Below are 57,671 nucleotides of genomic sequence, written 5' to 3'. Positions count from 1 at the left end.
CTCCTGCGAGCACAAGTGACCATTGGCCGCCGCTGGCACGGTAGTTCAGCCAGGCATTCAGCAATCCGGTCACGTTTTTCTCAGGCGCCAATCGACCGACGTACAGAAAATATTTCTTCGGGAGGTTATGGCCGGCTCCGCTGGAAGAGCGTCGAAGCCCCATGCTGCGGTTGCGCAGCTCGTCGTTGTCGACGACATCATAAAAATTGAGAATACGATTCGCCTGGATGCCGAGCTCTCGGAGATAGCGCACATGGGCGGCGCCACCGGCCACCATCCAATCGAATAACGTGCGGATCAGGATTGATTTCGCTTTTTCCTTCCACGCTGTTCGAACGTGGTCCGCTGCACCGCTCTCTGTCATCAGGACACTGGTGCGCCGGTGCGCCTTTGCCCAGACGGCTGCCGCGATCGCCGGCAGCGTGTAGTAGCCAGGTACGAGAACCATCTCCGGGCCGAGTTCCTGCAGCTTGCGCCATACAGCAAAGGCTAGGGCCAGCTTGCTTGCCTCCTGCCAGCTTCTCTCGGGAAGCAACGTATCGACTGGAAGGCCGGGCGGCAGCTCTTCGCGAAACTTCAGCCCCGCATGGACACCGATGCCTCCGACTAACTCGATCCCGCGCACTTTGCCATTCACGCCGAAGGCTGCCTGAAGCCCCTTGAATCGCGCTACATGGTACGGGTACCAATCGATCCAGAGAACCACAGCTCGGCACCGCGAGTGAGTTTGGTCATCAAATCCAATAAGTCGAGAGTTAAACACGATCGGTACTCCTCAAAACCAAGGGTTGTGTTCTGAATGCTGGTGCAAAATGGCGAACAGCAGGCCGCCGTCGCGTCGCTGGCTGGGCAAGAGCCCATCGCCAGGTCAGCCAACAAGGAATAGAAAGCAGTAGCGTACGGAAGATCACTGCTTCCATGGTCTGCATCACCATGTAAATGGATAAGGCGGAGAGTAAAACAAATTGACTGGACCAGGGGCCTCCGCGTGTGACTGATTTCTTCCACACGTAGCCATATATCCAGCCCAGAAGGCCCATGAACGGAATGGCGAGCCACCATACTTCGACCCATAGATCGGCGACGATCCCGGGGGCCGAACCTACAGCGCCATCCCAGCTGAGAGCGTCGGTAAAGCCTTCACCGGTGCCGGCATTATGAAGAAGCTCCGGTACTCCGAAGTCTTCATACTTGGTCGGCCAGATGGCGCTTGGAATGGGCCGGACCAGAACTTGCGCGAGGTAGCGTCGCATCCAGAAATAGTGGCCGCGCTGCTGTGAACTCAGGACCGTGCCTGCTCCATAGATCCATTCGTTGCCGGTGTCGGGTTTTTCAATGATGTCACCGACATCCGTCTTCATGTCGAAGTTCGAGCCCAGATAGATGCTTTGGCGATTGGTTACGAGAAAGAGCACCAGCCAGCCGAGGCAGGCTCCGGCTAAGCCCACGGCGACGAGGGGCGGGCGCTTGGTACGGTTGATATACCAGCCCATGAGCAGAATTGCGGCCAGCGCGAAGGTCGGCCCGCGGCGCGCCATCAGCAAAGCGGATGAAAGCCAGGGAAGACCGAAGACCGCCATCATCGTATAGCTGGGCCAGCGCGGTCCACCGGCAGAACGCGTGGTGACCGCCATGAGCACACCGAGGAGAAGCAGAAGGCTTCCGTCGCGGATGTAGCCGCTGTCGTCCCATCCACCTGAATAGGACGCGCTGTAGGCGTTGACGAAGCCACCGACATTGACGATCGTGATGGCCCAGCAGAGCAGGCCAATGCCGCCCGCGATGCTTCCGCCGATCAAGAGGCGCTGCACCGTTTTTTGGGAGAGCCGCGCTGCGCGTCTCTTCTGCCGGCGAGGAATGCGCACGCCGGCGCCAAGGCAGCAGGCTACGAACGCCAGGATGCCAAGCACGTTCAATGTCTGCACAAAGACAAGCTGGTCGTTGTCAAAGTAGAGATCGAGGCCGCCGAGAGTGATGAGCTTCCACGGCATCCAGGCGTAGAGAAAGCCGAGCATGGGGCCGACGAAGACCAGAGGGTGGAAGACATCCTGGCTGACATCGAGCGCGCAGAGGATCGCGAGTATGCTGAGTGCGGCTGCGGCGGCAAGCAGAATCTCAAACATCCTTCAGCCCCCGGTCCTTGCCATGCAGGGCCTCTCCCAACATGAAGCTTCGCACTTCTTCGGCCGCAGCGCGGCGAAAGCGCTGCCAGGTGAAATGCTGTGCGCGATCTCGCGAGAGAGTCCCCATCTCCTCCAGCTGGCCACGGTGCCGGATTGCCCATTCAATGCGGGCAGCAAGCAAGTCGGGACGCCGCGGCTGCACGATGAAGCCCTGCACTCCGTCATCGATCAGATCCGGGGCGGCGGTATGAGTGGTGGAAAGAAATGGGAGCCCGCACGCCATCGCCTCCAGGAGCACATGACCGAACCCTTCGCCTAAAGATGGAAACACGAAGAGGTCGGCGGATTGGTAGGCGGCCACAAGATCGGCATCGCTCACCGAGGGCCGAATCTCGACGCGCGAGGCGAATGGGCGGAAGAGGTCGAGCCCATCAACGACGCGGCCGCACACGGTGAGTTCCACCGAATCCGTATCGAGAAGGCGGAGCGCGTCGAGCAGATACTTCACGCCTTTGCGCTGGTTGATGCGTCCCACAAAAAGCAGGCGCAGCTTGGAGCTACGACTGCGGGACTTCGCCGGATCTGGATGAAATCGATCGAGATCGATGCCGTAGGGGATGACGTTGATGGATTTCTTCGAAGCGCCATGTTCGACGAGACTGTCCCGCGAGAACGAAGAGGCAACGAGATAGCGCGAGGCCATCTCGGTCTCCTGCACGAGGTGCTGAAAGTCCTGTTCGGGAAGCGCGAGTTCCCACTCCAGCTTGAGCGAGTCAGCACATTCAGGATGGAGCTTCAGCTCTTCAAGGAGAATGCGGCGCATGGTCGCGGGATGTGGATGAACCTGGAAGAGCATTCCGCCTGCGCCATAGGCCTTGAACGCGTCATAGCCGTAGTAGCTGTAGCTAACCAGCGCGGCGCCTTTCTTCCTTGCCCTGCGGCCTGCAGTGCGACCCAGCACACCATCCGCGTAGCGCATGAAGCTGCGGCGCACGCCAACCGGGATATGCGGCAGCTTTTCGAGCAACAGCCCGCACAGACCGGTCTTAGAACATGGCAAGAGTCTGCGCCCGGGCAGCCCCGGAACACTACGGCGCAGCAGCGCAGCCAACGCTTTTTTCGGAAGATCCCGGCTGAAAGTTTTTGCTATGCGGCTGTCCTGGGACCAAAACAAATCTGTGACTAGACATTCCAGCAGCCCGGCCTCTTCCAGAGCGAGCGCCAGCTGGTAGCCGTCGCGCGCGCCGCTGTGCACGACCACCGCACGGGAAGGCCGGACATTTGCAAGAGGTCCGCTGGCGAAGCTCTCGACTGAGGCGGCCTGTTTCCGGGTTGTGGGTGCCTGCTCAAGAAGAGGCATGATGCGCTTTCTCCGCGACGGGGTCTAAAGCAATCCGTCGAAATGCTGCTTCAAATCTGCTGCTGACTTGTCCCACGTGAATTGCTTCGAACGATCCTTACCCAACTCGGCATAGTGCTGCCGCCACTGATCGTTGGTGAGTAGGGTTGAGACTGCTTCTACGTGCGCATCCATTTGCGATGGATCGACAAGCAAAGCGGCGGCGCCTGCGATCTCGGGGATCGACGATGAATCGCTTGCGACAACCGCCGTGCCGCAGGCCATGGCTTCTACTACTGGAAGCCCAAAGCCTTCGTACCGAGAAGGAAACCAGACGAGCTGGGCCGCCGAGTAGCAGGCATGCAGCGCCTCATCAGAGACAAAGCCCAGAAGCCTGAAACGCTCACCTAGAGATTCGGCCTGCGCGATGTAGCAGGGGTGCGAGTGATTCACTACCGCGATCACGAGATCGGGAAAGCGCTCGAGCAACACGCGGGACGCTTCCAGAATGAGTTCGGCATTTTTGCGAAAGTGCAGGCCTCCTGGCACCAGAACAAATTGCCTCGTGCCAAGACCAGATTCCGACAGGAAGATGCGGCCGGCATCGGTGACAGGAGCGAAGAAATGCGGGGTAACCCCGTTGTGCACGCAGCGGATGCGCGACGCAATCTCTGGAAAAAAGTGGGCGAGGCGACTGGCCGAGAATTCGGACACGGTGTGAAAGAGATCGACACGTTTGCTGAGTTTCTGGAAGAGAAGACGCCATTTCAGCCGCTGCTTCCAATAGCCCGCATCGCGATGATGCGCGCCGTTTTCAAAATAGCCTGCGTCATGCGCGGTAACGGCAAGACGAGCTTTCGCAACCGGAACGTAGGACTCCGCGGTGCAGTAAACGAGGCGGGCGTCCTCCCAAAATGTTTCGGCTTTGGGATGGTCAAGCCAAAACCACCTCGCCTGCTGGCGCGATGTGTCAGCGGAGAAAGTGTGATAACGATAGCCAGTCCATGGCGCCTGTACCAGCGGCAGGATGCGCCGCTGATCTCCTGCATCGGCAAGGATTCGCATGTGTATATCGCTGCGTTTGCCCAGATGCTCTACGATCTGCCTCGCGGTGCGACCGGCTCCGGTAGAGCCGTGGATGTTTCTCAGATGCACATAAGCGAGCAGATTTAAGGGATTCGAGGTTTGCGCAGTGGCGGCAGGAGATTGCATTTGCGCGGTCTTGCCGGGGCGATCGAGGATGCAGGAATCAATCGCCATGGCCGATCCTTCCATTGCGAATGCCCGCGAAGCCGAGCATCGAAGGTCCAGTGCGCAAGAAGAATTGACGAACCGCCGATGGAGTGGGCAGCCAGTGATGGCGTCTCCCGAGGAGAAAGAGCAGGGCGAGCGAGAGACAAAACGTAAGCAGCATCATCGACGAGAGGAGTGCGGTGTGTGCCTGATAGACTTGGCGAGCGACGGCCATTCCCGCGAGTGCGACGACGGTCGACGTGCTGAGAAGGAACAGTTGCAGCATGCCCGCAGGCACATGATCTTTGTGGATAAGCACGCCAAGTACGAGCCCGGCTGAGAGCACATGAGCGGCAAGATAAATGGTCATGGCTTCGGCGGCGCTGCCGCCATGAAGCAGCAGAAGCGATCCGGCGATCGCGACGAAGATAGCCCAGAGAGTATTGATCGCTCCGGTCATGCGAATAGATACGATCGTCAGCCGTGCCGCGACGGGGGCATTCCCCATGTGTACGACTGCGATTGAGAGGGCGACTACAGCGGTGATGGCGGCGCCGCTGTAACTGCTTCCGTACAGAAGATGCAAACCCCAGGGAACAAGAATGATGCCCAGCGATGCGAGCACGAGCGCGACGGCCGTCGACGCATAGGTGCAGAGCGCCATTACGCTGTGCGGTGTCCGGGTGCGCTCTCCTTCGGGGTCGGCCATCGTTGCATAGCTTCCCTCGGTGATGAGAGATGGGCCGAGGCCGGCAAGATTGCGCAACTGGCTGGCGATGGCGAAGAAGCTCATCTGCGCTAGCGTGGCATCTGCTCTTGCCACCAGTGCGGTAAGCCACCATCCGGCGAGATTCGAAGCAACAACGCCGGCAAGCTGGATAAAGCCGAAGGACCAGACTTCCTTCAGCATGGGGATCAACGGAAGAGGCCTGTCGGCTTCCGGGCGGCGCATCAATCCGAGTGGCCGTGCCAGCGCTATGCAGATGAGAACGGCAGTAAGAGTCACCGCACCCTGGGCTACGATCATGCGCGAGGGCCGGTGCATGGATGCCATGAGTGGGAGAAGCGAAACCATACCGGCGCCGACAATTAGCGATAGCAGGACCAAGGCGGCCAGGCGACGCTGGCCTACGAAGAAACCGCGTGCGCACTCGAGCAGAATGATTCCGGCAGCGGAGATAGCTGCCCAGCGCAGCAGACCGGTGAGGCTGGCTTTATGCAGCAGGGCCGCGATCGGTGCCGCGCCAAGCCACAATCCAGACGCGGCTATCCCGGCTGACACCAACGAAACGATAACAAGAGCGCGCGCCAGCGTTGAGTATCCACGAGTACCGCGGGGATATTTTCCAGAGAATCGCGCGGCCGTTGCGCCTATGCCGCCTGCAGCGTAGGTCGAGATATTGTTCGCGGTGCTGACGGCGAGCGAATAGGCTCCAAAGACAGCTGTTCCTCCAAAACGCGCCGCGAGGATGTTAGCCACGAATCCGCAGCCTCGCTCAAGGAAGACACCGAGCGCCAGAGCGGATGTCCCGCTCGCAACTTGCTGAACGACGTGGCGAGGAATGCGTTGGGGCGCGACCGCAATCGGCACAGCTACGTCGAGCGGAAGATCTCCGTTCACGGCCGGATCGGGCAGGATTGCGGGAACGATCAAGAATTCACCACCAGATCGCTCTCCGACTCCGAGTGCTGCTGATATGCGTAATAGGAGTTGTAGTAGCTGGAGTTGCCGCCCTTTGCGGGGTTGAAATCGTTCAGGATCGTTCCCATCACCGGCACACGGTCGCGCTCCAATATGTCGCGTGCATTCATAGCTTGCTCGCGCGTCGTGACACCGGAGCGGACGATGAGAATCGCTCCGTGAGCCTGCCGGGCGAAGACGCGCGCGTCTGAGATGTGCAACACCGGCGGAGTGTCAACCAGGACTACGTCGAACTCATGCGAAAGCCGCGTGAGGAGGTCTCCGAACTTGGAAGAGTGGAGAAGCTCGACCGCCTGCTCCTTCCCTACGCCGGAAGGAATGACCGACAGCTGCGGAAATGCGGTCGTCTTACACAGCCCAGCCGGCAAGGAGGACGATAGATCCACCTCACCACGCAGAACATTGCGAAGCCCGAAGGTATTGGGAACCGAGAGAGCGCGATGCAGGCTGGGCTTGCGCATGTCTCCGTCGATAAGCACAACGCGAAGCCCCGATTTACTGAGCGCAACTCCGAGGTTGGACGTGACCGTAGTCTTGCCCTCTCCGACGCCGGGTGATGAGATGACATAGATTCGCGCCTGGTCGGGGCGATTCGCGAGCAGGATGGACAACGTCGCGTTTCGATAAGCTTCGGCGACCAACGAACAGTGGTCACTCCAGCGCGCCGTCTGCAGTTCGGCGGAACATGGCCTGTTCTCGATGTCGAGAATCTGGCTCTTCGGCCGGCCTGACGGAAGAAACTTGCCCTTAGCAGGAGACGGGATCACCCCTAGCTCCTCCACGTGGAGAAACTTCTTGCTTTCGCCTGGCTCGCGCAGCACCGTCGTATTCCGATCCTTGAAGAAGGCGATTGCAGCTCCGAGAAGAGCCCCGACAATAAAACTGGTGATTCCGGTGGCGATACGATTTGGGTAGATTGAGATGCGCGGCGGCCGCGCTTCGTCAATCACGCGAATCGTTGAGGCCTGCATCGCGGAGGCGAAGCCGGCTTCTTTGGCTCTTTGCAGAAGTGTCTGATAGAGCTGCTGCTCGGACTCGACTTCGCGCCGAAGAAGATTAACCTGCGAACCCTTTTGAAGATCGGAAGAGACGCTGGACTCCTGCCTGTTGTACGCCATTTCCAGGAGCTCCTCGCGATGCTTCGCGGCGGAGTATTCACTCTGCAGCCGTTGGATACCAGCGGTCCGCTCTTTCTCAAGACCATCCTGCGCTTCTTTTATCTCTGCCCGAAGGTGGATCACCTTGGGATTAGCCTCTGTGAGCGGCGGAACAATGGCTGCGACCCGCGCTTCCAGATCGGCCAGCTTGGCCTGCGCAGCGGCATAGGCCGCGCTCTCCAGGCCACCGGGCACGCCCGCGGGCGAGGAGCGAACGACGCTTACCTGCGCCTCCTTCTCCATGCGGTCGGCCTGCGCTTTCACCAGCTCGGATTGCATTTTGCGGAGACGGTCTTCGCCAACTGTGTCGGTTCCTTGGCTCAGAACCAGACCGTCGCCGCCCGTCGCCGCCACCAGCCGCCGCTGGCCGTCTTCAGCCTTCTGACGGATATCGGAGGCCTGCCGCATCAGCCAGTCGCTGGTGCGCTTTGCCTCGGAGCCGCGGCTTTCCAGATCTTCCGACTGATATTCGGTGACGAGCGTGTTGCAAAAGCGCGCCGCGAACGACGCATCCCACGAATCGCAGGTGATTTCAATTAACCGGGTCACGCCCAGTTGTTTTACCTTCATGCTCTTGGAAGTCTCGTTCAGCAAATCATTGAACGGGATTGTGCTTCCCCCAGGAATACCAACCAGACGCCTGAGTCTGGATAGAGTGTCGTTCTGCTGGACGAACTCCGGATGATTTTCGGCAGTAAGCCGCTCGCCGGTGCGTTCCATGAGCGAATCGCTTTCCAGAAGCTTGATCTGGGTTTGAATGTTGGTCTCGCCCGTGGATGGAGCTTCAGTAGGATCGATCGACCGCATGTTCATGAAGTCGCCATTGAGGCTGTGAATTTCGAGCGAGGTGCGCGTGCGATAAACAGGCAGCGTTGTGAGATGGAGAATCACGCTGGCCAGCACGCCGCATAGGGCGAGCGAGATTATCAGGAAGCGATGCCTGGCGACGGTGCGATAGTACTCGAGCAGAAAGCTCCTTTGCTCTTCAGCTTCAGGAGGAAGCGGCGCCAAGTCGGCGGGGTCATACGCCGTTTGCGGCTGTAAGACGGGCGGATAGAGAGGTCTATCGCCTGCATCCTCAGGAAATCGCTTCATCGCTTCGTCCTTTCGCGCCTTCGATTCGGAGGTCGCTTCCGTTAGCGGGAGTAGATTGCTACGCCCGTGATGACTTGCAAGACGGTCTCCGCCGCCTTACGGCTGCCAGACTTAGCCGCACTATTCGGTATAAACAAGACGTCGTTTGCATAGAGCGGGACGTCCGGCGCCCTGCCCGCAAATATCTCTTTGACATTGACCGGAATTTCGCGCGGCTTGTCTTCACTTCCTGGGATGGGCCTCAGAATCTTGGCGTCCTTCGTGGCCGCATTCGGAGCCAGACCCTCTGCCAGCGAGACTGCCTGCAGAAGGGTGATTGACTCATGGGAGGTGAGAGGGAAACCTCCCGGCCGATGGACATTGCCTACGACATAAACGATTTCGCCTTTAGGGATGGAGACGATGTCGCCGGGCTCGATCAAAATATTTTCCGCCGGATGCTTCGCAGACAAGATGTTGTCGAGAGAAAGCGATGCAGTCGTGTACCTTCCGCTGGCATCGACATGAGTCTCGGGCAGCGGCAGTGACCCGCGGCGAAGTTCGCGCGTTAAAACCACCTTGGAACCGGCGTCCGGCTTTACGCCGCCAGCCAGCGAGATGACTTCGATCAGAGTGCGCGGCCGTGGCAGGGGATGAATTCCCGGCGAGTTCACCTCTCCGATGACCGAGACTGTGCGGCTTTGATTTTCCGTTAGATTGACAGCAACCTGCGGCGAATTGATGTACTTGCTCAGCTTTGCGGTCAGCACAGCCTTAAATTGCTGCAGGGTAAGACCAGTTGCCTGAACCCTTCCGATGAGCGGCAGATCGAGGCCCCCATCGGGGTCGATCCTCAAGGAGGACGCAGGGATTTCGTCCATATCCTGTACGTGGATAACTACCTGGTCGCCTCCGCCAAGAACATAGTCGGAGGGCGCAGTAGCTTCCGAGGCAGAAGATGCTCCGCCGCTCTGCAGCCGCGAAGTCTCGTCTGCCTGGGCTGCACAGATACTGTCTGCACTTTCCAAGATAATAAGCAGCAAACATGCCGCAACAAGTAGTTGGGAGGATGGCAGTTTCATAAGTACAGTACATTCAAAAAACGATAATAACCGGTGCCTTGGATTCCGCTTGTCGCCTTGAGACAACAAGCTCCTGGCTATTTCTAATAAGTCAAAGATTGGAGAATTCGATCCTTGGGGAGAGGACCGCAAAACATGCTCAACTACGATACAGGCGGCGCCTTGATTGCTCCTGTCTTTAAATATCAATACTTACTTTTAATTTTGACTAAATGCCGATAAGTTGGACTAATTAGTATCTAGCTTTTCTGATTTCATATTTCTGTGCCTTAACTCTGCTGGCGAGGCCTCGCGCTCATCTCGTAAATTGTTTATGGCATGATCCTGGTTCGAGCCATTGACGAGACATCTCCTAAATCGAGTTAAAGAGGTCGGAGAGGCTCATCTTCAACCCAAGTGCAAGGATTTCAAGCATTGGAAGAGAGACGGACTTCCGGCCTCGCTCCAGTTCACTGATGTAGCTTCGATCGATTCCGAATCGTCTCGCCATTTCAGTTTGGGTGAGGCAGCGATCCTGGCGTAGTTGACGGAGTCTGCGCCCGAATCGGCTACTTATGTCATTTTCGCCATTGTCTTCTATAGGAGCTTCGTCGCGTACGAGACGTTTTCTGTCTGCCTGCAACCGAAGATCGTGAAGGGCGTATTGATAGCCGCGGAAGGAGTGGGCGCGATTCCACTGCTGAGTACGGCTCCGGGGTACGGAGTTCGATGAAGTATTTACTATAAGAACCATGAGCGACCCTATCCTCGGGTATGAGCCCTTGTACACAAAGAGAGTGATCCTATCTACGGCAGGAGGATGATCACACAAATGAAAGAAGTGTCCGATGAATTAACGGAACTCAATTGTGTAGGACGGGTGCATAGTCTGTTTTAACCTTGGGGGACAACAGACTTGTCTTCTATGCAGTGCCGAACCGATCCAATGGTGGCGTCAGAATAAAATATCAAGAGCAAGCCACGAGACTTACCAATCGTTATGCCCTGTTATATGCACAGGCAACCCCTGTGGTCTAGTGTTGTTGTCTAGAGGCGACATAAATTTTTCAGCAAACTACATGCGGGCAGCCCTGACTAGAGTGAAGTTTAGACCAGTAATAGCCTTAAATATCGAAAGTAACTCCTAATCTATAGCGAGAGAGTAATTTAAGGTATGGTTACTTCGGCTATTGAGCAGCGGCCGTGATATCTATGGCAGATTTCTAATTGCGGTCGATCTATCGTTGTTATTGCGTGAGACTGTTTTACATTTGTTCAATCCGAAGAATAAGACCGATTCGTACCTGTATTGTGTACTTATATTTTCACCGCTCTTCCCAACGAAAATTCCGGCCGTAAGTAGGACCTGTCTCCGCCGTGTTTTCTTTGGAGGCAATTGCAGGACAGAGGACATGAGCATGAACGCGTGGCAAGTTCTCGATGTCGGAAGCATCTGGATGAAGGAATTTGCCTCAGCGTTGGCGGAGATGGAGCCAGTCGTTGCCTGGCTACCGAAGATCGAAAATGCGGGAGCGTTCCTGACGTGGGAGCGAACGCGTAGAAGTGAGAATCCTCCACTTGAGATGCGGGAGTTCCCTCTTCAGCGTGGATACGCGCGATTTCCCATTAGATCCTTCGTGCCTTACGAGACGGGGATGATCAAAAGAATGGTGGCGCAGACGCAGTCGCCGGAGCAGTCTCCACTGATATGCTCGACACCGTTCTACGCACCGGTCGCCGAGCGTTGGCCTGGCCCGATCATCTACTACGTAACCGATTTGACGGCCGCCTACGATGGATTGAATGCCGACCAGGTTCGCGCTCTGGATGTGCGCATGTGCAAAGCGGCTCGAGTGGTGTGTCCCAATTCGCGGCGCATTGCCAAATACTTAATCGAGAAAGCGGAATGCGAGGGCCACAAAATTACGGTCGTTCCAAATGCGACCCGAGAAAGCAATGTCGCTGACCGACCCCGTGAGGAGCCCGGTCCGCTGCCGACAGACGTAATCGATTTAACCCGGCCGATCGTAGGTGTCCTCGGCGATCTCTCCGGAAACATGGATTGGGAGTTGATCGCCGAGGTGGTGCAGCGAACGCAGGAGCTTTCCTGGTTATTCGTGGGGCCGGCAGACAGACAGATTGCCGATGCTCAGCAGCGGGGCGCTCGCGAATGGGTCAAGGCGAATGCGCGCTTCGTGGGGATGAAGCCGTACGGCGAACTGCAGCAGTATGCGCGCTGCGTGGATGCCGCGGTGCTTCCCTATCGCAAGAAGGAACCCACCTATTCAGGGAGTTCGACCAGATTTTATGAGCACTTGGCCGCCGGGCGTCCAATGGTGGCCACGCGAGGCTTCGCGGAACTGCTGGAGAAAGAGCCTCTACTTGCTCTCGCGGACAATGCGGAGGAGATGATTCATGCTCTGCGGAAACTGCGCGCCGCAGGCTTTCGAGATGGGCATGAAGCCGCACGCTGGGAAGCAAGCAAAAAGGGCACCTGGCAGGAGCGGGCGCGAGCGATGCGGCACGCGTTGTTGCTGTCCGATAGCCAATCCGCAAGTGCGAGCGAGTATAGAGGCCCGGAGCCGGTCAGGCTCTCCTAGCGCGGCTGAGGCTTTCCAGTTCACCCACCAGGAAATCGTCGATCGTGGGCCGGCGTGAATTCCATGCAAGCTGCGGATTGACCTATGCCAGCCCTTCCGAGCACCCTCATTCATCGTTTGTTCACATTTCCTGTACAAATATCAGATGGCAAATGCAGTAGTTTCCATCAAGCCGAGGGATCGGGCGCGCGTTCTGATCGCAAATCGGCAATTGAAGATGGCCCAATCGGCGCACGCTTACGTGCGAGGAAATACCCTTCACTTCTACGAATGGCTGAAGAAGCACTCCTCACGATCCATTCCCGAGGGACCGTCGATATGGATTTGCGGGGATTGCCATGTCGGTAATATCGGTCCCTTGGCCGATTCCGAGGGAAAAATCGAGATTCAGATCCGGGACCTCGATCAGACAGTGGTGGGCAATCCTGCGCACGATCTCGTTCGTCTTGCCCTTTCGCTTGCTACTGCCGCACGAGGTTCGGACCTGCCAGGCGTCACGGTCGTCAAGATGATGGAGCAGATGATCGAGGGGTACGAATCCGCGCTTGCCGCTCCTCGAACCGAAGTAAAAGCAAACGGCGACGACCTCACGCCGATCCAGGTTGTTCTAGAGCAATCGCGCCGCCGGCGCTGGCATCATCTTGCGGAGGAGCGAATCGAGGATGTCAAACCCCAAATTCCTCTCGGCAAACGCTTCTGGACGCTCGACAAGAAAGAGCGCGATGGCATCGAAAAGCTCTTCCAGGAAGAAGCTGTCACAGCAAAAATATTGGAATTCAAGGGACGTGAGAAGGGCACAACAATTGCGGTTGTCGACTCAGCCTATTGGATGAAGGGATGCAGCTCCCTGGGACGCCTCCGATATGCCGTCCTGCTTGGGATCGGCAAGAAAAACGATCGAAGCTACTGCCTCATCGATCTGAAAGAGGCAGCGTCCGCAGCGGCTCCCCAACGAAGGATGAGGGTTCACAACAACGCGCAAAGAGTGGTGACTGGAGCTCGTGAACTCTCACCCAACCTTGGAGAGCGTATGCTGGCCGTCAAGCTTGGGGGCAAAGACCTGGTAATGCGAGAGCTCATGCCCCAGGATCTGAAGTTCGATCTCGATCGTCTGACGCAGGAACAAGCAGTGGCCGCGGCGCGCTATCTTGCCGGAGTGGTAGGCAAAGCCCACGGAAGGCAGATGGACTCGAAGACCAGGTCATCCTGGCTTTCTACGTTAAAGAAGCAGCACTCCAAAAGCCTCGACGCACCAAGCTGGCTTTGGTCGAGCGTGGTCGCGCTCATCGCTGATCACGAGACAGCCTACCTCGAACATTGCCGGCTCTACGCCTCCGGTCTCTAGCAACGCGATGGTTTATAGCCAAGCTTGGGGAACATAATTCCTCGCTCCTTATGCGTTGAATGCGTGATTTGCATCCTTAATAAGTACAAGGAGAACGAATCATGGCACTCAAGGATGTTTTACTCGACGAACTTCGCGATATGTATAGCGCGGAAAACCAGCTTGTAAAGGCCCTCCCAAAGCTGGCGAAAGGTGCCATCAATCCCAAGCTGAAGCAGCTGTTTTCTGCGCACCTCGAAGAGACAAAAGGGCAGGTAGAACGGCTCAAAAAGGTTTTTCTTGAGCTTGGAGAGAAGCCCACGGGACAGCACTGCAACGGAATGGAAGGCGTCATCGAGGAAGGCAAAGAGGCTCTGGAGAAGGACGAAGAAGGCGCATCATTCGATTCCGGCTTAATTGGCGCGGCACTGCGCACGGAGCACTATGAGATCGCCGGCTATGAGGCATGCATTTCGATGGCAACAGCTCTGCAATTGCCCAAGGTCGTCCGGCTTTTGAATTCGAATCTGAAAGAGGAGTTGAACGCGGCGAAGAAGGTTACGGCCGCCGGTGTTCCTATCCTGAAGCAGAGCGCTCTTGAACCGGAGGAGCCGAAGAAGCCCAAGACGGGCAAGGAGAAGTATTCGGCAAAGAAGAGCAAAGAGGATGAAGCGAAGGCCGCTCCCGACCTCAACCAATCCAGCGACGCAGCCTAGTCGCATCCTTTTCAGACCCCGCTCCGGCGGGGTTTTCGTTTTGGAGACCACGCCGATGCTCTTCATCTACCGGTCTGGCTTGCCATCTTCTATCCCAAAATAGGAACTGGCGGCAGAGAGCTAATCAAAAGAAATTCGCCCAGCGTCTCACGTCGTGGTCAAATTCGACATCAAAGCATTGGAACTAATTTCGAAGGATGGACCCCACTGATGAATAAATATCTGGTCGCCGCCGCTCTCCTGTTCACCATGTCGGCAGTCGCTCCTGCCCAGGAAGACAGCATGGGCAAGCTTAATCACCGCATCGAATCAGCTCACGAAGTCCTCCATGCGCTGATGGATACGCCCGACAAGGGCATACCTCTGGATATTGCCGCCAAAGCGCAATGCATCGCAGTCGTGCCGAGTTTCAAAAAGGGCGCCTTCGTCGTAGGCGCTGAGTATGGGCAGGGCGTGGCCACCTGCCGGACACCCCGTGGCTGGAGCGCACCAGTTTTCGTTCAGATGGAAGGCGCCAGTTTCGGCTTTCAGATTGGCGGTCAATCCACTGACCTAGTTCTCGTAGGAATATCCCATCACAGCCTCGATGACCTGCTCAAGGACAAAGTCAAACTGGGCGGAGACGCCGCTGTGGCGGCCGGCCCGATTGGCCGAAATTCTCAGGTCTCGACTACCGAACTTGCCAATGCCGAGTTCCTCACCTACTCACGCAGCAAAGGGCTCTTTGCTGGCATCGATCTCAACGGCGACGTTGTTCATCAGAACACTGCGGATACCAATTCCTTTTATGGCAAAGATATCCCCTACAGAGTAATCCTGAGCGGCCGGGTTCCCACACCGCCAAGCGCTGTTCACTTCGTCAGAACCGTCAATGAGCTTTTCAAGCGCGGAAGAGTTCGCGAAACTCACTAAGACAGTACGCGGGAAAGCAGGTCGCAGATCAGTTTTCCCGCCCTGTCCGGCCGTTGGGTAGACGGGGCATTCAAGGATCACCGGCCACAAAGGCATATGTGCATCGAGATCGCCGGAGCAGCTGAGATCATCAGCCAGCGGATCGGTAAGAAGGCCCTACACGTTGTGAGAAACGCGCGGAAATCAAGGGATCTCTGAGAAGTCCCTCAAAATCCCCACATCGATCTTCTTATGAAGATGTAACTTGTTGATCTAACTGGTTGCCCCCCAGTCATTCTGGTTGCCTCGCAGACGGCGATCAACCATTACATCTAAAGGACTTCCCAGCACAGAAACTATGATACCCCGAATTTGTACCCCGGAATAGTGTCGGATTTCACCGTACCCCAACGGACTTATTCGGACTAATCAACAGAGGAGCGTTTGCTGTTTTGCATGCTTCAAGAAGGCGCTGAATCATTGCATCTAAAGAACTTGGTAGACACAGATAAATAGAAAAATGTGATGCCAATCGAGTATCCAGAATAGGGCTGGATTTCACCGCACCCCCACGGCCCTTCTCGGACTAGACAATGAGTTCAGACTGCCAATAACCGCCTACCCTTGTTTAACTCGTCGTCCAAATAGTCAGCCCACCACTGCATCATGACCGTGCGCTGGTTTATATACTTCGCATGATTGTAAGCAGCTGCTGCCTTGTTACGCTTCAGATGGGATAGTTGCACTTCTACATGAGCCTCATCAAAACCACTCTCATGGAGAATGGTGGATGCCAGTCCGCGGAACCCGTGCCCGGTCATGCGCCCCTGATAACCGAGTCTGTACAGAGCAGTCAGGATTGTATTGTTGCTCATGGGCTTGTTCTTGTCATTGGCGCCGGGGAATACAAGCCTGCTATTGCCTGTGAGCAGTTTGAGAGCCCGCAATACCTCCACAGATTGACGAGACAAGGGGACGATATGGGCAGTGCCCATCTTCATGCGATCTTTGGGAATGATCCAGCGTGCATTGTCCAGGTCGAACTCCACCCACGGCGCTGCAATTAGCTCGCTGGTCCGCACAAACGTATATGCCATGAGCTTCATGGCAAAGCGCGTGATTGCGACCCCGTTGCAATCGTCCATCTTCGCCAGCAGTTCCGGCAATTCCCTGGCCTCCACACGAGCAAAGTTCTCTGTCTTGGTTCCGGCCAGAATGTCACGGGGGTTGAAACCCGCAGCAGGATTTCGCATGGCGAGACCATTGGCAGCTGCATACCTAAAAATCTGTCCCGTGGTCTGGTAGATACGTTTGGCTACATCTCTTGCCTCGCGTCTTTCGACTGCAAGCATGAGTTCCCGAATATCAGGAGCCCCCACTGCGTCAATGAGCTTGTGACCATATGCAGGGAAGACGTCCGCTTCCAGACGGCGCAGAACGGTATCCGCATGACGCGGAGACTTGTTGTGGGCCCACCATTCCCACCACCTACGAGCTATCTTCTCAAAGCTGTTTTGTGCTTCACGCTGTTTGGCCTCGGCTTCTGCCTTGCGTTCGGCCATCGGATCGATGCCGGCCACCAGCGTCCTGCGAGCTGCGAAGTGGAGTTCGCGGGCTTGTTCGAGATTCACAAACGGATACTCCCCCAACGCCATAAGCTTTTCTTTGCTATCAAAGCGATAACGCCAACGCCAAAGTTTAGATCCGCCAGGATTAACCAGAAGAAACAGACCAGCACGGTCAAACATCTTGAATCGCTTTTGTCTTGGCTTCGTTTCCCGGATTGCCGTATCCGTCAACACCATTCGTCACATCCAAGGACAAATGGGACTTTACAGGTAATTATTATGATCTGATGCCCTCCTCCAGAATTGTACGTCATTGAAAATACGAGAGATACATGACTTCCTCAGGAACATCCCTGCACATGCCAATTAACCGAGGCAGGCGATAAGACGTAGTCGATCGATCGGTATAGATTTCGAACACGACAAGTCCTTCTTTGGTTGCGGACCAGCCAATGGTCAGCCTTGTTTTTGCCGAGCGCGATCGGAGCTCACCGCTCTCAAGTTGAGGCGCAGGAGATAAGACCTGAAGATTGATTTCGCCTTTTATTCGCTATACAATAAGGTACTTGTTTCGAACAGGGCCATTCGGACAAAGACGCTCGGATTGCAATGATCTAGCGAAGGAGGGCACCATGCCGCGTGGTGAATTGTTGAAAAGCTGACCTCATCCTCAAAAGCAATGGCTAACGATTGGCGGGTGCTAGCGCAGCGACTCTCACCGCACGGGGCAGAACCCCGTTTAGACGATCAGTGGACGAACCTGCTGTTCTCTTCGGTGCTATTAAACCCTTCTAGTCCAGCGCGCAACCACGACAATCACTCTGGCGCACGTATGAAGGTTTAGGCCCTGACACGAGCAGACTCAATAGGGTTTGAATGTAACTTCCAGCCGGTCGGCGAAGATCCCCATCTTAGAAAGGTGCCCGTCCGAGCCGATAGCGCGTTTCATCTCCTGGCGTTGCAGCAGTGGCTTCAGCATTAGCGGCAGCAAAGCCATGTTGATGTGGATGCCGAAACAGGTGTGGAGCCCATATCCAAAGTGCATGTATTCATAGGGCCGCCGACTCGGATCAAACGCTTCAGGCTTTGGCACCTGACGTCCATCATGCATTGCGGAGCGGGTTGCAGCCAACACCCTGGTTCCCTTGCGAACACTGTGTGCCCTTAGAGTCCCCGCAGCGATCTTGTAGTCCTCGGCAGCGGTTCGAAAGAGGCCGGGTGTCAACGGATCAAAGCGCATGGCTTCGAAGACCAGAGCGGCCAAACGTTTGTCGTCATTTGCGCGGGCCGCCTGCTGCGCTTGGGCCAGCCATTCAGGCCTGCGCAGCAACTGCTCTATTGCCTGGGGTGCGACCATCGGTGGCTGAGGAAGGCCACCTACTATGAAGCCAACAAGGTTGGTGCGTATCGAGGCATCGTCCATCCCCGGAGCTCCCGCCTGCTGCAGCAACAGGCATCTCCCGAGAACATCATCGCGCACCGGCTGGCTGCGCGGCTCAACCAGTAGATCATCAATATGCTGACGTAGCAGCGGGGCGAAAACATCGACCTCTTTCCGCAGGGCAGGATCGTTGCCTTGATCAGCGAATTGAAACTCAAAGAGCCGAGTAGCCCAAACGCGAAGGTCTGCATTTTCCGGTCCTGGCGTACCGAAGTAATCGCAAAGAACATTGAAGGCCACCGAACGCACCATATCGACGACGTCGATACATCCGCCTGAGGCCACGACCAGGCGTTCGGCTTCGGACTGCGTAGCTGCGGTGAGCACCTCTTCAATGTCTTGCCGTCGAACAACCATGCGCATATTAGTGGTATCACGCGTGTACTCTTCCGTGTCCGACATCCCGAGAAAAAACGGATGGCCTCCCATGATTACGTCGAGCTTCTCGTTGTAAGGGTTGACGATGACTTCGCTGAGAGACAGAACCTCCTTCACATCGCTGGCACGAGTCACCAAGGCGAAGTCGCCGAAGGCGGGAATGGGCCACACGTTCCGTACAACACGGAAGAGTCCGTCCATGTGATTCATTCCCCACTGAAGAAGCTTCCCTTTGAGGGAGTTGTCTGGCGGGGCCGCTGGACGAAGAACGTCGAAGTTGGTGGCTATAGTCATTTCATCGACCCGAAGTACTGGAGGGCGCTCCGGCTGGGTACGAAGAAGTACCCTCCTCCTTGCGCCGTGATGTACGTTTCAAGCACAGGCTGCTGGCGGACCGGTCGAGATGGAATGCTGAACGGGCACTTCGGTCCGATGAGTGGATCCGTCTGTTCATATGACCCTCCAAACATCCTGTTGAGTAGCCACGTATGTTGAACGAACTCAAATTGCCGGTCGATCTCGCTGTTCAGGCACTGGAAGACCAAACCGCGGTCAACGCCGTCATCAATCATCGGCTTGGCGATGGGCTCGCCATAGATGCGCCCCCGGCGAATGATGCGATGGCGGTTGGTCGCTTGAACCATGAGAGCCTTATCGTCTTTGTCGGGCGAGAGGCCATCTCGCGGGTTGGCGCGGCGCACATGAGAAGTGACAGGACAACCGTAACCGTCAGGATCGGAATCAAAGAAGGCCATCTCGTTCGGCGGGATCTGCCCGGGCGGAACAGGGTTTGCCTCCTCCTGCCTATCAACCTGCAGCATGTAACCCGCCTGGGTTCTGCCAATTGCTTTTTCTGCGAGCCACTCTGCGGTCGCAGCTTCCCCGCTTTCGTCCAGTAAGCCCGCACTGGCGGCCTGCATGTTCTGCCAAAACGCCGCGACGTCCTGTTTCAGTTGCCGCGTCACCAGATAGGTTCCATTCAAACCCAGATCCTTCATCTGTGCCTGCATCCCATCCTGAAGCACGCTGGCTGCGGGACTGGCGCTGGAAACAAACGGCCCTGGTGCGGGCCTCCCATAGGTATTGGTGTGCCCTAGCACAACCTCACCCACGGCAATCTCGTGCAACTTGCGATCCTTGACCGGAATAGCACTGCCGTCAATCAAGATGGGCTGAGAGATTCCATCAGCAAACCCAAAGTGTTCTCGTCGCATGCCGTTCGCATCCAGCTTGACCTGCTGCAAGATATCGATTGGCGCAGACAGACCAAACCTGGCTAAGCTTGCAGATTCAGTCGCGGTAAGGCGATCCAGCGTGCTTCTGTCTTTCGCGAACAACATCAGTTGCGCGTGTATTCCTCGCACATCGGTGGCGCAGTCGGTCCATAGCCACTTCGAGGGATCCTGGCCGTCAACATCGCCAAGAAATTTCGAACGGGTGGCGACCGTCATTCCCTGCTGAAAAGGCATTGAAAACGTAGTCAGCACTTCAGTGTCGATCTTAATAGCCGTGAGACCGGCCGCGGAGAAAGCGATGTTGATGGAGGGATTCACCTCTCCCGTTGCGTAGGTAATGCGAGGAGTGATATCCGTGATCCATCCTTTCGCATCGGTCGTAACAGCAGTATCCTTCGACACAAACTGGACGAGCAGAGTCCGCGCAAAGAGCATGCTGGGATAGGCGCTGACCACCAAACCCTGGATGTCCTTCTGATCAACAGCTGATGGACTCCACTCCCGCTCCGCCGGGGCTGGAGCGGGTACAGCTTTATCGGCAGGGGTTACAGCAGTGTTGCCCATTTGTTGGCCTCCTCGCTCGTCAGCGCGGCTTTGCGTAGACCGTCTACGATCGCGGCATTTCGTATGATCTGGTTGACCGTGAGAGTCCGATAAGCGCTGTACCACATTGGACTCAACGTTTGAGATTGACGCGCCCAGGCTTTGAACTGAGTTCCATGCGCCGCACCGTCCTTCACCAGCCACTTTGTCTCAGGAAATCCCACGCAGTTGCCCCACGCCAACGTGAGTCCCGCCGCAGCTTTGTCGACAAAATCATCTAAATAACTCTGCCAGCTGCCGTCGAAGTTGCTGAAGAAGAGTAACCGTCCTCCATTGCCAATCAGGGTCCAATGAGCAAAGTGGATGGTACGCATCGCTCCGAGATAGCCGTCGTAGTTGGCGAACGGCACATATAGCTTGAGCGCATACAAAGCAGCATGAATAATCATGCTCCGAAGTGTTCCCGGCTTAACCAGCACCATGCTCGCAAGATGATTTTGCACAATCTGGTCTTCGAAACGTGCAAAGTCTGCCAACTGCTCGGGGTCGAGAGCTGGTTTGGCTTGGTTGTAATCAGTATTTTCCAGGCTCCTGAGGGTAGCGACAGACCACCACGCAAAGGCTATCCCGACTACCAATAGGGTCACGGCAGCAATCCCAATAATTTGGGAGAGGCGCGGCATGAAAACCGCAGCAACGAGAAGGGCGGCAAAAACAAGTAGGACTACTCCCGCCTTCGGCACCAAGGTCTTTAGGTTGGCGAAGCGGTACCTCTGCTGCCCTTTCCCTATCGGCGCAGTCTCTGGTTCGCTGAACCATGGAAACTTCCCCGCCGCCCACTGGCGCAGATTCTGGTGCAGGTCCGAAATAGAGCCACTCGCATAGACACCGTTGGCGATGCCTAATTCTTTCTGCGCCTCGTCGAAAAACGCGCTATCTCGCTTGATCCGCGCAACCGGGATTCCCACCGCGCCTATATGTGAAGCAGAGGGGGATACTGAGAATTCCTTGATGAAAGGAATCAGGGAAAGCTTAGAGCCTGTCTTGAAAAGGCTGGCCCACTTAGGGTCGAGAGCGGCCTTGCTGCAGGCAAACATTTGTCGCAGATCGCTTCCAAGAACCTTTAGCACTTCCGCCCAATAAGCTTCGGAGTCGCCGTCGAAGTTGTTCTCGAAGATAAAGAGAGGATCGTAATGCGGATCTTCAAAGATCTGCATCGACATGAAGTGCAAATGGGGGACCTTCTGCAGATCAGGGAAGTCGGGAGACTCTTTCTGCACCACATCAAGAATGAGTTTTTGCAGGAGATCGTGGCTATCGGGATTTACTTCCAGAACGACATCGAGAATTGTGAACATAGGCGCCTGAATTGAACTCTACATGGCTGGAAATACGGCACTGCGATGTGCCGGGAAGGTGTTTGGCCCGTGAATCTGTTCACAACTTTAGCGAGGCCTGCTTTGATCCCATAACGGTGCTTGTTGTCCTCTTATCTATGCTTTGCAAGCATAGCTTAAATAATCAAAGTATTTGTACAAGCTTGTGATGTGGAGGAACCTATCGCTAACGGACAACGCTCGTGTGTCGTCCGAATTCAAACTCCAGGAGTGTATTCACATGTCATTACAATTCAAACCAACCATCGTTTTCTGTCACGGTATCTGGGCTGACGGCTCATGCCGACATATCGTTACAAATCCGATGGGGATCAGCGCATTACCACTCGCCGACGAGTACGGCTCGTGTTTCCGTCGTGTAACTGCGGTTACGCCGAGCATTCCAGAGAATACCGTGGTTCCGAGTGATTGCCGCATTTCCGCTCCGGCACCATGCGCGACTACCAGTGGCCCCACACCTGCGATGAACGCTAGAGATGTCATCAGGATAGGACGCAGGCGCACATGTGCCGCGTGAACAGCCGCTTCCTGAGCATCCACACCGTCATGATCCTGTCGCTGTTTTGCAAACTCGACGATCAGGATCGCGTTCTCATGGGCTGGTTGAGAACGCGTGTTCGATGCTCTACGGATACGCCTGCCGTGAGGCGTTCGAACACGGGTACGAACGCGTCGTCACTTACACGCGGCGCCATGAGATCGGCTCGTCATTACGGGCGGCAGGGTTCGTGCCAGTAGCAACTTCACGAGGCGGCAAATGGAATCGACGAGGGCGGAAGCGAGCTGACAAGCGCTCCACTGGGCCCAAGGTTCGATGGGAGCGTTGGAAGTCAACCCAGCTTCCAATCCAATTTCGTTTTGCCTTTACCCCATGCGAGCCATTGAAGATCGCTGCCTGACCTTCACTTCTCCCCTACAGAGCAATCTCACCCACCTCGCTCATCGACATCCATCTCTCCACGATTGGGGAATCCGCATGGAACCTCTTGTGCCCCTGGCCGGCGCGCCTCAAGCGCCGGACATCAACCTTTTTGTGCTTCAAACTGGCAGATTGCCGAGGATTGGCGACGAGGTATCTCCTTGGCAATATCGTGGCTGGCTCCTATATCAGGTGCAATTCGCCGATTCGCACCCACAGCTGCCCGGCCGCTGGACGCACTATCTTCGCACGCTTGAAGCGGGGCGCCTTCTGGACGAGGCCATTCCTCGCATTGAATTCGAATTGTGGAATCTCGACGCCGGGAGAAAGATGCTCGAGCATTGTCTGCGGTTGATCCATCAAGAGGACTACTCCTGGACCTCGTTCAATCGGCTGGTGGATTGGCTTGCCTGGGGCCTTGCGGTTTCGCGCGAGATGCCACCCCTCAAGGAAGAAACATACGAGGCTCTGTACCGGACCTTCAACTTGGAGCCGCTTCTGTTGAACCCGCATGACTACCTCGGGTGGATGCTTGCCGAGCGCCATACCAATGGCTGGAACCCAAACGCATTCTTCCCGACGCCACATCCGGTCGTCGAGTGCATGACTCAAATGATGCTGGCAGGACGCGAGGCCTCCAGCGGTCGCGATTCCCGCCTCGAAACGGTACTTGATCCCTGCGTTGGAACCGGCCGGATGCTCCTCCACGCGAGTAATTTCTCCTACTGTCTCTATGGCTGTGACATCGATCCTCTCGTCGCAATGATCACCCGCATCAATGGCGCTCTCTACGCTCCCTGGCTCGCATTTCCTCTTCCCGGGGACGTTCTGGGCGTCGAAGTTCCTCTGCCACCGCCGGCGCCGCTCTCCGTGCCCGAGGAATATAAGCCCGAGAACGGGGAGACAATGTTTCGTTGCGATGACCGGGGTCAGGGACTCCTCTTCTAAGACCGTTCGTTCCGCGTTGCTCATCGAGCGAAGAAGCCCACACGGCTCTCCAGTCTGCTCCATCTTGCATCGCCACAAAGATTCCGACGCGTTGCTCCCACAAACTACCTGCGCACGGAGGCGCGATCCAATGACTCCTCAGGAGAAGTACCCGGCACTTATGGCCTATATCACAGCCCGCAGTAGCGAAGATGAAAAGACAGCATGGAAGATGCTCCGCGCAGATGAAGCGGCTGCGGTTCAAGGCGAGTATGCACGGGTCGCTCTGGAACTCGAGAAAGCTCAGGCGAATTATGCCGCTGCTCAGATCGCTAACGGTGGAAGTGGTTTCCCTTACAACAGTGAGATGGGCATCTTCCTCGGATTACCTCTTCGAAGCAACCATGAACCGCCGCGTGGCTACTACTTTGCCAGCCAGGTGATGCGCCATTTCCTGTTTGGGGCCGCAAAGCGCGAAGTAGAGTCTCTTCTAGCGGGCGGAGCCCACCTGAAGATCGTCGCTGCCCGCGACAAGACGACAAGAAGGCCCATCCGGTTTACGAGCTACAAGTCCAACCAGATTCAGATCGAGGGCAATTCGATCGTTTGCCGCAATGACAAGAAGAGTGTCCGGCTCTCCTCGAACTGGTCGATAGAAACGGCTCTGCAGAAGGTTGCCGAGGCGCTGCGAACTGGCAAGTACTACGGCCATGATCCTGCGCTGGACGACCAGCGGGGCATTTAACCGCACGTTATCAGCACAATAAACGACGTATAATAGTCATATATCGGCAGGGCTGCGGACCATCAGGAGACCCCATGAGCAAGACGAAGCGGCGCGGCTTTGCGCCTCTCTTTACGATAACGCCTGCTGTCGCGAAGAGCCTTATGCAGATCGAGGCCGTGAAGCAGTCGATCCAGACGCTGCCCATAACACCCAGAGTGCTGGCGCATCTGCGCGAAACGGCTCGCCTGTTTTCGACACACTATTCCACCATGATCGAGGGAAACCGGCTGACACAGGAAGAGGTCGGCCGTGTCATCGTCGACGACAGCCACTTTCCGGGCCGGGAGCGCGACGAAGCCGAAGTTCGGGGGTACTATGCCGCCCTCGATGAAGCGGAGCGGCTGGCCGCACAATCTGAGCCAGTCTCGGAGCGCATCGTCCAGAAGCTCCATGCCCTGGTAATGGGCGGCGGCAAGACGAGGGTGAAACCAACACCCTACCGCGACGGGCAGAATGTCATTCGAGACAGCCGGACGAAATCCATCGTATATATGCCGCCCGAGGCCAAGGATGTTTCCAAACTCATGGGAGAGCTTATCCACTGGATCGACCAGAAGGACGAGCTACCCGTGCCGCTCAAAGCCGCGATTGCCCACTATCAGTTCGCCACCATCCACCCTTACTATGACGGCAACGGACGAACCGCGCGATTGCTCACGACGCTGATCCTGCACCTTGGGAGCTATGACTTAAAAGGTCTTTACTCCCTTGAGGAATACTATGCGCGCAACCTCAAGGGGTACTATGACGCGCTGGCCGTCGGCACATCGCATAACTACTACATGGGGCGGGCAGATGCCGAGATTACCCAATGGGTCTCCTACTTTATCGACGGCATGGCGGCTTCCTTCGACAGGGTCCATCAACAAACCAGGACCGAAGCGGAATCGGGGGCTAAGGACCAGTCGAAGGTGCTTCGGCGGCTCGACCCGAAACAGCGTAAAGCCCTTGTCCTATTCCGGAACTCGATGGAGTTGACGGCCAGGGATATAGCAGCCCTGTTTGGATACCAGGCCCGTGCTGCAGCCCGGCTCTGCCAGGAGTGGGTCGAAGACGGCTTTATCGAGATGACCAACACCGCGAAAAAATCACGCAAATACAAGCTGACCCCTGAGTACGAGGCCGTGATCGACGAGATTCGTCAATAGGCGCCGAGCACACTCGGCATTCCAGATAACGTTCAGGGTCCACTGTGTGCCCTGCCCCGCCTTTCTTGGTCCAGCGGGCAAATCAAGTGTTGCGGGTCTGACGGGCCCGGAAAAACAGTGCCAACTATTGGGTTAGTCTTTGGCCTGTTTTTGTTTCAGTCAGATCGCGCTTAAGCGCGATCTGACTGGCGAACTCGGCCGGCGTGCGGTCGGCCAGAGCCCTGTGAGGACGACTCACATTGTATTCCTCTCGCCAAGCCTCGATTACTTGCTTAGCTTCGGCCAGGGATTGGAACCAGTTCGTATCCAGGCATTCTGCCCGGAAGGTTCCATTGAACGATTCGCAGAAGGCGTTGTCGGTCGGCTTGCCGGGCCGGGAGAAGTCGATCTTCACGCCATTGCGATAAGCCCATAGATCCATTATCTGCCCTGTGAACTCGCTCCCATTGTCACAGAACAACAGTTGCGGAAGCCCCCGCTGTTCTTTTACTCGATTGAGTACGCGCACCACGTCTTCTCCCCGCAGGCTCTGCCCGCATTCGATCGCCAGGCTTTCCCGCGTGTAAATGTCCACTACCGCCAGCGAACGGAAACGCCTTCCATCGCTGAGTTGATCGGCGACGAAATCCATCGCCCATACCTGATTCGGCCCCGTCGGACGGAACCGCTCCTGCCGATGCACCACAGCGCGCCTCCGCCCTGTGGGCCGTTTGCGCAACCCAAGACCCTCTTCCTTGTACAGCCGGTACACCAGATCCTTGCCAACCTGCCAGCCCTCGCGGTTCAACAGCACGCGGATCTTCCGGTATCCATAGCGTACTCGAGTCTGCGCTATCTCCCGCATCCGCAAGCGAAGCTCCACCCACTGCTCCTGGCGGCCTTCGTACCGGTACGTTGTTCGCCCGATCTCAAGAACCTTGCAGACGTGCCGTTCGCTCACCCGATAGCATGCTTTCAAATGCTCGACCAGTGGGCGGCGCCGCGAGGGCTTTACAACTTTTTTCGCAGAACATCCTGCAACATCGTCTTGTCCAGCGTCAGCTCAGCTACTAACTGCTTCAACTTCGTGTTCTCTTCCTTGAGCTGCTTGATCTGACGGACCTGATCCACTTCCAGACCTGCGTACTTCGACTTCCAGCGATAAAAGGTCTGCTCGGTGATTCCGGTCTTACGGATTAACTCTGCTACCGGTACCCCAACCTCGGCCTGCTTCAACACCCCAACAATCTGCTCCACAGAAAACTTCTTCTTCGGCATCTTCCCTCCAAGCCATCTACATGGCCTCGCTATGCCGAAAGACTAACCTTTCCTTTGGTACCGTTTTCGCCAGGCCCATCAGGTCCACCCAAGTACCCGCGCTGCTCCCAGTGCCTGACGAATAGAATCCCTCGACCCGCGAGACATCCTTCCGTTGCAATCACCATCGGCAATGGATCCTCTTCCGAAAGCACAGGCGCCGCGGTTGCGTTGTCTGTCGCTTCGTCGCGCCTTCCAACACTCACCACTCTCATTCGAGGTTTATCCATGTCCACCATTCGCGCTCAAATCAGTCCAACCATCCTATCGAAGGCCGACCGTCTCTTCCGCAACGACGATGCGGGCGTCTTCGTCGAACTTCTCCAGAACGCCCGAAGAGCGGGCGCTAATCGTGTTGACATTCGCATCGAGCAACTGCCTGGCGATGCATGCGTGTCGAGAGTCACCTTCCACGACAACGGCGGCGGAATCGATGATTTCCAGAAGCTTCTGACTCTAGGTGACTCCGATTGGACCACCGACGTCCGCGATGCCGAAGATCCTGCTGGCATGGGCTTCTTTTCCTTGTGCCATTCAGCGGTGGAAGTCTGGAGCGGCCATCAACGAGTCGTTCTCTCGCGAGACGTATTTCTCGGCAGCTTGGAAGCACAGGTGGTGTCGACCAAGAAAAAAGTGCCCGGTACCCGCATTGTCTTCACTCGTGACGCGAGCGTGAATCTGCTCGTAAGCGCAGCGAGGAGGGTCAGCGAGTTCGGCCCGATTGAAGTCTTCATCAACAGCGACCAGGTCGACCGCCATGATTTCCTTGAGGGTGCGCAGCACCGCGAGATCATCGACGGTATAGATGTCGGCTTCGGCACTTCCTTCCGCTGGCAATTTGGGTTCAACGATGAGAACTGGAACTTTCACGGTGCGCTGATTCGCGAGGCGTTTGATTCCATCCCAGGCTTACTGCGGCTTGATCAGTTCGGCCGCTGGCAGACAGAGTCGTTGCGGGCCCGCTTCAACGTCCTCGAAGTCGGGCGTGTGAAACTCCAACTCCCGGATCGTCGGGCAATCGTACAGGACGAACGGCTTCGGGAATTCGAGCGGAAGGTGCGAGCTGCCGCATACCGGTTCTTCGGAACCCAGGATCACCACGCTCTGGCGTTCGCTCATTGGACAGAAGCCCAATCTCTCGGTGTCGCACTGCGCGAAGCCGCTCCATTGTTGAAGACCTGGCATGCGGCACCCCTGGACGATGGAATCGATCCGTTCTTCGGATCTATCGAGGAGCACTTCCTGCCGTCTCTCGACGAAGTCCTTCTCGTATCCCGATGCCTTCCGAACCAGCACACACTCGAAGCGGCCCTTCAAGAGGACTCGCTTCTGGACCGCGAGCTGTATCAGGCGGCCGACCACTATGCCGGCTACTCCTGGTACGACGCGCTTCCGCTACTGAAGGACACCAGAGTCACGGTTGAAGGATTGCCATACGCCGAGTGGGAGAAGAAATCCTTACCCCGCCCCGAGAAGATCGTCGTCACGGCCATCATCAAACAGTCCGATACGGCCGACGCAGTGGTTGATCTTCCCGCAGCGATCCATGTTGTCGATGGTGATGACGTGGATTGGGGAGATGAAGCGCCGGTCTTCGTTGCCGTCCGGAACAGCCCGTGGGACAACGATGCGCTCGCCGGTCCCTTTGATATCGCCCAGTTTCTCTTCGATGCGACGTTTCGTTCCTCGGAAGATGTCGAAGCCGATAGCTGGGACACTCAGAGGGACTACTACGACGCGCATGTGCAACGCGAGGTCGACGATTACTTCCGGGGACCGCGCGCCGCACTGATGGGAATCCTCGAGAACAGCCTCTCCTGGGACGCCCGGAGGTACGCGAAACAGGTAGGTGTCCAGGAAATCCGCTTCAAGACGAATGGTGCAGCCGCGGATGGATGGAAGATTGAACTCGTCTTCCCGGACGACCAAGAGCAGCCTCTCGAAGCCATGTAACCCGCTCCTCTGAGCGCATGGCGAGGGGAATCGCACGGAGAAGTTGCGATCAGATCACCTTCTCCGGCGATCCCTCTCTTCCCTGCCTTCGACCTCTACAAACGGACAAATGCCATGAGATACCGATTCGACGACGGCGGCCGTACTGCCGCCGGATTTCAGGGCCAAACCGGCGATTGCGTCACGCGTGCCATCGCCATTGCGACCGGAAAGCCGTATCGCGAAGTCTACGATGAGCTGAATATCCTCGCAGCCTCAGAACGCATCGGCAGGCGAAAGAAGAAGAAATCGAATAGCCGGCTGGGCGTTTTTCCGCGCACCTATCTTCGCTACCCAATGCGAGATTTGCGGTGCCTGCGGGGAGGAGAAGTAAGACGACTTACCTATTCAGAAAATCTCTTCGATCCATTATTTAATCGGCTTCCTTATCTTCAGTGGTACGGCCGTCAGGACGCTGTCGGCTTGATCAGACCTCGGTCCCGGCAGTACCGGGCCACCGAGTCCTCGATCGTTGGCAGTTCGCCGAACAGGTCCTTCTGTTTTTGGCTCTCATGGCTGATATAGCCTCCCTTTCGGATCCACCCCAGCGCTTTGATCTGGTCACGGAGGCGCGGGACGAACCAAGCCACCATCGGAAGCATCGGGACTAAGAGGGGAGAAATTACGGGTTTGGCAACCACCGATCGGCCCAAGGCTCGGGTGAAGGCCGCAGCCACCATTGGTCCGGTGGCGGGAACATTACAACGTACATCTACGCTCTGGTTCAGAGCCGAGGCCGGCAGGTCGAGGGCGGCCTCGGCGGCATACCGAGCGAGATCCGGGGAGTAGATCATGTCGAGGGCGCCCCCAGGAACAATGTCGGGGAAGACTCCTTTCCGAACCCTCTGGGCCACGACGTCCTGGGCTCGGTCAAGGAAGGCCCCGGCGCGCAGGGCGAGGTACGGCTGGCGTTTCTCGGCCAGGTATTTCTCGGTCAAGAACTTTTGAGAGAAATGGGGCACATCGGGTGCTTTGTCGCACTCGAGAATTGAAATCAGGATGAATCGTGGGATGCCCGCATCCTTTGCTGCGTCCACCAGATTCCGATACCCTTCGGTGTCTGTCTGGGAGTTATCTCCCTTCGTGCGAGCAGTGTGGGCGCTGAAGCCCGCGGCGCTGGCAACCACAGCCACGGCCCGGGGTTCGGCTGTCAGTGCCAGCTGCAGAGAATTGGCATCCCTGAGGTCGGCCACCACAAATTCTGTCACCCCGAGGGATTCGAGTTTCGTGCGGTCGCTGGTCGCCCGAACCATGGCCCTGACTTTGGCCCCTTTTTCGAGGAGGGCCCGGACAATCTCCGACCCCAGGGTTCCCGAAGCTCCCACCACCGTGACTATTCTTGTTGCCATATCCCAGGTCTCCTCTCCCCATATTAGGATTGTCAGGCCGATACAATCTATGCGATGAAGTCTTCAATTATGTCGAGATCGTCCAGGATTATGGCTGATCCGCTCTCCGACGTCCTCTCGCTCCTCAAGCCGCGCAGCTTTATGTCCGGGGGAATCGACGCGGGAGGAGATTGGTCGTTTCAGTTCGAGCGAAGCAACTGCTTTATGTGCTTTGCGCTGGTCTCAGGCCACTGCTGGCTTTTGATTGAGGATGTCGATGAGCCGACAGAGCTGGCAGCGGGAGATTTTGTGTCGCTACCGCATGGGCCGGCGTTCCGCCTCGCAAGCGATCTCGCCGTCTCTCCGGTTGACGTCCGATCTGTGATTACCGGGCCACTGAATGGGGGTATTGTTACGTGGCAAGGCGGCGGAGCATGTCTGGGGCTCACAGCTTTCTTTACCTTTGCCGCAGAACACGCAAACATCCTGCTGGGTTTGTTGCCGCCGCCTGTGCATATTCGGAGTCATGCAGACCGTGCTGTGATGCAGTGGTATTTGGAACGCATGATGGTGGTGTTGCGGAATCCGCAGCCCGGAAGCGTGCTCCTCGGCGAATATCTCTCGCAGATGATGCTGATCGAGTTGCTCCGGCTGCATGTGACACAGAAAGAAACGGAAAGAGTCGGTTGGCTCTTCGCGCTCTCCGATCGGCAGTTGAGCGTCGCCATGACGGCAATGCACGAGAGACCCGGCTATCGATGGACCTTGCAGAAACTCGCCAACCGAGCTGGCATGTCGCGGTCAGCCTTTGCGCTACGCTTCAAGAAGAAGGTAGGAATCTCCGTTATGGAGTACCTGACTCGATGGCGAATGCTTCTGGCAGGCGACCGGCTTATGAACTCGCACGATTCTGTCTCAGACATTGCGCTTTCTCTCGGCTACGAATCCGACAGTGCGTTTAGCTTTGCCTTTAGGCGGGAGATAGGCTGTTCTCCGCGTCAGTATTGCCATGTCCGAGCTTCTGCTTCAGCCGGTTCTATTTCCTCGTAATCCTGAGGAAACTCCAGCGTACCTTCGACAGTACGTACAACAGTCTCTAGACTGCGCAATTTCTTGGTCCGAAATGAATGAGTAACAAAACCCACGTCTCCGCATATGAATCCAGAATGATGCATCATCCCCATATCACTCACCGACGACGGATTGGTAACGAGTCGTCCTCCGGGAAGTTATCCGTCCTCAATCAGGCGGGCAACGCTTTGTGGTGATGACGGGTGCGAAGTTTGTGCTCGCTCAGCCCAACGCGCTCTCATTCCAACTTCCCTCAAACTTCGCGCGCAATGGAATCAACCGCGTTCGCGTCGAGCTGAACGGGCAGGACCTCTACGACGTGACGTTCTTGCGATGCCGGGGTCTAAAGGTCTACTTTTAAACCCGAGTCGAGGGGATCGACTGCGAACAACTGCGGCCAGCCTTCATTGAATCGACCGGCCTCCAGCTTTCGCTATAACAGGGAAACACACTGGAATGGATTTGAGGATGGAAAATGCCAATCGGAACTTGATTGAAGACAGATGCCATTCCTTATAGGGACTGCAACCTCGACCCCCCACCAAGTTCCTTGACGCCTGAAGCATGTTCATGCCTCGGTAACTCGTTCATTATCAATGGCCATGCATCGGAGAGGTTGACGGAGCTCCTGCGCTCTATTGACGAAGTGGAAGAAATAGTATGATAATAATTTTGTCAACCAGAGGCTTGAAGATGCTTACATATTCGGCTCAACCCGACACTCTCGAACAAGTTCAGACGGAGATCCAGAATTGGCTGGACGACCATGGCAAGAGCGGCAGCAGATGGTTCACCTTCTCGCGGGTCCCACACAAGCCGACCCTGAGAGTCTTCATCTCGCATTCTTCGCCAGATGTGAAGTTCGAGATGAAGGAGCGGCGCCTGCTGTTTCAGGTGAAGCATCAGAGGCTCAACCTCAACCTCGATAAGTTTTATATCCGGACGGCATTTGAAAACAAGAAGTTCTGCCTGGATATCGATCGGGATCCGGCACCCGAACACCGTTTCCTGGTCAATACGCTGCGGCAGTTCGCCGAGACGAAATACCCGGCCTTCTATACCCGCGTTCTTCGAGCGGTGCTGTCTTTTGAGGACGACCTGTCGAACACTTTGATTGATGAGGCAACCTCGGCATCGACTGATCACCTGGTCATGGTCGAAGCACTGAGCTCTGCCCCATGGGTTGCAGAACTTGAAGAGGACGATCCGCTCGCGGCTGCAAAACTCCGAGGTCTGAAGCGCCGACAGGAGATGCTGAAGGCCGCGGGAGAAACCCTGACCTCGGAGCAGGTAGCCGAGGTACTCAATCTGTCCCGCCAGGCGGTGGATAAGCGTCGCTCGTCGAATCAACTGCTCGCCCTGACACAGGGGAAGCGCGGGTACAGCTATCCCGGCTTCCAGTTCCACGAAGGCAAGACGCTCGATGGCCTCGAAAGCGTACTGAAGGCCCTGAGTGCGGTCGATCCCTGGATGCAGCTGAACTTCTTTACCAGCCCCAACGAGAGGCTTGGGGGGAAGAATCCCATTGAGGCCCTGCGGAAGGGAAAGATCGATGAGGTCGTCAAAATCGCCAGCACGTATGGGGAACAGGGAGCACAATGACAGATTCCCCCGGCGAACACCCGCCGCCACATCCCGAGCTGCCGACGCAAAAGCCGATCATCTTCACGTTGCACGCCGGCGAAGCGATCTACCGGCATCACCAGAAGATTCACGATCCAGTGTTCTTCGGTATGTCGGGCAACTACCGCTTCGATGATCCGAATTGCGATCCGGACAACGGAAGCCCCGGATGTTTCGGTGTGCTCTACGCCGGCGAGGACCCAGAGTGTTGCCTGCTTGAATCCTGCGGTGCAACGACTGGCGTGCCTTCCGTATCGGGCGCCTATCTCGATGCCCGCACGATAGCCCGGATGGAACTCACCGAAGACCTGAGGTTGGTGGACCTGGTTGAGCCGGGCGGCCTCACCAGCATCGGTGCGGACAATCGGCTGACGACTGGCTCCTACTCGATCTCGCAGCAGTGGTCCGCAGCCCTCCGGCAGCATCCGACCAAACCCGACGGCATTCGGTACCGGTCTCGACATGCTCCTGAGCGTGTTGCGTATGCGATTTACAGCCGGCCGCCCTCGACATTCTCCGTGTCCTCGTTGGGGTCATTTACCGACCCCGCGAACGACGACCTGTTCCGGCGAATCCTGAAGACATACAAGTTTGCGTTTATCTGAGATCGAATCCCCACCTTTGGCCTAGATTCCTGCCAGAACCATCCCTCCGTTTTCAAGTTGTATCCCCCTCACACGGCCGCCGTCAGGCGGCCGTTCTTCTTTGTTTGCTCTCTTCCAGAGGTCCATGATGTCAGACTCCACCGTGCCCTTCGGCCACGGCTATGCGGAGATACCGCTTGGCCGTTCAGCCGGCAAACCCATCAAATCCATCCACGTATACCAGCTCGAAGAGTCGCTCAACGTCGACCTTGAGTTCGAAGACCTGTCCATGCTGGAGATGATCTTTCGCGTTGGTTTTCGCGCATCCGTGAAGTTGCTCGAAAACAAGAGCGGAGACTACATCGTCCGGCAAAGAATCAAGCCCAAGTTCAGAGCAAGGTAGGACAGGCAGTTCGCACCCTCCGCTTCCCTCCTCAATCCTCCCGTCAAGGACAATCCATGAAACCATCCATGCTTTACGAAGCGCTTCTTGCGCTTATCGGCGAGCGTGTGCCTCTCCACGTCTGGGGCGCATGCGGCGTAGGCAAATCTCAGATCGTCTCGCAGGTTGCCGATGATCTCGACTATGACTTCCTGGACGTTCGTGCAGTCCAGCTCGATCCGATTGACCTGCGAGGACTTCCTCGCATCGCGGCTGATTCTACCGAATGGGTTCCCCCAAAGTTTCTTCCCACGAACGGGAAAGGAATTCTGTTCCTCGATGAGTTGACCGCAGCTCCGCAGATGACCCAGGCGGGCTGCTATCAGCTTGTGCTCGATCGCAGGCTCGGCGAATACAAGCTGCCGGACGGATGGGTGGTGATCGCCGCCGGCAATCCGGCCTCGGAGCGCGGCGTGCATTTCTCCATGCCTCGCCCACTTCGCAACCGGTTCGTACATCTCGACCTCGAGCCCGATCTCACCGACTGGTGCCGTTGGGCACTGCAAAGCGGAGTGCGATCCGAAATCATCGCCTTCCTTCGCTTCAAGCCCGCGTTGCTTCACGACGCTGACGCCACGTCCGATCAGAACGCGTGGCCAACGCCACGCTCCTGGGAGATGGCCTCGAATGTGCTGAAAGGCCTGAGTGCGCGCAATGGCGCGGCCAGTGCCGAGATCGAAGCACAGATGCTCGAAGGCACCATCGGCCCTGGTGCAACCGCAGAGTTCGTTGGCTTCCTGCGGCTCTTTCGGCAGTTGCCTTCGATCGACGAGATCCTGCTCAACCCCGAAACCGCACCGCTCCCCGACGAGCCTTCGGCGCAGATTGCGATCGCGACTGCGCTCGGGCGCGCAATGTCGGACCAATCCGTTGCGAAGGGGGCGAGGTATCTCGACCGAATGCCTATCGAGATGCGAGTCCTCGCCATGCGCGACGCATCGGCACGCGACCGGGCTATCACCCATACGCCGGAGTTCATTCGCTTCGGGGTGGAACACGCGGAGGTCATTCAATGATTACCGAAAGAGCAATGCTTGCTGCCGTCCACATCAGCATCTGGACGGCAACCAAACACGACCGCAAAGTCAGCCGCGAGGTCGCCGATCGCAACGGTGCTCGCGAGCAGGCTGGACGCTACAACAAACAGTTGCTGATGGGGGCGGGCAAGCTCGAAGAACTGCGCACGCTCGCCGGCCAGATACGACAGCACTTCTACAAGATCACGCTTCCCTGGTCGGATGAGGGGTTCCGGCTCTTGCCGTCGCACTTCTACTTCGATCTCAATGCGCGCATGCGTGAATTCGACGCGAGCTTCTCAGCGGGGATCGAGCAGTTTCTTGAGGTCTATCCCGACTACATCCGTGAGGCAAGGGCAGAGCTTGGCGGGCTCTTCCGCGAGGAAGACTACCCGGCCGCCGAAAAGCTGCGAGAGAAGTTCAGCGTCAAGCTCGAAATTCTCCCGGTTCCGACCGGAGATGATTTTCGGGTTCAGATGTCGGCCGAGGAGCAGGCACGCGTCGCTCGCGAGATTGACGCGAACGTCCGGCAGTCTCTCACCAAAGGCACAGAAGACCTCTGGAAACGCATGCGGGAAGTGGTCAAGCACATGGTCGACCGTCTGAGTGAACCCGAGTCGAGGTTCCACGCAACGCTGGTGACCAACATCTTTGATCTTGTGTCGCTGCTGCCCCAGCTCAATGTGAACCAGGACCCGGATCTCGAGCGATTAGCCTCTCAGATCCGTGATCGCTTGTGCAACTACACAGCCCAGGACCTCAAGAAGCACGACCTTCTGCGCGTGACCACCGCTGCGGAGGCTGCGGGAATCGTCGCGGAGATCGATGAAGTGCTCGAATCCCGCCGTTCGCAACCGGCCACCATCCCTGTGGTCGAACCTCAGGTCTCCGACATTCTCGCGCACATGTCGGCCTACATGGAGGTCCCGGCAACGCTATGAGACACGCAACAGCCGCAGCAACCCGAATCCAGAAGGGCCGCACGACCCTATTGCTCGATCATCCTTTCTTCGGAAGTCTGCTCTTCCGGTTGAAAGGGCGGGAGACCTCCTCGGTCAAGACGATGGCGACCGATGGGGTCTCCCTGTTCTACAACCCGGAGTTCGTCGCAACTCTCTCGGCACCGGAGTTGAACGGTGTGCTTGCACACGAAGTTCTGCATCCGGCGCTTCAGCATCACCTGCGCAGAGGCGGCCGTAGCCCGGTCCGATGGAACAAGGCGTGCGACTTTGCCATCAATCCCCTCTTGCTCGATGCCGGACTCATTCTGCCGAAGGATGTCCTCATCGACAATCGCTTCCGCGGCATGAGCGCCGAGCACATCTACAACCTCCTTGAAGAAGAGGACGAAGGCGGCGGCAACAGTCAACAGTCGGAGGACCCGCAGGAATCTTCGCAAAGCAATTCAAACGGAAGTGGCGGAGCTGAGCGTGAAGCAAATGCTCCTGAAACTCCAGGTGGATTTGGGCAGGTTCTGGATGCTCCGGTGCCCGATGATGCCGCTGGACAGAGTGCAGAAGAACAGGCGCGGGACTGGCAGATCGCAGTCGAGCAGGCACAAACCATCTCTAAACTCGCCGGCAAGCTACCTGCCGGAGTTGAAAGAAGCCTCGAAGGAGCGAAGGAGGCACGCGTCGACTGGCGAGAGCTCCTGCGACGCGCCTGGTCGGAAACCACGCCTTCCGACTACTCATGGATGAGACCGAACCGCCGGCATATCTGGCAAGGGCTCTACCTCCCCGGCATCCAGCGTGAAGGAGTTGGAGACGTCGTCATCTTCGTCGACTGTTCCGGCTCGATCAACGCAAGACAGCTTTCGCTGTTCGAAGCGGAGGTCCGCTCAATCCTTGAAGGGCAAAGACCGGATCGCGTGTACGTGGCGTATTTCGATGCGTGCGTGCACAAAGTCGACATCTATGAGGCCGGCCAACAGATTCGTCTTATGCCAGTTGGCGGAGGCGGAACCGACTTCCGCCCGTGCTTCGAGTGGCTTGAAGAGAACCAGGTACAGCCGCAAACACTGGTGTTCCTTACGGACCTCTATGGCACGTTGCCGAAAACGGCGCCGCCGTATCCGGTCCTATGGGCGTCCACGGGAGCCCGACGTGCGCCGTTTGGGCAGGTCGTCCCCATGCAGGCCGCATAGTCACTTCAAACACGACCTAACGGAGGCCGGTCGCTTGCGGCCTCTCCTATTTCCAACCAGCCAAAGGAGGCGACATGTCCACAGTTGCCCAAGACCACTCACTCTTCGAGATCGATCGAGAGCTCGATCTGCTGCTCGATGAAATCCAGGAGCAGACCGAGACTGAAGAGACCGAGAAAGTCCGCCCTGAATTGATGCAGAGATTCGAGCGGTTCTGTGAAGCTTACAGCGAAAAGGTCGACAGGATCGGCCATTTCCTCAGCCTTACGGAAGCCCGCGCCCTTTACTGCAGAACACAGGCCGCCCGTCTCGCAGAGCGCGCACGTTCTGCGGAGAACAAGGTGGATCGCACGAAGAACATGGTGCTTTATTACCTGCGAAGCCGGGATTTGCGCAAGATTGAAGGGCGTGAGTTCACCCTGCGTATGCAGAAGAATAGTCAGGATTCGGTAGTCATCTTTGACGAGTCCCAGGTGCCATTGGTCTTTCGGGACATTGAAGCGAAAATCCCCGGACGAATCTGGGAAGCCCTGCTTTCATCCGCACCTGACGAGATTCGTAGAGAACTCAATGCCTGCATCCGCCAGATGAAGCCAAGTCCCGACACGATCAAGACCGCGGCGGCGGCGCATCAGGAGGTTCCAGGGGCCCAGGTTCGACGCGGAGTTCACCTCCGCGCCGCCTGATAGAGCGTAATGAATCTGAAGCCAATGCTTGTCACCAAGCGGAGAGAGGGGCTCAGAAATGCGAAAACACATCCATATTGTTACAGACGGCTCAGCGATCGGAAATCCAGGGCCAGGCGGCTGGGCCGCAATCCTCTCCTCAGGTCGGAGCCGGTGGCACATCTCAGGGGCCGTGCAGAGGACAACAGCCAGTGAGATGGAATTAACGGCAGCAATTGAGGCGTTGAAGTCCATCGAGATCGGTTCGCGAGTCACCCTCTGCTCCGACAGTGAATACCTGATTCGAGGCATGCGGCATCTGGCAGAGCATTGGCGGAGCCAAGGCTGGCGCAATAGCCGTGGCCAACTCCTGCGAGACACGGCGTTGTGGCAAGACCTCTTGCTCTTGCGGGCTCGCCATACGATCGACTGGCGATGGGTCCAAGGCCATAACGGACATCCGATACAGACGCAAGCCGACGCACTTGCCTACACAGAAGCGCGTCGGCAATGGGTCGCATTGAGACTTGCGGCCTAAACCAGCTGTGGTGTTCCTCCGCGGCCGCGCTGTAGGCCGCACCCACGAACGAACAGAGCCACCTGGAGAAGGCAGGCCTTTGCCTGCGCTCATGAATAAACAGAATCGATATGCAAGAAAAACATCCTTTTTGTCCCCGCTGAGAAACACATTGCTCGAAAGAGTGGCAGAATGTCTCGCTAATTAAATCAATTTACCGATTGGGAGAATCACTACTTCGGGCAAGCAAAATATCTGCTTGTTTCCTAGAGAAAACGACAATTGTGAGTTAGTCGGATTACATCCCAAGAATTCCTAGTCTCCCCGCAGCGCACCTTTGCGCCATGAAGGAGACTCATCGATGTCGAAGCATGCTTTTCGCACACTCACACTCGCTGCCGCAATCACTGTGCTGGCTGCAACCGCAGGTCATGCGCAAGCCTCAACTCCTACCCCGCCTCCTCCAACCCCCAACAGCGTGACCGGAACAGACCCGGAGCCAACCTCGCCGAACGTGATCGATGTGATCCTGACGATCTTGTATTTGGCATAAAATAGCATCACCGAATTGGATCCGCAGCGCCGCCGCCCTGAGGGAAGAACTGAAAATGCATCTAACCGGTTTCGATCTCCTGTTCTGGGCGGCGGGCTTTGCTGCACACCTCATCCTGCTCCTCGTTTTGTTTATAAGGCACCGTGTCAGAACCTTCCCGGTGTTTACCTTGTTTGTCACGCTGAATGTTGCCAGAACAGTGGCGTTGTTTCTCATACAGCAATACAGCACGAGAAGCGTTTACTTCTACACTTTCTGGTCGCTCGCTATCATCGATGTCGCTTTGCAACTCGGGGTCATCTACGAGATGGTGTCCCGCATTTTCCGTCCCGAAGGTCACTGGGCAATTGACGTCCGGCGAGATATGTTCGTATGGGCTGTCGGGAGTATTGGTGTGGCGGCCGTCTTCGCATCGCTTCCAACTCCTCCCACAAAGATATGGGAGCAAGTCATAATGATCAGGGGCAATCTATTTTCTGCCGCCTTGTTGAGCGAGCTCCTTGTTGGAATGATCGTGCTGTCAACCCAAGCTGGATTGCCGTGGAAGACTCACGTCGCAAGAATTACGCAGGGGCTCGGGGTTTATTCGTTGGCGACCGTCGCAATTGAGATTGCGCGAACCTATTTCGGCCTGAAGTCTGGCACAACGGTGTATGACGAACTGACGCGGGTGCGAATGTCAATTTATCTGAGTTGCGTCGCTTATTGGATTGTAATGTTATGGCGTCAGGCTCCGCAGACCAGGGATATGTCGGAGCGAATGCGACGAGAGGTGTCTTCTCTTAATAACGCAGCGAAGCGTGGCGCTGACCGTCTGAGGCCTCGAGATATCCAATGAACATGGATATGCGCTATTTCGTGGCTGCTGGCGTAGCTCTGCTGACGATACTGATTGTTCTTGCAGTCGTCTACTATCGCCGTGCCTACAAAGCATCGAGAAGCTCCTGGCAGGAACTATTGGATAGATTGATCCTCATCAACCGCGAAGGTGTAAAGAAGATCGCAATGGACACCATCGACGTGCATGGGAATCGTCGAGATGATGAGCACGCAAGGGAGCTCGACGCTGATGAGATCTGGCAACTGATCGGCGGACTTGAGGGGGTAGAGACTCTTCAACACAATAGTCGCGTTCTCGTCGATGTCGCGGCGTATCTACATACGTGGTATCCAGAGGCATCGGCCATAGCGGAGGAGTTGCGCCTCAGCGCAAGGGAAATCGCGTGGCATGTGAGTAGCCTGCAGGATGGCGCCAAGGCTGGGAATCTGGGGGCATGGTTCAGAGCATATGCACAGAATGCTGCCGCGACGTATTACCTCATGACACGTCAACTACTCTCTCTCTGCGAGAACGGGGACAAACGATTGCTAACTGATCTCCAGCGAGTGCTTTAAGAACTGCATTATCGCTTCCCTGCCATTTGGATCGATTTCGTCAGGGACGATGCGGGCTCAGCTGCTGGATGACAATATTCATTGGTGCGTCAGTCCGGCCCGTTTTGACGATTCATTTTCAAACGGTGTCAGCCTGTGAGCGACGGCAACAGCACGGCCGACGACCTCAACATCCTGCTTGTATCTCCAGCGCTCGCTGATGACCCGCGAGAGATTGTGCGTGATCAGAGTCAACCATTGACCATCTTTATCCAGTTCGCACCAGCCGGACACGAGGCCCTTGCGGTTCTGTAAGAGGTAAATGGGACGGTCGAATTCATTGGTCCACTCCTTAGGAGAAGCGATCGCCTTCTTTCGCACATCTACCTTGAGGACAGAGCCTGGGCGGATCATTGGAAACAGAGCGCGATCTCTACGTCCTATGACCGCTCTTCGGAAAGGAGTAGAAACTCGATCAGCCTGCAGCGGCAACAGCACCGTATCCTCCGGGATCGGGCCTGAGCTGAACCCGTCCGGCAGTAAATCCCGCTCCTCCTGGTCGAGCAAGCCTCCACCCGTGACGAAAACTGTCGAGTTCGGTCCGAAAAATTGATCCTGCGGGACCGCTCTCGGTGGGGCCGGGAGACAGTACTTCAGCAACTCCTCAGGCGGCCGACTATAGATGGTAGCCAGGGAGATGAGTTTTGGGACCGTGATGTCGAAGTTTCCGCGCTCTGCCTTGCACAACCAGCTGCCTGAAACCTCATACGACCGGCTGCCCCATTCATCTGCGAGGCCCAGGCTTCGCTTCTTAACATCTCTCAGGGACAGTCCCCACTGAATTCGCACTAACCGAAGCACTTCTCCGATGCCCGCCACTGGGACCTCCTCGCGATAAAATGATGCGTCGCGCCCCCGCTATCGGCGGGGAGCGATTCTCTTTGCCGCGGCACTCTGTTCGATTGCGGCGTCGAGTTTGGCGGCGAATTCAGGGTAGTTAGCGCCGATTGCAATGCAGAACCGTCGGGTCTCAATCATGTCCAGCCGGCGCTCACCACGTTCACACTTACTGACGAATGTCTGCGTTTCCTTGAGCTTCTTCGCCAGATCGATCTGCGTCATTCGCGCAGCCAGCCGCTCCGCTCGAAGCAGATCGAGAAAGACACCGTACTCGCGGCTATAGATTGACTTGCTCTGCGCCATGAACGTCCACTGACGTCCACGCTAAAAACTATTTTGGAATAGTCCAAAATAGACTATTTCCTGAAAAGAGAATCCGATCGAGAGATCTGGCGTACAATGTAAAATGCCTTCCTGTTCCTGGATCGGATTTGTTACGAGCTTGAGCAGGCAGGTCTTCACTACGTAACCAGGCTTTCAATGATTAAGGACTGCAGTTGATGATCGCGGCTTGAATTCCGACACCGAGGCACGGGAGGAATCTCGGGGTTCTCTAGATTTGATCTGGGTATCGGTTAACCGGTGGATCGGATTCGATTGCCAATCCGTAATTTCATCTTCTCATGTCGCGTAACCAAATGTAAGGCTTACAGTTACGACAGCGTAGAGAGAAGTCGTCCGAGCTCGTTTCGCATTCTCCCGAATGCGTGCCGAAGTCGTTGTAGGGTGTACTTAGAACAATCGCACAGTAGATTTCAAGGAATGCCTGCAGGTTCTGGTCTGACTCTTCCACATGGCGGTACTGCGTCGCCCGAATCCTCTGCTTCCCCCTACGAAAGGCCGACTCGAATGTGGGTCAAGCATGAGTCCGGCTCGGCTTTCTGTGCTTGGCTTATAAGAGGCTGCTCGCGGGCGAGCGAGAACGAAAACCCACCTGGCTATGGGGCGCCCCTGGGCGACAATGACGGCCGTAGCACCCTCGCAAGTCGTTAATCGGCCTAACTAGAGGTGGCGATCGCCTTCCGTTAAGAGGTAGACCCCCGATCGTGCCATTCCTCGCGGTAGGCCTCGCCCCCAAGACCTCACATTGCGGGATTCCGTCAGGCAGCTTTGGTTGCTGGCACTGAGGCGCGGTTGCAAAAGTTTATTTGGGAATAGTCGATATTAGACTATTTTAATTACAGCACAATTTGTGCTGTACACGCTCCGCTCCGAGGGGGAACGGAACGTGTAGTCTGTCTCGCTTGTATTGGTTCGACTGTAACCGTTCCTAAATGGTCCCCTGCATCGTCCGGTTGCAACTCCGCCGCGTATGGGCGTCTGGGGTTCGGGAGAGACGCCCTCATCTCGAACTCCCATTTTTGACCTCACCGTCCCGCACTCTGAGTCTTTCGACGAACGCACCCGGCCTTCGTCCGCTCCTAGCCCCGTGTGGACCGACAGCCTTCTATACTAGGCATAGAGAGCGTGTCGTTCTGAAGGATGCCTTGAGTATCACCTTTCCTTTCAATATGTCGATGCACGAACGTGCATCGAGCTGCGGCGAAAACCTCGAAATGATTGAGAGATGCCGCCATCGAAACGACAGCCAAAGCCGGAGACTTTCGATCAGGCATTCCGATCTGTCCTGAAGGCCCTGCGGAAGAAAAAGGGTTGGTCCCAAGCCCAGCTCGCAGCCAATGCAGGGTACGGCCAGAATTACGTCAGCAACATTGAAACCGGCAAACAGGACCCCCGGTTCAGCGTCGTCTTCAACCTCGTGCAAACCCTTGGGACGCGACCCGATCTGTATATGAAGGCGGTCGTGGAACGTACCAAGCTGAAACCTTTGAAGAAAAAGAACCCCCGCAAGCCCTGATCTGGGCTATCCACGGACGTAGATAAAACTGATATCCGGCGTGGACGGCATTTTATTTGCACCTTGGCGGTGAATTCTCTATGAACGCCTCCTACCGGGTGGTCTAAAAATTAGTCGATATTGACCGCATTCCAGATTGCATTGACCAAGGCAGTGTCTATAATGACCGTTAACGGCCGGTCTAAGAGACCCCAAAAGTGGCGTAGACCGTTGGTCGAGACATCCCCTCTATACAAGAACTCGTTTCTTTCCCATGTTTGGATGGTTATGAACTCGATTCATTCAATACTTCTGGTAGACGACGAAGCCGTTGTCGCCGACGGTCTACAACGTACGCTTCGCAATTTTGGGTTCGAAGTGCAGTTGGCGGATAACGCGGAAACTGCACGAAGGCTAGTAGATGAGTCGAAATTCGACCTGATTCTTGTCGACTTCGATCTGGGGCCAAGAGAGGGGTCCAACGAGAACGCCAGCGGAATCGGCCTGGTCTTCGAACTCCGGGCAGCCAAGGTAGGACTGCCAATCCTCATCTATACGGTGCTGGAGGGAGAGTGGTATGAACTTGCCTCCCTACACGCCGGGGCTGACGGCTACATCCTGAAGAATACCTCCGTCCAGCTCCTCATCTCGCGCCTGCATGCCCATATCAGACGCTACGAGCGAGACACCGGTAAGCGGAAAAGCACCACGCACCGCCTGGGCGTGGGCAGATTTGTCTTGGACAAGAGCTGCCATGTTCTTGCTAACAACGAAAAGTCGATATCGGTCACCGCTAAAGAGTCACGCATCCTCGAGATTCTCGCAACGAACCCAGCTCGCATTGTCCCGTCGCAGGAACTTCTGGATGGTGCGTGGGGACGGCGGGACCTGGACAAGACAGTAGAGTCGCTCCGCGGTGTGATTAAGCGCTTCCGCAAAAAGCTTGACAATAGCGGTTTCGAAGCCTTGATCGAGAACGTCAGAGGACAGGGATTCAGATTGATCCCGTCCGGCCCGTCCTCCCCCCAATCCGCGTCGGCGTTTTCAGAATAGTGCTCGAACTGATGATGCCGATCGCTGGAAGCCGATTCAGCCGGTGAAACGGTCCGCAGCCTACCAGGGTCCACGAACCAGGCTGGCACGATCTCCTCAACCCAGGGACCGAGAGCCAATGTGCCTCGGTAAACCCTAACCTCAATAGAAGACTTCCCTCCCCCGCGATAACCCGATAACCAGTCAGGTACGTCGCATCGAAGCTTCCGCCTCCTCCGAAAACGTCCTGAGGTTGCGCCTGCCCAAAGGGCGAAAGCGCCTCAGAAAACTTCTCTCTGCATCTCCTCAAGGGGCTTCCATCCTTTGAAGAGCGGTCATTTCTGACCTTGATCTGACCTTAAACGGTGGCCATGTCTTGATTGCAAGCGACCATCTGCACTGAGAGAAGAAACCGAAGCTCTGTGCGTAGAGCTTAGTAAAGGAGACAATCGTGGGCCCGATGCGAACACCAAAGATCGAGAAGTCTCAGGATCTCGAAGAGATCTTTCTCGATCACTATGGTTGGCTCCTAAAGAACGCCCGCGATCTGTACCACGGTTCGAGGGAGGAGGCTGAGGATCTGGTTCAGGACCTGTATGTAAGGTTTGTGCAGTCGCGATCGACCCTGCAAATGGGCGATGCTGACCGGATTCGTGCTTACCTATATAGAACCCTCAAAAACCTGTTCATCTCAAAAACTCGCCGCAACGGGCGCGACGCAGTCTCTAACCTTGAGATCAGCGACTTTGATTCGGTCCAAATCGCCCTTTCGGCAGTGGATGGAAGCAAGCTTCTCCTGGTGCGCAGCCAGCTGACCAAGATCTGTGAGTATGCGTGCACTAGACGCATGACACACAAGGCGGGAAGTGTCCTGATCCTGCGGTTCTTCTTTGGCTACTACCCCAGTGAGATCGCGCAGCTCCTCAGAGCGGACCGCGCCGCGGTAGATAAGCTGACACATATCGCTCGACAAGAAGCGAAAGCCTACGTTACTCGTCCCGGAGTTCTCCATTTCCTGAACCAAGGAGAACGAGAGCAACGCTCGGAGTCCAAAGGCTTGAGCGGGCGCGAAAAGCGAATGGAAACCTCACGACCACAGAAAGAAAATCTGCCCGACGATCCGGCAGAGCTCAAGGCCGAACTGCGCGAGCGCATCCTTTCCAGAGCCGAGGGCGTATGCCTGTCAAAGGAAGAGATCTCCATAAGATACGACGACGAATCAGAGCGCCCTCTGAGCACAACCGAACTGGCGCACCTCGTGAGCTGCAGGACATGCCTCGATACCGCGAATGAAATTCTGGGAATTCCGAGCCTCGACATGCATTTCTCCTCCGACGAAGGCGAGCACGACGACAACGATCCTCCCAGCACGGGCAGCATTACGGAGCGGAGGCGACCACGACTACGGCGGAAGGAACGGGAGACATTTGAGCACCGCCCAACGCAGCTGCAAGTTGCCGTCAACGGCCAAGTACTCGGAACGACTGTTGTGAATGGGGAGTTCAACGAATTCCAGCTCAACAATCTTGACTCTGTTGGCCGGCCCGAGTTCGTGGAGGTATTCAGTGAGCAAGGAATCCCGCTTCTCTACCTCGATCTCCTTGAAGAAGACCTCGACGGAGCCAGCCTTCAACGGGCCTATGTGGAGTTGAGCGACGGCCGAAACTTGACTGCTGAAATGACCTGGAGCGGTGGCGCACCCGTGGTGAACGTCTCTTACCAGGATTTGCCAGCAGAGGAGGCAGCAGGCGAAGTGTTCACGACGGATAATCCCACGCTCCCAGAAGTCGAATTCCACGCTATTGGGAGAATCCAGCGCGACAGGACGAAGTTACCTACATGGAGGAGATTCCTCTCTTGGCTGGCCCACCGCAATTGGTCGATGTCGTTTCCCGTTGCTCTCGCAACAGGAGCTGTGCTGCTGGGATTCGGAATCTTGCTTCATTATTCCCATACGAGGAAGACCGCCGCTCCGGTGTCGGCCACCACGTTGCTCGATGACTCGCTGGATCGCGAAAACGCCGCCATCCCTTCTGATGGGGCGATGCATCGCACGTTTGCCTTTGAAGTCCGTTCAGGGCAAGGGCAGATAGTGGAGAGTGGAACGGTTGACAGCCTGCGTGGCAGGGCTCCGTCGCGGCGAGCTTTGCAGTTTCACGATCGCGCCGGGAAGCTCGTCGCAGGACATTGGGTCAACCAAGACGGTAAGGCAACCGACTACTCGGCTAAACATCGCGTCCATTCCCCAACCAAGTCCCCGAAAGATACCGTTGATGCAGCTTGGATACACCTTCCCGAAGCGGACGACTTCGAAGCACTAACCGCCACTGCGGCGAAGCTCACGGCGCACCAAGAAGCCAGCGGCTACGAGATCTCATACGTGAACACTGCCACATCGGAGCAGCCAACGGTTATCGCTGCGGACCTGACTCTCACCTCGGACACAAGGCGACCTGTCAAAGAAAGATTCACCATTCAAGACCATCATCAGACTCGGGAGTATCGATTCGAAGAGCTGACGTACGAACTCCTGCCTGCGAGTCCACAATTGGAGCGCGACTTCACACCAACGGTCGAACCTGAGGATCTTACGGCCAGAGTCCCACGCGATTCCGCTAACGGGCGTTCGGATGCCCATCTTACCCTCGAGGTCCTCCTGCTACTTAACAATCTCGGCCCGGAAGTTGAGCGGGTAGTCAACGTAGAGCGGATGCCCGACGGGGGCACTTCCGTCAATGGAGTCTTTGAGACGAGGGCACAAAAGGAGGCAGTTGAGAGCGTCTTTGCCCCACTACGCTTTAACCATGAATTCCGAGTTGATCTCCATTCCGGCGATGAATCCGCCGCGCCGGGGCCACCGCACAAAGAACCAGTCGTCGAATCACTCCATGCAATCTCGATTGAAGATCAACGAATTCCGCTCGATTCCGACCTCCGCACATCCCTTTCCTCATCCGGCGTACCAGACTCTGACCTTAACGGCCGGATTCGAGACATCGCGAATGACTCGCTTAGATACTGCTCGTTATTGCATAGAGAAGCATGGAGCATTCATCAAATCGTTGCGACCGATTTCACCACAGGCGAACTCACGTCGATGCAGCCTGACGAGCGGATGTTGTGGCTCACCCTGTTGGGCAAACATATTCGCGCATTCAGCCAAGAATTGTCTTCTCTGGATAGCAGCCTAGCGCCCCTGTTCAAGGATCAGAGTGCGCGATCGCCGGCTTCAGAACTTCCTACCGATCCAGCCATCCAAACGGTCGCCGACCTCCGGGTCGCGACTCAGACTCTAAACCTGAACAGTGAGCAGCTGGATCGTCTACTCACGGTAGATCTCACACTGTCCCCTTCAAGTCTCCCCGCAAATCACAACCCAGATCTAATCGAGCAGCTTCTTGCCGATCTACGGGTTCAGGAGAGCCGGCTCGACAGTACTATCGAGCGCCTCCAGGCCTTCAGGCAGGCTGGCCGAACCGAGTAAGAAACACGATGTCTATCGATTTCATGGCTCAGTTGAGCCAGAGGAGACCTATGCCCCGATTTAAGACGCTTCTTTCTAAGTATTTTCTCTGGATGTTTGTTGCGCTGTTTTCTCTCGGACAGCAACCGACCGTCTTAGCTCAAGCTAGTTCTGCAAGTCTCACGGTCAGTATCACGGATACCACAGGAGCCGTCATCCCCGATGCATCGGTAGTTATCCGGAATACCGACACAAACCAGGAACAGCGCTCTACGAGCGGGAAATCTGGAAGCACAAGTTTCTCTTTTCTTAAACCAAGCCACTACGCTCTTTTTGTCTCGAAGCAATCCTTCGCGGACATCGCCATCGACAACATCACCCTCAATGTCGGCGATGATAAGCACCTGCAACTCATCCTGAAGGTGGGTTCCGCTCAACAAAGCATTACTGTCGACGGCAGCGGCCTGACCATCAACACTACAGATGGCTCAGTGAGCACGGTGGTTGATCGCAACTTCGTCGCGAACATGCCGCTAAATGGCCGTAGCTTCCAGGACCTGATCCAGCTCACACCGGGAGTGACTACCACCAGTCCGCAGACGTCTAGCAGCGTAGGAGTCGCAGGAGAATTCAGCGTTAATGGGCAGCGTACAGAATCAAACGCGTACACGGTCGACGGGGTGAATGCCAATACGAGCGGGTACATCGATGGCCGGGCATCAGCCGGTACGAGCGGATCGGTTGCTGCGGCGACCGCGCTGGGCACAACCCAAAGCCTTGTATCCGTCGATGATCTTCAAGAGTTTCGTGTTCAAAGTTCAAGTTATTCCGCAGAATACGGACTGTCTCCGGGAGGTCAACTTGCCTTCGAGACCCGCTCTGGCACAAATGATGTGCATGGAACATTATTCGATTACCTGCGTAATGACGCACTCGATGCCAACAATTGGTTCAATGACACCACAACACCGATCACTCGAAAGACCGCGGAACGGCAGAATGATTTTGGGGGAACCCTTGGTGGACCGGTTCGGATTCCCAAGCTCTACGATGGGAAAAATAAGTCCTTCATTTTCTTCTCTTATGAAGGGCTTCGCCTCACAGAGCCCCAGGCGGCACTAACGACCTATGTTCCGTCGATGTCACTCCGGCAAGCCGCCCCAGCCATACTCCAGCCGCTGCTTAACGCCTTCCCGGTGCCGACTGGAACCGCACTTCCTAACGGATTAGCGCCATTTGCTGAGGCATATTCGCTACCAAGCAGTCTCAATTCCACGAGCATTAGATTTGATCAACAACTCACGTCAAAGATCAAACTGTTTTTCCGCTTCAGTGACACCCAAAGCGCTACAGAGTCACGCTACGACAATGGCCTCTCGGAAATTGACACCACACGCCAAAGCAACTACACGAACACCTTAGGAATCACCTCCGAGCTGTCGGAGAAGATCGCCAACGACTTTCGCATCAATTACACGGCCAGCACGGGCAGTAGCTCTTCGGCCTTCGACAGCTTTGGCGGTGCCACGCCCGTAACTTTCTTACAGCTACAGGGTATAGATGCTGCAACACATCCAGACGCATCCGCTGGATTCGGTCTATATTTTGCTGGCTATGATGAAGCTTTGACGCAGGATCGCGCTACTCAGCCTCAGCACGCATCGAATGTCAACGACAGCACAAGTATTTCCTATGGACGTCAAACACTAAAAGTCGGTGCCACTTTTCGGAGGATTTCATCGCGACTTGCGCCGTCGTCGCCAAATGTCACCTCCATATTCGACAGCGATACCGGTGTTCTTGCCAACATATCTGAAGCTGGCATTGTCGATGTTACTTCGACGAGTTATCCGGCATATAGCAATTTCGCGATATACATCCAAGATGAAGTGAAGGCGAGCCATCGACTCAATCTCTCATTGGGGTTGCGATGGGAGGTGAATCCGCCTCCCTCTTCGACATCTCAGGCGTTGCCTTACATCGTGCAGGGGAATCTCGGAGACCCATCAAGTCTTAACCTAGCGCCAACGGGCACCCGTTTTTGGAAGACCACCTACTACAACTTTGCGCCACGCCTCGGCATCGCTTACATAGCTCATCAAGAGCCCGGTCGAGAAACCGTCTTGAGGGCAGGCGGCGGTGTGTTCTTCGATTCTGGACAACAGACTTCAACTCAGGCGTTCGGCAATAGCGTGGGACAAAACTCAGAAGGGCTATACTTTGGTTCCAGCTATCCACTCGCCCCAGCGCAAGTTAATCTATCTATCGCCAACCCGCCTATTGCTCCATACAACGCACAGGCATATTACTTCCCAACAAGACTGCAACTTCCGTATACATTGCAATGGAATGTAAGTGTAGAGCAGGCGCTTGGCAGGTCTCAGACGCTCACCATATCCTACGTTGGAAGCAACGGCAGGCGGTTATTATCACAGCAGGATATTTCTCCGGCCACCGGAGACTTTAGCTCATACGGTATCGTACAAGAGACGTCTGGGACCACCTCCAGCTACAACGCCTTACAGGTCAAGTTTCAACGAACGCTCAGTCGGGGGCTGCAAGTGCTCGGGTCGTATAACTGGGCACACTCCATAGACTTTGGTTCACAGGACACGGATTTTGCGCAGATCCGTGGCAACTCGGATTATGATCTGCGCAACAATTTCAATCTGGCAGCGACCTACGACTTCCCTACGACTCATTCTGGCGCGCTGATCGGCACGCTTACACACCATTGGTCACTCGATACTCGCCTCACGGCGAGAGGTGCATTCCCGGTTATCCTTGACGGGAACCAGATTACGCTTCCCAATGGACAGTCAGCCTATCAGGGTCTGAATTTGGTTCCCAATGTTCCTGTGTATCTTCATGTCCAAGGGATCCCAGGAAATCGGCAAATCAATCCTGCGGCCTTTGCAGTGCCACCAAGCAACGCCTATGGAAACGCGCCGCGAAACTTTGTGCGTGGGTTCGGGATGAATCAATTGGACCTGGCGGTTCGGCGGTCGTTTCCCATAGTCGATCGGTTGAATCTCCAATTCCGAGCTGAGATGTTCAACATCCTGAATCATCCAGATTTTGGATATATCTATCCTTATTACGGCGGGGTTCAATTCGGCCAGGCGACCCAAACACTGAATGAAAGCCTCGGCACCCTAAGTCCGCTTTATCAGCAAGGCGGGCCGCGATCGATGCAGATGTCATTAAGACTTCAATTCTGATTGAGTGGGAACGGCCTCGCTTCCACAACTTTTTTTCTTCATGCGTTTCGGAGTTTTCAATGATGAACTGCATGGGACGTATTGTCGTCCTCTTTATGTTGATCGTTGTCTGCTGTAGCTCAGGGCTGTTTGCTGATGGGCGGCGACCGTTCACAGTGAAAGATTCCGTCGAAATGACCACATTCAGCGATCCGTACACCCGCCTCCCTGATGCCGAGTGCAAGAGATCGCCTGACGGCAAGCACTTCTTTGTGATCACGACAAGAGGAGTGCTTCGCACGAATCACTTGGAATCGACTTTGTGGGTGTATTCGGCAACCGGCATAGACAGGTATCTCCACGAACAGAACGATCACCCTCCGAGACCCCAACTCCTATTTAGGAGGGCGGGGAGTCCTGTAGCGCAACAGAACAATTCCTACGGCTCGCTCATCACCAAGGCACAATGGTCGAGCGATTCCCAGTTCATCTTGGCCTTGGTCGAGCAGGCAAATGGATACCATCATCTCTTCCGCACCTACTTGTCCGGAAGGGCTTCCATCGACCTGACCCCCGGGAACAACGTAGACATCAAAGATTTCAGCGAGGGTGGTGGAACCATTGCCTACCTCGTCGTCGAACACGTGTCTCCACCCAAGGTGATCGGTAAGCCGATCAACGACGCGTCTTCGGACCTGACCGGTCTATCTCTGTTTCATATTTTCTTCCCTAAGACGTTTCCCGACCCCTCCTCCTTTTGGCCCGCCCTTGATCTCTGGGTTCGCTACAGAGGTGTGAATCGAGAGGTGAACGCCGGCGGCAAATGGCATTTTCCAAGTTCAGCCGCCGGGTTGCGAATTGCCGTGTCGCCCAACGGAAGAGCACTGATTGCCGCCCGGCCCGTGCCAGATATTCCGGCAGTGTGGCTCAAGTACGAGACTGCCGACAGCACTTCCAGTTTTGCTCCGGCTCACACAGGCACGGATCGGTCCGGGAAAAGCTTCAACTGGCCGTGGCAATACATTTATGTCGACCTTGACAAAATGACGGTTACTCCAATCGTCGATGCGCCATCGGGTTTTCTTGAGGGTTATATTGACGCTCTGCAGGCCGTATGGTCGCCAGACAGCCGAGCTGTATTGTTTACCAACAGCTATTTCCCATTTCCGAAGGGTTCGGGAACACCGAATGTGAGAGGCATTTCGGCGTGCGCCGCCGCCGTCTACAGGGTCGTGTCCAAGTCTGCCAGTTGCATCGCATATGCGCGGTTCCCCAAAGAAAGCGACTCACTGCGCTCCGCGGTCTTCGGCCTCTCGTCGAATGAAGTCGTCCTTCAGTGGTCCAGCGAGGGCAAGGAGGAAACTCAGTCTTATGTAAAGACTCAGCAGGCATGGACGTTACAGGCGCAGAAAGTAACTACGAATGAAGCACAACCAACCTTGAGGATCTTCATTCGGCAGGATATTAACGAACCGCCCACGCTCTGGGTAGCCGGGCCAAAGACAAGTTTATCGAAGGAATTGTGGGATCCGAACCCGCAACTGGCGTCCCTAGAGCTTGGGCAGGAGTCGGTCTATAGCTGGAAAGACAGCACCGGCTACGAGTGGCACGCGGGGCTGGTCCTGCCCCCTAATTTCGTGCTGGGACATCGCTACCCTCTTGTGATCCAAACCCACGGCTTCTACAACGAGCACGAGTTTCTGATAGATGGGTCATTCACCACTGGCTTCGCTGCACGAGCGTTCGCCGCCGCCGGAATCATCGTACTTCAAATGGAAGATCGAGCAGATCGACACATCCGGCCAGCGCAACAGGAAGCCCTCTTGACCGTAGATGGGTTTGAATCCGCCATCGACTACCTCGATAAGAGTGGCCTAATCGATCCATCCCGTGTTGGCATCATTGGTTTCAGCCGCGCAGCCTGGTACGTTGAGGAAGCGCTGATCCATATGCCACGCCGCTTTCGCGCCGCAACCCTCATTGATGGGATTGACCAAAGCTATATGACCTATATGCTCTTCGCGCCAGGCGATCCCGAAGGTGCTGTTGAAGAGGAAGCCGCCAATGGAGGCAAACCCTTTGGAGTAGGGCTTGGGAGCTGGGTCAAGAATGCCGCCGGCTTCAATCTTGATAAAATTCAAGCACCTGTCCGTATCGAAGCCATTGGCCCAATCTCCATTCTGGGGGAGTGGGAGACATATTCTTCCCTGTATCAGGAAGCAAAACCTGTTGACCTCATTTACATCCCCACCGGGCAGCATATATTACAAAAACCGAACGAACGATATGCGTCCCAGCAAGGAAACGTCGATTGGTTTCGCTTCTGGCTCCAAGGCTATGAAGACCCCGACCCTGCAAAGAGGGCGGAATATAGACGTTGGCAGCAGTGGTCTCGTTCAAATGCTCCATCGGACAGTTTGCTTGGGAAGCACGATTGAGACTCAGACAAATCAAAATCGGCTCGGGAGATGGAGCGGAAGTACTCCATCTTCCGAGCCAAATTGCCGTACTATTCGTCAGCACCGTATCCGGCTACAGGCGACGGATCTATCAAGTCGCTGTCTCGGCGCATGCCGTTCTTGGTGCCCTGGATCAGGGCGGTTGCGTTGACTGTGTTCAGTACTGCTGGTGCAGTGTATTTCATATCGACCTCTTTGTTGCTGAATTTCCACGCTCAGATCGCCCCTTTTGCGGTTTGCCATCGCGCGGATCCTTGTTAGCCCCAATGTCGAGGGCTAAAACTTCTATACATGTGCTTCTCACCCAATCGCCCTCAACCAGAGTTCGAGGTGAATCGCTCTTATCAGCGAATACTGCCATTCGGCATTGGGCGGAGCGTCAAACGCGGCGACTGCAGTTCTCAAGGCATCTTCTTCGATATAGTGAAGCCTGTTCAGTTTGGAGTCGTGCATGAGAGTCATCAGGCGAGGCTTATTCTCGTAAAGCACAACCAGCGGGCTCCGCGATACATAGGCCTTTCTCTTACGTTCTAAGACGTGAGATGGGATAATGCCGCGAAGGGCCCTGCGCATCAGCAAGCGCCTTCGGCCGGGACACATAAGCTGGTTCGCTGGAACGCGGAGTAGAAAGTCCACTAGGTCACGGTCCAAGAACGGATATCGATATTCGCGACGACCAATGATCCTCTGAGAAGGACGAACCAGTGTTTCCATGATCGACCACCACGTCATCCCATTGTCGAGGGAAGAAGGAAGGTGACCGATTGTAACGCGGGAAAAATCATGAAGCCGAAGGCCCAAGACTTCCTTGCGAATGCTTGCGGTGAGCCAGGGTGGCACATTTGGGGAAGATCGAGGTAATCGCGGGTATAGCGTAAAGACCATGGATGCCGTGTCACGCAGAAGATGGATGAGAGGAACCCTTTTTGCCACGCACCACCTGAAAGCTTGGTGGATGAGTTTTTGGAATTCCCCTGAAACGAGATAATCGGCAAGCTCAGGTACTGGGTTGGGTGGTCCTCCTAAGAGTTCATCACCACCTATGCCTGACAGGACTACGCGATAACGCCTGCAGCGAAGTTGATCCTCCAGTCTTCTCTCCGCGTCAAACGTGCTAGCTTCTGGGCCAGGCCAAAGATATTCAGGCGCTGGTGGCTCGAACGTGCGGCTGTGAGACGAGGCTTTGATATGCAGGCCGCATTTGCCTCTTCCCTGCTCTACGGCGGTAAAGTAGGGCGTCTCGTTCCAGTTGGGCTCGGAATCGTCGTAGTAGGAAACGGTGTCGAGGAGGTCCACGGGCGCAGCGCCTTGCTCCTTCCGAATGTGGTCCGACATACAGACGATGGAGCTCGAGTCCATACCGCCACTGAGTTCAGCCAAGATTGCCGCACCCGACCCTGTTCGCCGTTCCACCGATTGCCTAAACAACGAGAAGAAGTGCTCGTCATATTCGGTGTCGGACCTATAGTGGACCTTCTCCCGCACCATCCATTGCCAATGTGACTTTCTTGCAATGGCTCCTTCATGAATAATCACATAGTGTGCTGGTGATACGGCGCGAACGCCTCTGTACGGAGTGAGATCACGGATCGGAAGTGACGATAGGAAAGCGGCGGCAAATGCCTCATCTAAGCCCCGCGCACTGTTCTTCGGAACAAGTGATTCGAGATAGGTTGACCAGAGCACCCGACCGTTTGCCATTTCGTAATACAGTGTCCTGGTTCCAGCGTGGTCGCGCGCCAGATAGAGAGAACGCTCTGCATGCGCCCACAGGGCCAATGCCCAGTCGCCAACGAATCGGGAGAAGCAGTCCTCACCCCACTGCAAGAACGCCTCAATAACAATCAGCGAATCCGGAGTACGCTCAGGGTCCAGACAGAGTGAGTGACACAGGTCGATATAGTTGTCGAGACGCCCGTCGAACGTAAGCATGTCCCCGCGCCGGCTGACTACGGGTTGGGACTCGAGATTCGATCTTTCATGCGTGTGGTATGGTTGGAACCCCATCCCGATCCTACCGCTCGCCTTGAGATAGGTGCCATCGAGAGCGTAGCGTTCGGTCGCAGATGCGATACGGCGCAACCGAGGCTCCTCGACAGCCTGTTCTTCAGCTTGACGAATTCCAAAGAGAATGCTCATTCCTATGCCTCACGTGTTCAGCAGCGCTCCAGGACCTGGTAAATGTCGAGCATGTAGGGCTTATCGTTGACGACGATACCGCCGACCTCGACCCACGCATGAGATTCGAACGGAATAATTTGCGCACCGATGACCATCTGGGCGCCCCAACCGTAGCGACGCAATAGTAAGGTGGTCGCGCAGGATCGCTGGAGGCACAACACCTGCTTGAAATAGAGCACGCACGCATAATCCGCGGCGCGGCACAACAATTCGCTGGAAGGACCAGTCGCCGACTGCATGGAGATAACCGAGTGCTGCCGAACAATTTCATGCAGTCGTTTGAGCCCGTGAATTCGCATAACGAATTCGAGATAGAGCAGGATCAAACAGCTCTCAATTACATACTTCTTCATAATCGACCCCTTCGGCCTGAGAAACTCCGAGTTCTTTACACAAAAAGGCGATCCTCCGCGCAAGAGCTTCGACACGGATGGATAGAGGCAACTCAGGCATGTGACCCCGTTCTTCGCTGTAGTCGACGATAACCGGCGATCTCTGCGAAGGAAGGGATTGCAGACGTGCTGCCATCTTCCGCACATGTGCGGGATTACAGCGATCATCTTTGTCTCCTGAAACAAACATGATGGGCGGATAATCGACATTCTTTTCCACGCGATGGTACGGAGAATAGGCGTAGAGCGCACGGAAATCGCCCTCATTCTCGACCGTACCGTATTCGTCCTTCCATCTGCGGGCCAAATCGAAATGTTCATAACGCACCATGTCCAGGAGCGGCGCAATGCAAAGAACCGCTCCGAAGATGTCGGGACGCTGTGTCATCGCAGCAGCTACCAAGAGGCCGGCATTTGATCCACCGAAGATCGCGAGGCGCTTTGGAGCCGTGATTCCGTGTACGCATAACCACTCAGCCGCCGCGATGAAGTCGTCAATTCCGTTCTGCCGGTTTTGTCTTCGACCCGCCTCATGCCAGGGTTTGCCGAATTCGCCGCCGCCCCTGATGTGAGCGATTGCGAGTACCGCTCCAAGTTCCCTCATAATGGTGGCTAGAACAGAAAACTGGGGAGTCATCGGAGCGCCAAATCCTCCGTAGCTGGTCAGGATTGCGGGCCTCGGCCGGCCTTGGGAACTATCATCAGGTAACACAAGGGTGAGTGGAATCCTCGCGCTATCCCTTGATTGAAAAGATGTGCGACAAGTCTTGGCGCGTGTTTGGACGGGTGTCGAGATCCGTTGATGCCATATCTGGGAGCGCTTTACATCTGCGGCATATTCAAAGATGGTGAGTGGCTGATCGAAAGATTCATACGTGTAAAAGACATTGCTCTCGTGCTGGCTATAGCTCGCCAACAGTGAGATCGATCCGTCTTTTGGAGCATCGATGACTCCAAGGGGCTCTCCACTCAAAGTCCAGCAGGAAATGCTTGGGATTCCACCCTCAAATTGATTCGCGTAGATCCTTTCTTTCGCGATCGCGAGCTGACGGATGACAGAGCGTTGCTTTGGAATGATCGTCCGCAACTCCAACCCATTCCGGGTTAGCTCGGTCACGGCGGAGCCGCCGTCTTCCGCATTTTTCCAAACGAAGATTCGCCCCTGATGTATGAAAGGATGATGTTCCGGCGTCTTCTCAGAAAGCAGCTTAATCCATTGGGGCTCATCGCTCAAAGGCGCAATGAAAAAGTCGGTGACAATGCCCGAGTCACTCCTGTGAAGCCAGATGGCGCCGAGATGGACAGCATCCGCGATAAGAATCAGCCGGCTTTCCTCGGTCCGAGGTACGCGAAACACAATCCGGCCGCTGCCAGGTTGGCGAAAAAGGTGAAACCGTATGGTGTGTTCCTCCGCGCCTGTCCGGGTTTCTCGGCAGAAATAGAACCCATCCTCATGCGGGCGAAAGGCAAACCCTCTCTCGTATCCGACCTCACGCTCATCGTGTAATGTCTGCCCGCTCTTCACGTCCACAACGCACAGAGCGGTCTTGTCTTCCCCGCCCCGCCTAAGCTCATAAGCGAGGAGTGATCCGGCGGCAGAGATTCGATAAATGGACACAGACGTAAACGGTCCTTGATTGGACGGATCGACAAGGAGACGTTCCCTGCCCGTGGCGATGTCACGGACATAGATGGAGCCCTGCTCCTCGCCTCGATTCCTGCGGCGATAGAAATAGCGGCCGTCTACCCTAGAGGGCTGATCGACCACCTCGACATCCAGGTAGTTGCGTACGCGGGTCCGGAACGTCTCGAGGCCGGAACAGGCCGCGAAATAGTCATCGCAGAACCTCTGTTGTTCACGGATCCAGCGATCTGTTTCAGGGTGGCTGCGGTCTTCTAGCCAGCGATATGGATCGATCACTGTTTCGCCGTGGAGGACCTCGGTAATGGCGGCAGGTCTGCAGCTGGCTACCGGCATAATGCCTCCAGTAGCTCGGGAGCGCGCGCCGCGCGGTCCATATGCCGGGCGAGACTACG

47 protein-coding genes and 1 pseudogene (2 of these 48 only partly in view) are annotated in these 57,671 nt (G+C 56.0%); 26 read left to right on the top strand and 22 right to left on the bottom strand.

The window, feature by feature from the left end:
* The 8 genes from XX99_RS07310 to XX99_RS28570 form a co-directional block, all read right to left on the bottom strand.
* On the bottom strand, positions 1-706 hold the 5' portion of the coding sequence (locus XX99_RS07310; protein ID WP_050058726.1) for a glycosyltransferase. 476 nt of this gene lie to the left of the window's left edge; 706 of the gene's 1,182 nt are visible here — the first part of the coding sequence; its start codon is at positions 704-706; its stop codon lies off the left edge, out of view.
* 49 nt (positions 707-755) lie between these two features.
* Positions 756-2,123 carry a hypothetical protein gene (locus XX99_RS27650; RefSeq protein ID WP_050058725.1) on the bottom strand — a complete coding sequence of 456 codons (1,368 nt, stop codon included), beginning with the start codon at positions 2,121-2,123 and terminating at the stop codon, positions 756-758.
* Entirely contained in the window at positions 2,116-3,483 is a 1,368-nt protein-coding gene (locus XX99_RS07300) for a glycosyltransferase family 4 protein (protein WP_050058724.1), read from the bottom strand. Before XX99_RS07300 ends, XX99_RS27650 begins: the two co-directional genes overlap by 8 nt.
* A gap of 24 nt (positions 3,484-3,507) precedes the next feature.
* Positions 3,508-4,722 carry a glycosyltransferase family 4 protein gene (locus tag XX99_RS07295; RefSeq protein WP_050058723.1) on the bottom strand — a complete coding sequence of 405 codons (1,215 nt, stop codon included), beginning with the start codon at positions 4,720-4,722 and terminating at the stop codon, positions 3,508-3,510.
* Complete coding sequence (locus XX99_RS07290; protein ID WP_050058722.1) at positions 4,712-6,349, bottom strand: lipopolysaccharide biosynthesis protein; 1,638 nt, start codon at positions 6,347-6,349, stop codon at positions 4,712-4,714. Before XX99_RS07290 ends, XX99_RS07295 begins: the two co-directional genes overlap by 11 nt.
* Positions 6,346-8,649, bottom strand: coding sequence for a GumC family protein (locus XX99_RS07285; RefSeq protein WP_050058721.1), 2,304 nt, complete (start codon positions 8,647-8,649; stop codon positions 6,346-6,348). Before XX99_RS07285 ends, XX99_RS07290 begins: the two co-directional genes overlap by 4 nt.
* Before the next feature lie 41 nt (positions 8,650-8,690).
* Complete coding sequence (locus XX99_RS07280; protein ID WP_050058720.1) at positions 8,691-9,671, bottom strand: polysaccharide biosynthesis/export family protein; 981 nt, start codon at positions 9,669-9,671, stop codon at positions 8,691-8,693.
* A gap of 391 nt (positions 9,672-10,062) precedes the next feature.
* Entirely contained in the window at positions 10,063-10,443 is a 381-nt protein-coding gene (locus tag XX99_RS28570) for a helix-turn-helix domain-containing protein (protein ID WP_082125336.1), read from the bottom strand.
* A 658-nt stretch (positions 10,444-11,101) separates the two neighbouring features.
* Between XX99_RS28570 and XX99_RS07270 the strand changes: the two genes are divergently transcribed.
* The 4 genes from XX99_RS07270 to XX99_RS07255 all read left to right on the top strand — a co-directional run bounded on the left by XX99_RS07270 (position 11,102) and on the right by XX99_RS07255 (position 15,241).
* Positions 11,102-12,289, top strand: coding sequence for a glycosyltransferase (locus tag XX99_RS07270; protein WP_050058719.1), 1,188 nt, complete (start codon positions 11,102-11,104; stop codon positions 12,287-12,289).
* 145 nt (positions 12,290-12,434) lie between these two features.
* The gene (locus XX99_RS07265) at positions 12,435-13,634 is read left to right on the top strand and encodes a DUF2252 family protein (RefSeq protein ID WP_050058718.1); all 1,200 of its coding nucleotides are present in this window, start codon (positions 12,435-12,437) and stop codon (positions 13,632-13,634) included.
* A gap of 101 nt (positions 13,635-13,735) precedes the next feature.
* Positions 13,736-14,329, top strand: a complete 594-nt coding sequence (locus XX99_RS07260) for a YciE/YciF ferroxidase family protein (RefSeq protein WP_050058717.1) — start codon at positions 13,736-13,738, stop codon at positions 14,327-14,329.
* 210 nt (positions 14,330-14,539) lie between these two features.
* The gene (locus XX99_RS07255; RefSeq protein WP_050058716.1) at positions 14,540-15,241 is read left to right on the top strand and encodes a lipid-binding SYLF domain-containing protein; all 702 of its coding nucleotides are present in this window, start codon (positions 14,540-14,542) and stop codon (positions 15,239-15,241) included.
* Between the two features lie 578 nt (positions 15,242-15,819).
* Here the strand turns inward: XX99_RS07255 and XX99_RS07250 are convergent.
* The 5 genes and pseudogenes from XX99_RS07250 to XX99_RS27985 all read right to left on the bottom strand — a co-directional run.
* Complete coding sequence (locus XX99_RS07250) at positions 15,820-17,025, bottom strand: tyrosine-type recombinase/integrase (RefSeq protein ID WP_050058715.1); 1,206 nt, start codon at positions 17,023-17,025, stop codon at positions 15,820-15,822.
* A gap of 625 nt (positions 17,026-17,650) precedes the next feature.
* Entirely contained in the window at positions 17,651-18,901 is a 1,251-nt protein-coding gene (locus tag XX99_RS07245; RefSeq protein WP_050058714.1) for a cytochrome P450, read from the bottom strand.
* Positions 18,898-20,406 carry a Dyp-type peroxidase gene (locus XX99_RS07240; protein ID WP_050058713.1) on the bottom strand — a complete coding sequence of 503 codons (1,509 nt, stop codon included), beginning with the start codon at positions 20,404-20,406 and terminating at the stop codon, positions 18,898-18,900. Before XX99_RS07240 ends, XX99_RS07245 begins: the two co-directional genes overlap by 4 nt.
* Complete coding sequence (locus XX99_RS07235) at positions 20,388-21,743, bottom strand: hypothetical protein (RefSeq protein WP_050058712.1); 1,356 nt, start codon at positions 21,741-21,743, stop codon at positions 20,388-20,390. Before XX99_RS07235 ends, XX99_RS07240 begins: the two co-directional genes overlap by 19 nt.
* A 405-nt stretch (positions 21,744-22,148) precedes the next feature.
* Positions 22,149-22,382, bottom strand: a pseudogene (locus XX99_RS27985) (efflux RND transporter permease subunit); the annotation flags it as partial.
* Positions 22,383-22,402: 20 nt separating this feature from the next.
* Here XX99_RS27985 and XX99_RS28565 point away from each other — a divergent pair.
* From XX99_RS28565 to XX99_RS07220, 4 genes are all read left to right on the top strand, one after another.
* Complete coding sequence (locus XX99_RS28565; RefSeq protein ID WP_375782545.1) at positions 22,403-22,681, top strand: XF1762 family protein; 279 nt, start codon at positions 22,403-22,405, stop codon at positions 22,679-22,681.
* 77 nt (positions 22,682-22,758) lie between these two features.
* Positions 22,759-23,649 (top strand): DNA methyltransferase family protein, encoded by an 891-nt coding sequence (locus XX99_RS07230; protein WP_050058711.1) that lies wholly within the window; start codon positions 22,759-22,761, stop codon positions 23,647-23,649.
* Positions 23,650-23,809: 160 nt separating this feature from the next.
* A complete protein-coding gene (locus tag XX99_RS07225; RefSeq protein ID WP_050058710.1) occupies positions 23,810-24,373 on the top strand; it encodes a hypothetical protein in 564 nt (187 codons plus the stop codon).
* Between the two features lie 74 nt (positions 24,374-24,447).
* Complete coding sequence (locus XX99_RS07220; protein WP_050058709.1) at positions 24,448-25,563, top strand: Fic family protein; 1,116 nt, start codon at positions 24,448-24,450, stop codon at positions 25,561-25,563.
* Positions 25,564-25,687: 124 nt separating this feature from the next.
* Here the strand turns inward: XX99_RS07220 and XX99_RS07215 are convergent.
* Positions 25,688-26,820 (bottom strand): IS3 family transposase gene (locus tag XX99_RS07215; RefSeq protein WP_156185844.1). Its coding sequence is split into 2 segments (ribosomal slippage): positions 25,688-26,568 and positions 26,568-26,820, totalling 1,134 coding nucleotides; the frame shifts between segments, so codons are not numbered across the junction.
* A 267-nt stretch (positions 26,821-27,087) separates the two neighbouring features.
* On the opposite strand from XX99_RS07215, the gene XX99_RS07205 reads away from it, so the two are divergent.
* Positions 27,088-28,812 carry an ATP-binding protein gene (locus tag XX99_RS07205; RefSeq protein ID WP_050058706.1) on the top strand — a complete coding sequence of 575 codons (1,725 nt, stop codon included), beginning with the start codon at positions 27,088-27,090 and terminating at the stop codon, positions 28,810-28,812.
* Positions 28,813-29,258: 446 nt separating this feature from the next.
* On the opposite strand, the gene XX99_RS07200 is transcribed toward XX99_RS07205, so the two are convergent.
* Complete coding sequence (locus tag XX99_RS07200; protein WP_050058705.1) at positions 29,259-30,200, bottom strand: SDR family oxidoreductase; 942 nt, start codon at positions 30,198-30,200, stop codon at positions 29,259-29,261.
* A gap of 90 nt (positions 30,201-30,290) precedes the next feature.
* Between XX99_RS07200 and XX99_RS07195 the strand changes: the two genes are divergently transcribed.
* The 12 genes from XX99_RS07195 (at position 30,291) to XX99_RS07140 (ending at position 40,191) form a co-directional block, all read left to right on the top strand.
* On the top strand, positions 30,291-31,229 hold the full coding sequence (locus XX99_RS07195; RefSeq protein ID WP_050058704.1) for an AraC family transcriptional regulator: 939 nt from the start codon (positions 30,291-30,293) through the stop codon (positions 31,227-31,229).
* A 714-nt stretch (positions 31,230-31,943) separates the two neighbouring features.
* A complete protein-coding gene (locus tag XX99_RS07190) occupies positions 31,944-32,852 on the top strand; it encodes a hypothetical protein (protein ID WP_156185843.1) in 909 nt (302 codons plus the stop codon).
* The gene (locus tag XX99_RS07185; protein ID WP_050058702.1) at positions 32,849-33,478 is read left to right on the top strand and encodes an RES family NAD+ phosphorylase; all 630 of its coding nucleotides are present in this window, start codon (positions 32,849-32,851) and stop codon (positions 33,476-33,478) included. Before XX99_RS07190 ends, XX99_RS07185 begins: the two co-directional genes overlap by 4 nt.
* A gap of 124 nt (positions 33,479-33,602) precedes the next feature.
* Complete coding sequence (locus tag XX99_RS07180; RefSeq protein WP_156185842.1) at positions 33,603-33,860, top strand: hypothetical protein; 258 nt, start codon at positions 33,603-33,605, stop codon at positions 33,858-33,860.
* A 56-nt stretch (positions 33,861-33,916) separates the two neighbouring features.
* Entirely contained in the window at positions 33,917-34,915 is a 999-nt protein-coding gene (locus XX99_RS07175) for an AAA family ATPase (protein ID WP_050058700.1), read from the top strand.
* Positions 34,912-35,856, top strand: coding sequence for a hypothetical protein (locus XX99_RS07170; RefSeq protein ID WP_050058699.1), 945 nt, complete (start codon positions 34,912-34,914; stop codon positions 35,854-35,856). The genes XX99_RS07175 and XX99_RS07170 overlap by 4 nt, the downstream gene beginning before the upstream one ends.
* Positions 35,853-37,061, top strand: coding sequence for a vWA domain-containing protein (locus tag XX99_RS07165; RefSeq protein WP_050058698.1), 1,209 nt, complete (start codon positions 35,853-35,855; stop codon positions 37,059-37,061). Before XX99_RS07170 ends, XX99_RS07165 begins: the two co-directional genes overlap by 4 nt.
* 74 nt (positions 37,062-37,135) lie before the next feature.
* Positions 37,136-37,747, top strand: a complete 612-nt coding sequence (locus XX99_RS07160) for a siphovirus Gp157 family protein (RefSeq protein ID WP_050058697.1) — start codon at positions 37,136-37,138, stop codon at positions 37,745-37,747.
* 58 nt (positions 37,748-37,805) lie between these two features.
* Entirely contained in the window at positions 37,806-38,264 is a 459-nt protein-coding gene (locus tag XX99_RS28560; RefSeq protein ID WP_050058696.1) for a ribonuclease H family protein, read from the top strand.
* 340 nt (positions 38,265-38,604) lie between these two features.
* Positions 38,605-38,796, top strand: a complete 192-nt coding sequence (locus tag XX99_RS07150; RefSeq protein ID WP_050058695.1) for a hypothetical protein — start codon at positions 38,605-38,607, stop codon at positions 38,794-38,796.
* Between the two features lie 55 nt (positions 38,797-38,851).
* Positions 38,852-39,634 (top strand): hypothetical protein, encoded by a 783-nt coding sequence (locus XX99_RS07145; protein WP_050058694.1) that lies wholly within the window; start codon positions 38,852-38,854, stop codon positions 39,632-39,634.
* Positions 39,631-40,191 (top strand): hypothetical protein, encoded by a 561-nt coding sequence (locus XX99_RS07140; protein ID WP_050058693.1) that lies wholly within the window; start codon positions 39,631-39,633, stop codon positions 40,189-40,191. The genes XX99_RS07145 and XX99_RS07140 overlap by 4 nt, the downstream gene beginning before the upstream one ends.
* Before the next feature lie 78 nt (positions 40,192-40,269).
* Here the strand turns inward: XX99_RS07140 and XX99_RS27105 are convergent, their stop codons facing one another.
* Positions 40,270-40,737, bottom strand: a complete 468-nt coding sequence (locus tag XX99_RS27105; protein ID WP_156185841.1) for a hypothetical protein — start codon at positions 40,735-40,737, stop codon at positions 40,270-40,272.
* Positions 40,738-41,088: 351 nt separating this feature from the next.
* Positions 41,089-41,373, bottom strand: a complete 285-nt coding sequence (locus tag XX99_RS07130; protein WP_050058691.1) for a helix-turn-helix domain-containing protein — start codon at positions 41,371-41,373, stop codon at positions 41,089-41,091.
* 1,264 nt (positions 41,374-42,637) lie between these two features.
* Between XX99_RS07130 and XX99_RS07125 the strand changes: the two genes are divergently transcribed.
* The 5 genes from XX99_RS07125 to XX99_RS07105 all read left to right on the top strand — a co-directional run bounded on the left by XX99_RS07125 (position 42,638) and on the right by XX99_RS07105 (position 53,040).
* Positions 42,638-42,928, top strand: coding sequence for a helix-turn-helix domain-containing protein (locus XX99_RS07125; protein ID WP_050058690.1), 291 nt, complete (start codon positions 42,638-42,640; stop codon positions 42,926-42,928).
* A 267-nt stretch (positions 42,929-43,195) separates the two neighbouring features.
* On the top strand, positions 43,196-43,960 hold the full coding sequence (locus tag XX99_RS07120) for a response regulator transcription factor (RefSeq protein WP_184084687.1): 765 nt from the start codon (positions 43,196-43,198) through the stop codon (positions 43,958-43,960).
* Between the two features lie 439 nt (positions 43,961-44,399).
* Positions 44,400-47,423, top strand: coding sequence for an RNA polymerase sigma factor (locus XX99_RS07115; RefSeq protein ID WP_050058688.1), 3,024 nt, complete (start codon positions 44,400-44,402; stop codon positions 47,421-47,423).
* A 50-nt stretch (positions 47,424-47,473) separates the two neighbouring features.
* The gene (locus XX99_RS07110; RefSeq protein ID WP_231581185.1) at positions 47,474-50,623 is read left to right on the top strand and encodes a TonB-dependent receptor; all 3,150 of its coding nucleotides are present in this window, start codon (positions 47,474-47,476) and stop codon (positions 50,621-50,623) included.
* A 71-nt stretch (positions 50,624-50,694) separates the two neighbouring features.
* The gene (locus XX99_RS07105; RefSeq protein ID WP_156185839.1) at positions 50,695-53,040 is read left to right on the top strand and encodes a hypothetical protein; all 2,346 of its coding nucleotides are present in this window, start codon (positions 50,695-50,697) and stop codon (positions 53,038-53,040) included.
* Between the two features lie 71 nt (positions 53,041-53,111).
* Here XX99_RS07105 and XX99_RS28320 read toward each other — a convergent pair whose 3' ends face one another.
* From XX99_RS28320 to XX99_RS07085, 5 genes are all read right to left on the bottom strand, one after another.
* Entirely contained in the window at positions 53,112-53,246 is a 135-nt protein-coding gene (locus XX99_RS28320) for a hypothetical protein (RefSeq protein ID WP_260315280.1), read from the bottom strand.
* Between the two features lie 115 nt (positions 53,247-53,361).
* Positions 53,362-55,200, bottom strand: a complete 1,839-nt coding sequence (locus tag XX99_RS07100) for an asparagine synthetase B family protein (protein ID WP_050058686.1) — start codon at positions 55,198-55,200, stop codon at positions 53,362-53,364.
* 17 nt (positions 55,201-55,217) lie between these two features.
* The gene (locus tag XX99_RS07095) at positions 55,218-55,595 is read right to left on the bottom strand and encodes a lasso peptide biosynthesis B2 protein (RefSeq protein ID WP_082125334.1); all 378 of its coding nucleotides are present in this window, start codon (positions 55,593-55,595) and stop codon (positions 55,218-55,220) included.
* On the bottom strand, positions 55,576-57,612 hold the full coding sequence (locus XX99_RS07090; protein WP_050058684.1) for a prolyl oligopeptidase family serine peptidase: 2,037 nt from the start codon (positions 57,610-57,612) through the stop codon (positions 55,576-55,578). Before XX99_RS07090 ends, XX99_RS07095 begins: the two co-directional genes overlap by 20 nt.
* A protein-coding gene (locus tag XX99_RS07085; protein WP_050058683.1) for a phosphotransferase crosses the window boundary here: on the bottom strand, positions 57,603-57,671 show its 3' end. Its footprint extends 1,287 nt past the window's final position; 69 of the gene's 1,356 nt are visible here — the last part of the coding sequence; its start codon lies off the right edge, out of view — the gene reads right to left on this strand; the stop codon is at positions 57,603-57,605. Before XX99_RS07085 ends, XX99_RS07090 begins: the two co-directional genes overlap by 10 nt.

Source organism: Silvibacterium bohemicum, from assembly GCF_001006305.1.
GTDB lineage: Bacteria > Acidobacteriota > Terriglobia > Terriglobales > Acidobacteriaceae > Silvibacterium > Silvibacterium bohemicum.
Note: the sequence above shows the minus strand (reverse complement) of the source record. Positions and strands in the feature narration are given on the sequence as shown.

Excerpts from the sequence above, each read along its gene's own strand:
- XX99_RS27650 (WP_050058725.1), bottom strand. The coding sequence starts at position 2,123 with ATGTTTGAGATTCTGCTTGCCGCCGCAGCCGCACTCAGCATACTCGCG.
- XX99_RS07300 (WP_050058724.1), bottom strand. The coding sequence starts at position 3,483 with ATGCCTCTTCTTGAGCAGGCACCCACAACCCGGAAACAGGCCGCCTCA.
- XX99_RS07295 (WP_050058723.1), bottom strand. The coding sequence starts at position 4,722 with ATGGCGATTGATTCCTGCATCCTCGATCGCCCCGGCAAGACCGCGCAA.
- XX99_RS07285 (WP_050058721.1), bottom strand. The coding sequence starts at position 8,649 with ATGAAGCGATTTCCTGAGGATGCAGGCGATAGACCTCTCTATCCGCCC.
- XX99_RS28570 (WP_082125336.1), bottom strand. The coding sequence starts at position 10,443 with ATGGTTCTTATAGTAAATACTTCATCGAACTCCGTACCCCGGAGCCGT.
- XX99_RS07270 (WP_050058719.1), top strand. The coding sequence starts at position 11,102 with ATGAGCATGAACGCGTGGCAAGTTCTCGATGTCGGAAGCATCTGGATG.
- XX99_RS07265 (WP_050058718.1), top strand. The coding sequence starts at position 12,435 with ATGGCAAATGCAGTAGTTTCCATCAAGCCGAGGGATCGGGCGCGCGTT.
- XX99_RS07260 (WP_050058717.1), top strand. The coding sequence starts at position 13,736 with ATGGCACTCAAGGATGTTTTACTCGACGAACTTCGCGATATGTATAGC.
- XX99_RS07255 (WP_050058716.1), top strand. The coding sequence starts at position 14,540 with ATGAATAAATATCTGGTCGCCGCCGCTCTCCTGTTCACCATGTCGGCA.
- XX99_RS07250 (WP_050058715.1), bottom strand. The coding sequence starts at position 17,025 with ATGGTGTTGACGGATACGGCAATCCGGGAAACGAAGCCAAGACAAAAG.
- XX99_RS07245 (WP_050058714.1), bottom strand. The coding sequence starts at position 18,901 with ATGACTATAGCCACCAACTTCGACGTTCTTCGTCCAGCGGCCCCGCCA.
- XX99_RS07240 (WP_050058713.1), bottom strand. The coding sequence starts at position 20,406 with ATGGGCAACACTGCTGTAACCCCTGCCGATAAAGCTGTACCCGCTCCA.
- XX99_RS07235 (WP_050058712.1), bottom strand. The coding sequence starts at position 21,743 with ATGTTCACAATTCTCGATGTCGTTCTGGAAGTAAATCCCGATAGCCAC.
- XX99_RS28565 (WP_375782545.1), top strand. The coding sequence starts at position 22,403 with ATGCTCTACGGATACGCCTGCCGTGAGGCGTTCGAACACGGGTACGAA.
- XX99_RS07230 (WP_050058711.1), top strand. The coding sequence starts at position 22,759 with ATGGAACCTCTTGTGCCCCTGGCCGGCGCGCCTCAAGCGCCGGACATC.
- XX99_RS07225 (WP_050058710.1), top strand. The coding sequence starts at position 23,810 with ATGGCCTATATCACAGCCCGCAGTAGCGAAGATGAAAAGACAGCATGG.
- XX99_RS07220 (WP_050058709.1), top strand. The coding sequence starts at position 24,448 with ATGAGCAAGACGAAGCGGCGCGGCTTTGCGCCTCTCTTTACGATAACG.
- XX99_RS07205 (WP_050058706.1), top strand. The coding sequence starts at position 27,088 with ATGTCCACCATTCGCGCTCAAATCAGTCCAACCATCCTATCGAAGGCC.
- XX99_RS07200 (WP_050058705.1), bottom strand. The coding sequence starts at position 30,200 with ATGGCAACAAGAATAGTCACGGTGGTGGGAGCTTCGGGAACCCTGGGG.
- XX99_RS07195 (WP_050058704.1), top strand. The coding sequence starts at position 30,291 with ATGGCTGATCCGCTCTCCGACGTCCTCTCGCTCCTCAAGCCGCGCAGC.
- XX99_RS07190 (WP_156185843.1), top strand. The coding sequence starts at position 31,944 with ATGCTTACATATTCGGCTCAACCCGACACTCTCGAACAAGTTCAGACG.
- XX99_RS07185 (WP_050058702.1), top strand. The coding sequence starts at position 32,849 with ATGACAGATTCCCCCGGCGAACACCCGCCGCCACATCCCGAGCTGCCG.
- XX99_RS07180 (WP_156185842.1), top strand. The coding sequence starts at position 33,603 with ATGATGTCAGACTCCACCGTGCCCTTCGGCCACGGCTATGCGGAGATA.
- XX99_RS07175 (WP_050058700.1), top strand. The coding sequence starts at position 33,917 with ATGAAACCATCCATGCTTTACGAAGCGCTTCTTGCGCTTATCGGCGAG.
- XX99_RS07170 (WP_050058699.1), top strand. The coding sequence starts at position 34,912 with ATGATTACCGAAAGAGCAATGCTTGCTGCCGTCCACATCAGCATCTGG.
- XX99_RS07165 (WP_050058698.1), top strand. The coding sequence starts at position 35,853 with ATGAGACACGCAACAGCCGCAGCAACCCGAATCCAGAAGGGCCGCACG.
- XX99_RS07160 (WP_050058697.1), top strand. The coding sequence starts at position 37,136 with ATGTCCACAGTTGCCCAAGACCACTCACTCTTCGAGATCGATCGAGAG.
- XX99_RS28560 (WP_050058696.1), top strand. The coding sequence starts at position 37,806 with ATGCGAAAACACATCCATATTGTTACAGACGGCTCAGCGATCGGAAAT.
- XX99_RS07150 (WP_050058695.1), top strand. The coding sequence starts at position 38,605 with ATGTCGAAGCATGCTTTTCGCACACTCACACTCGCTGCCGCAATCACT.
- XX99_RS07145 (WP_050058694.1), top strand. The coding sequence starts at position 38,852 with ATGCATCTAACCGGTTTCGATCTCCTGTTCTGGGCGGCGGGCTTTGCT.
- XX99_RS07140 (WP_050058693.1), top strand. The coding sequence starts at position 39,631 with ATGAACATGGATATGCGCTATTTCGTGGCTGCTGGCGTAGCTCTGCTG.
- XX99_RS07130 (WP_050058691.1), bottom strand. The coding sequence starts at position 41,373 with ATGGCGCAGAGCAAGTCAATCTATAGCCGCGAGTACGGTGTCTTTCTC.
- XX99_RS07125 (WP_050058690.1), top strand. The coding sequence starts at position 42,638 with ATGCCGCCATCGAAACGACAGCCAAAGCCGGAGACTTTCGATCAGGCA.
- XX99_RS07120 (WP_184084687.1), top strand. The coding sequence starts at position 43,196 with ATGAACTCGATTCATTCAATACTTCTGGTAGACGACGAAGCCGTTGTC.
- XX99_RS07115 (WP_050058688.1), top strand. The coding sequence starts at position 44,400 with ATGCGAACACCAAAGATCGAGAAGTCTCAGGATCTCGAAGAGATCTTT.
- XX99_RS07110 (WP_231581185.1), top strand. The coding sequence starts at position 47,474 with ATGCCCCGATTTAAGACGCTTCTTTCTAAGTATTTTCTCTGGATGTTT.
- XX99_RS07105 (WP_156185839.1), top strand. The coding sequence starts at position 50,695 with ATGGGACGTATTGTCGTCCTCTTTATGTTGATCGTTGTCTGCTGTAGC.
- XX99_RS28320 (WP_260315280.1), bottom strand. The coding sequence starts at position 53,246 with ATGAAATACACTGCACCAGCAGTACTGAACACAGTCAACGCAACCGCC.
- XX99_RS07100 (WP_050058686.1), bottom strand. The coding sequence starts at position 55,200 with ATGAGCATTCTCTTTGGAATTCGTCAAGCTGAAGAACAGGCTGTCGAG.
- XX99_RS07095 (WP_082125334.1), bottom strand. The coding sequence starts at position 55,595 with ATGAAGAAGTATGTAATTGAGAGCTGTTTGATCCTGCTCTATCTCGAA.
- XX99_RS07090 (WP_050058684.1), bottom strand. The coding sequence starts at position 57,612 with ATGCCGGTAGCCAGCTGCAGACCTGCCGCCATTACCGAGGTCCTCCAC.